Here is a 57671-nt window from a genome sequence, read left to right as displayed (position 1 = left end):
CGGGCGCAGGGCGATTTCGCCGGAGCGACCAGACTGAGCGAAGAGATCCATCGCAAGGCCAAGCGGATGTTCGGTGATGACGACCCGGAGACGCTCTACGCCGCATACCAGCATGCGATCAGCCTGCGGTTGGCCGGCGCCTACCGGGAGGCCTTGGACCTGGATCAGGACACGCTCCGGCGGAGGATCGAGGTCCTCGGCCGCGATCACGTCCGTACCTTCAGCGCAGAAAGCGCGAGGAACGTGGACCTGCGCGAGTCGGGCGAATACGCCCAAGCCCGGTTTCAGCAGGAGCGGCTCACGGAGAACTTCATTGCCCGCTTCGGAGAGGATCAGCTGGGCGCGACCGTCAACTCGTTCCTGCTTTCGGTGACCAGGCGGAAGGACGGAGACCATCTCGGAGCGCTCGGCTTGTCTGCGGAGGCCCTCAAGAGGTTCCGGCTCGCCTATGGCGACGACCATGGCACGACGATGGCCACGGCTCTCGCTCATTCGATCGATCTTCGCCTCTCGGGTGATCTGACCGCGGCGAAGAAGCTCGGTGAGAACACCTTCGAGCGGTACCGCGGCGGTCTCGGCGAGCATCATCCGCACACCCTCGCGGCCAACGTCGACCTTGCACTGACCTTGCGGCTGATGGGTGACCCCGCAGCCGCCCGCGTTCTCGACGAGCGGGCCCTCGAGCAGTTCCGTGCGACCATCGGCCCTGACCACCCCAATGCCGTCGTCGCCACGATCAACCTGGCGAGTGACCTGGCGGCGGTGGGGGAGCTCGACCGGGCGGTCGACTTGGGGCGAGACGCGATCGAGCGTGGCACGCAGGTGCTCGGGGAGGATCACCCCACGGTCCTGGCCGCGTCGTTCAACCTCGGGCTGGATCTGGCCGCGCTCGGCCGGGCGGAGGAGGCTGCACCGTTCCGTGACCTGGTTCTGGCGCGCTACCGCCGGATCTTGGGCGAGTCGCACCTCGGCACGCAGGCGGCCGGTCGAGGTACCCGTGCCAACTGCGACATCGATCCGATCCTGATGTGAGTCGACGCGGTACGCATTGTCCGATCCAGAAGGCGACCTCCTCGACGCCGGTGGCCGTGGCCTCGCGCGGCGGAAAGCGGGAGCCCAGCCGTGCCAAGGTTCAAGCGAAATCAGGGGATAGCCGAGATTTCGTGCCGGATCAGGCCTCGACGGCGGGTGGTGGCCGACCGGCCGCCAATTCCCGTAGTGCGCGAGGGCTGGTGATGGTGACGCGCTGACGTGCGGTGCGCACCACACCCAGGCGCCGGAGTTCGTCGAGGCCCCGGATCAGGGTGCTGCGCGAGACCCGCGCGAAGCCCGCCAATTCCCCTTGGTTGAAGCGGAGATCGACCTGTTTCCCGGCCGTCCAGTCGACGGCGTGCTGCAGCGCGAGTTCCAGGAGAACGGCGGCGAGGCGTTGCGGGAAATCCGGGCCGCCGGATTCGAGACGCAGCCGGTCGGATTGTTGCAGCCGGATCGCCGCGGTCCGGAAGATCTCCTCGGCGATACGCGGTTGCTCGCGTAATACGCCGAGGAATTTGTCCCTCGGTACGACGAGCGTGTGCACCTCGTCGATCGCCGACATCGTCGCGGAACGGGGGAGTCCGCTGATCGGGGCCAGTTCGCCGACGATTTCCGCGGGACCGCGGGCGGCGAGCGGGGCGTCCTCGCCGCGATAGTTGGTGGCGCTGATCTTCACCCAACCGTGCAGGACGACGAACATGCTCGTGGGCGGACTGCCCTGGAGGGCGAGGATCTGGCCGGGTCGCCACACTTTCACGTGGCCGGCGCGCCGGAGGGCGGACTGCTCCGCCGGTGTCAGCCGCCGCCAGGTGCCCAGACTCCCGTTTTCAGCCGCGGAGGAACCGGTCATCCTGGCCCTCCGGTTCCCCGGGAACCGGATCGGTGCTGTGTTCCATTTGACGCATCAGCCACTCCCCCGACTCGTCAGCATGGTCAGTGGGCAGAACGACCCGGAAGTTTCGAACCGCGACCGGTAATTGTGCCAGGCACGGGGTGACTTCACCAGGCCTCGGGCCGGCGACGGGGGAGGGTGTCATGCACAGTGCGGAAAGTGTCATGGGACGGCCGAAGGATCACCGCCATCTGCCGGTGGGGCAGAACCCGCGGACGCCCAAGGCGTTCGGCCGAAGACCGGCGTTCTTCGCGCCGCATCCGCCGCTGATGTCCGGCGGGTGGTATCAGGGTGACGACCACGAGGTCGTCGGGCCGGGGCGGTATCCGGTGCCCCGTCCGCCCGCCAAATCGGCGAAGGCCGCGTTGCTGTGGGCGCTCTTCTTGGGGCCGTTGGGCCTTTGTTACGTGTCACCCGTCGGTGGGCTGATCGCGACGGCGGTCTCGGTCACGGCGATCACCTTCGGCGGCGCCGCGTTGGTGGCCGTGATCTGGCCGGTCGTCATGGTGCTCTCCTTGGCGGCCTTGTCCGGGCGGCCTGACGACGACAGGAGATGACGTCCGGCCGGTTCCCGGCCGGATGAACCGCGGTGGGGGACGCTCAAGGGGGGCGGCCCCCACCGCGGTTCCCCTCGCGAGACCGCACTCGCGTGATTGAAGCCGGAACTCACGTGATTGAAGGCGGAACACCCGAGTGCGGCCTCCAATCACGCGAGTCACGTCCCTGATCACGCGAGTCACGCCTTCACGGACTTGGGACAAGGAGGTACAGAACACTCACGAGGTCGTGACCATCCGAAAGTCGCGTCATCTTGCTCCGATCATGCAGCCCCGGGGCCGAACCCTTGAACCGATCAGGCACCTATGTTTCTATCTGCTCGATAGCCGCGTCAAAGGTGCAGTTTCGAACATGATCGAACGGGTTCAACGCAATTCCTGGAGGGCTTCGTGCGCCGTCGTACCCTGCTGAAGGCCGCTGGTGCGGCTTCCGCCTTCACCTTGCTCCCGGCGAGCGTCCGGCAGGCACTCGCCGCCGAAGCGCCGACTGGCGGGCTCGACGTCATCGAGCACGTCGTGGTGTTCATGCAGGAGAACCGGTCGTTCGACCATTATCTCGGGACGTTGCGCGGCGTCCGGGGTTTCAACGATCCGGCCGCGATCAAACTACCGTCGGGAGCGTCGGTCTTCCAGCAACCCGACGGCACGGGCACCCTGCTCCCGTACGCGATCGACGATCAGTTCATGGCCGACGTCGACCACAGCTGGTCGGGCGGGCACCGGGCGTGGAACAAGGGCCGTCACGACGCGTGGCGCGCGGCCAAGGGGGTCCGGTCGCTGACCTATCACACCCGTTCCGCGCTGCGGTTCTACCACGAACTGGCCGACGCGTTCACCGTCTGCGATGCCTACCACTGCTCGGAAATGGGGCCCACGAACCCGAATCGGATGTACCTGTTCACCGGCAAACTCGGCTACGAGCCGGACGGGACGACCCGGGCGATCGGCAACGCCGCCTGGCAGAACCCCGGGCACACCGGCTACACCTGGAAGACCTACGCCGAGCGTCTGCAGGCCGCCGGCCGTAGCTGGCGCGTCTATCAGGAATGGGACAATTACGGCGACAACTCGCTGGACTATTTCAGCAGTTTCCTCGCCGTGGGCACCAAGGCGCTGTCGAAGGTGAAGGACTCCGCGGGCAAAGCCTTTCCGAAGCTGGAGTACTTCTACTACGCCCTCGATTCGGCTTCGGCCGCCGAGCGCACCCGGCTGCTCGACGGATTGGCGGCCGGTGTGGCGACCCTGACCGCGTCCGAACGCGCGATGTACGACCGCGGGCTGGCCCGGGTCGCGCCGAAGCAATTGTTGAGTGCCTTCAAAGGCGATGTCGACGCGGGCAGGTTGCCGTCGGTGTCGTGGATCGTCGCACCGGAATCCCAGACCGAGCATCCCGCGTGGGGCCCGAACACCGGGGCCGATCTGGTGAAGTCGATCCTCGACACGATCGCGTCCAAACCCGAGGTGTGGAACAAGACCTTGTTCCTGCTGACCTACGACGAGGACGGCGGCTTCTTCGATCACATGCCGCCGCCCGCGCCGCCGGCTTCCGACGACGAGGGCAAGAGTTCCGTCGCCACGACCGACGAATTCGTCTCCGGTGAGCCGATCGGGCTGGGCATACGGGTGCCCATGTTCGTGATCTCGCCGTGGAGCCGAGGCGGGAAGGTGTGTTCGGAGGTCTTCGACCACACTTCCGTCTTGCGCTTCCTCGAACAATGGAGCGGCGTCGCCGAGCCGAACATCTCGCCGTGGCGGCGCACCGTCTGCGGTGACCTGACTTCGGCGCTGGACACGACGTCGCCGAGCGCGACCTATCCGGCGCTGACCAAACCGGTGCCGACGAGTGGACCGTGGAACACCCAGCCGCAGCCGCCGTCCGTGCAGAAGCTTCCCGTCGCGGAGACCGGCGTGCGGACCGCGCGTCCCTTGCCGTATCAGCTGACGGCTTCGGGACGGGTGACCGCCGAACGATTCTGGATCGACTTCGCCAACACCGGAACGGCGGGCGCGCACTTTTACGTGTACGCCAACGCGTACCGGACCGACGGGCCGTGGCGCTACACCGTAGGCGGGAGCGCGACGCTTTCCGATTATTGGCAGGCCGGTTCGCCGGACGGCGCGTACGACCTCACCACGCACGGCCCCAACGGTTTCCTGCGCCGGTTCGCGGGCAACCGGATCACCGCGACCACCGGCGGCAAACCGAATCCGGAAGTCGTGCTGCGGCCCGGTTCCGGCGTCGTGTACCTGAAGATGACCAACGCCGGCGCCGCTTGCGAGCTGACCGTGCGGACCGGCAACCGGGGCGGTGGACCGTGGACGTACACGGTCGCCCAGGGCGCGACGGTCGAGGACTGGTTCAGCACCGAAGGCGGCATGGGTGGCTGGTACGACCTGACCGTTCAGGGACCGGACGGCTTCCTTCGCCGCTTCGCGGGGCACGTCGAGACGGGCGTCGAAACCATCAGCGACCCCGTGATGGGCTCCGGGCCGCTCACGGCCACGGTCCGTTCGGCCGACAGCCAGGAGACGGTGGGGGAGAACGGCGCCGCCGCGAACGCCGTCGACGGGAATCCCGCCACTCATTGGCACACCAAGTGGTCCGGCGGGGAAGACCCGCTGCCGCACGAACTGCAGCTCGATCTGGGTGCCGCCCGCACGGTCACGGGCTTGGCCTACTTGCCGCGTCAGGACGGCTCCGACCACGGGCGCGTCGGTGGCTACGAAGTCCACCTGAGCACGGACGGCTCGGCCTGGGGAAGTCCCGTCGCCGCGGGTACTTTCGCGGACGACGCCGCCCGTAAGACCCTGCGGTTCTGGCCCACCCGGGCGCGTTATGTACGGTTCCGTGCCCTCACCGAGGCGGGCGGACGCGGGCCGTGGACGTCGGCGGCCGAGGTCACCCCGCTCGGCTGGATTTGACCCGAACGGGCAGAACCCCTTGTCCCAAAGGGAAAGATGCGTGACGGACGCTGAGGTTGCTTTTGTGAGAGCAGTGTCATCGTGACGCATCTTTCCCGCCCTGTCGGGCATCTTGCCCGGTGAGTGATCCACCGCGGGGACGACCGGGGAGAAGATGATGAGCCACCGCAAGATCCGACCGAACATCGCACGGCTCGCGAAGGGAATCGCGGCCTGCGCCGGTGTGCTCGCCGTCGTCGCCTGCAGCAACCCAGGGGCCCCCGCCGCCGCCCCGCGAACCTCCGCGCCCGTCGGTGGTGGCGGTGTCGAGACCTCCGCCGCGCCGACCGCCACCACCGGGAAACAGGCCGGCTCGGGCGGCAATCCCCGTTGTGCCACCACGGATCTTTCGCTCGCGCTCGGTTCGCCCAAGCCGAGCTCGAATTCGCCGGGGCAGGTCGACGTGCCGTTGACCTACAAGAACACTTCGTCGCGGACGTGCGCGCTGTACGGCGTTCCCGGCGTCGACCTGAACGGTCCCGAGGACCCGAACGGCCCGGTCTACCACCTGCCCCGGATCGACAACGGCGTGAAGTACAACGATGTTCCGGCGGGATCCACCGCGACCGCGACCATCACGATCCTGAAGCCCACCGACGACTCGGCCACGTGGACGCCGACGCGGGTGACGACCATCCCGCCGGGGCAGACCCAGCCGCTCACCGCGAACTGGCCGCCGGATCTTCCCGTGCTGCGCCAGGATGCCGCGACGCGTCCGGGGACCTACGTGAACGGGATCCTGTCCGATCCACACTGAGCGGCCGCCGCGCCGGGGTCACTCCAGTGACGTGTCGCCGAAGTGTTCGAGCAGCAGCCGCAGGCCGCCGATCAGTTCGGCCCACTGCGCCGGTTTCAGGTCGGGCAGGAGGTCGGCTTCGTTCTCCAGGTGGAGGACGAAGACCTCGTCCACGACCTGACGTCCCTTGCCGGTCAGCCGGATCTTGACCGAGCGCCGGTCGTCGCGGTCGCGTACCCGCTCGACCAGGCCCTTGGTCTCCATACGGTCGATGCGGTTCGTGATCGCCCCGGACGTGACCATCGCGGCCTTGAGCAGCGCGCCGGGCGTCAGGCCGTCGGCTTCCCCGGAGCGGCGGAGCGTGGTGAGCACGTCGAACTCCCACGACTCCAGGTCGTGCTTGGCGTTGAACTCCTTGAGCTTCCGGTCGAGGATCCGCGAAAGCCGCTGAACGCGCCCGATCACCTCGGCGGGCCAGAGCTTGTCTTCGAGGTCCGGCCGCTCGTGTCGCCAAAGCGCGATCACCGCGTCCACCGCGTCGGCCATGACGTCCTCCAATCGTCTCAACATTAAGAGACTTGACATTGACAGAAGTCGCTGGTGTTATCTCAACGTTGAGATTATCAGTGAGGAGACATCATGGCGATCATCGCCGAGCGGCCCGTCGTCCCGGCGGAACCGGCGGCCGCGAAACCGACGCTGCGTGACGCCGGGCTCGCCGCGCTGGCCCCGGCCAGCTGGGGCACCGTCTACGTCGTCACCGCGACCCTGTTGCCCCCGGACCGGCCGCTATTGGCCGCCGCGTTGCGGGCGCTCCCGGCCGGGCTGCTCCTGCTGGCACTGACCCGGCGGCTCCCGCACGGGTCGTGGTGGTGGAAGACGACGGTGCTCGGGATGCTCAACTTCGGCGCCTTCCTGCCGTTGATCTTCTTCGCCGCGTACCGCCTCCCCGGCGGGGTCGCCGCGACCCTCGGCGCCCTGCAACCCCTGCTCGTGGCGCTGCTCGCGCTCCCGATGCTCCGCGTCCGGACCCCGGCGCCGATCCTGCTCGCCGCGATCGCCGGCGCCGGTGGGGTCGCGCTGCTGACCCTTTCGTCGGAAGCCCGGCTCGACCCGCTCGGGCTCGCCGCCATGCTCACCGCCGTCGGACTCATGGCCGTTTCCCTGATTCTGACCAAGAAATGGGGCCGCCCTGGGCATCCGCTGGCGATGACCGGCTGGCAGCTGACCCTCGGCGGCATCGTCCTCGCCCCGGCGACGCTCCTGTTCGAAGGGCTTCCGAGCTCGCTGACGACGGCGAACCTGATCGGTTACGGCTACATCGGCATCGTCACCACCGCGCTGGCCTATCCGCTGTGGTTCCGCGGCATCGACCGGCTCGCCCCGGCGTCGGTCTCCCTGCTGACGCTGACGAATCCCCTGGTCGCCACCGCCGCGGGATTCCTGGTGCTGGGCCAGACCCTCACCGGCTGGCAGCTCACCGGATTCGCCGTCGCGCTCACCGCGTTGACGCTCAGCCAGACCCTCGCCCGGCCCAAGAACTGACGGAGGAACCGACATGACCGAACTGAAGATCCTCGCGATTTCCGGCAGTCTGCGCGACGGCTCGCACAACACCGCCCTGCTGCACGCGGCCAGGAAGGTGAACCCCGGTGGGATGGACATCGAACTGTACCCGGGACTCGGCGAACTGCCGCTCTACCGCCAGGACCTCGACACCGCCTCCCCACCGGAACCGGTGGCGGATCTCCGGCGCCGCGTCGCCGAGGCGGACGGCCTCCTGATCGCGACGCCCGAGCACAACGCGTCCCTGCCCGCGGCGCTGAAGAACGCCATCGACTGGGCGAGCACGCCGATCGCCGAGTCGCCGCTCCCCGGTAAACCGATCGCGATCGCCGGTGCCTCGCCGGGCGCCTTCGGTTCGGTTCGCGCCCAGCAGTCGTTGCGGCAGATCCTCGCTTCGATCGGCTCCGATGTCGTCGTCAAACCCGAAGTGACCGTGTTCCGCAGTCACGAGCGCTTCGACAATGAAGGCACGCTGACCGACGACTTCACCGCGTCGCTGCTCGTCGAGTTGCTCTCCGCGCTCAACGCGACCATTCGCGCAGGTGCCCGGTGAGCTCCGTGACGGTCGGATGGTCGAACAGGCGGGGAGTTCGACGCCGGTCAACTCCCGGAGCCGCGTCCGCAGGTCGATGACGGCCAGGGAATCGAGCCCGAGTTCGGTGAACTGCTTGTCCACGGGGATCGTGCCCGGATCGTGGTGGCCGAGGACCTCGGCGAGTTCCACCCGCAGCAGCTCGCGCAGTTCTTGCTCCGTGGGCTGATCCGGCCAGCGCCGGCCGGGTGACGGCGGCGCGGGTCTCGCGGCGGGGCGGATTGTGAACGGTGACAATCGGGGGAAGGGAATGAATACGGGTACTTAGACAACCGCGGTTGATCGCGTGTTCCGTGAAGGGCTCCTTGCCTACCTTGAAGGTAGCGAAGGAAGCCTTCACGGACATCACGATCGCCACCCGCGGCTCTGCAACACCACCAGTCCCGGCAAGTCACCGCGACCGCGCGTGAAGGCCTCCTTCCCTCGGCTTAGCCGAGTGAAGGGGGCCTTCACGTACTTGGGCGAGCGAGCGCGACAGTGGCCTATGCAGTCCAGGTGACCGGAAGCTCGTGGACGCCATAGATGTTCATGTCGGTCTTGAGTTTGACCTCCTCGGCGGGCACGGCGAGCGCGAGCGTCGGGAAACGGCGCAGCAGTCCCTCGAAACCCGCGCGCATCTCGATCCGCGCCAGCTGCTGTCCGAGGCACTGGTGGATGCCGTGCCCGAACGACAACAGACCGCGGGCGTTGCGGTGCAGGTCCAAGGCGTCGGGGTTTTCGAACCGCCGCGGATCACGGTTGGCGGCCAGCAGCGAGATGATGACCGTCGACCCCGCGGGGATCGTTTCGCCGCCGAGCTCCAGATCCTCCGTGGCGTAGCGGAAGAAGATGTCGGCGACGGACAGGTAGCGAAGCAGTTCTTCGACGGCGCCGGGGAGCAACTCCGCGTCGGCCCGCAGTTCGGCCAGCTGCTCAGGGTGCTCCAGGAGCGCGAAGGTGCCTAGCGCCAGCATGTTCGCGGTGGTCTCGTGTCCGGCGAGCAGCAGCAGGAACGCGGCGCCCGCCAGCTCCTCGATGGTGAGGTCTTCGTGGCGGCCGAGGTCGGACAGGATGTCGTCGCCGGGCGTCTCGCGTTTGCGGGTGACCAGTTCGGTGAGGAAGGTGTTCATCCCGATGAACGCGGCCATCTTCTCCTCCAGCGTCTGGTCCCTGACCATGAGCTGCGCGGAGTTGGCCTGGAAGCTCTCGCGGTCCGCGTAGGGGACGCCGAGCAGCTCGCAGATCACCAGCGACGGCACCGGCAGCGCGAACTCCTTGACCAGGTCGATCGGCGGAGTCAGGTTCGCCATCGCGTCCAGCTGCCGTTCAGTGATCTCGACTATGTGCTCTTCGAGCTGCTTCATCCGCTTCACGGTGAAGGCGCCGGTCAGCCGCTTCCGCAGCCGGCCGTGGTCCGGCGGGTCCATCGCGACGAACATGCCCGGCATCGGCGGCGACGGTTCGGTCGGGGCGGGCATCCCCGTCTCGTACGGCACGTGCAGGATGCCGATGTCCTGGCGCGAGCTGAAGCGGGTGTCGGCCATCATCTGCCGGACCTCGTCGTAGCCGGTGACGAGCCAGCCCTCGTGACCGTCGGGGAAGACCATGGGACTCACCGGGCGGGCCTCACGCAGCCGGGTGATCTCGCGGGGCGGGTCGAAGGGCCCCGCGTCGCGCTCCATCGGGAGGCCCTGCGGGACGGGAACCGTCTGAGTCATCGCTTCGCCTTTCGTGGTGGTTGTGACGGCCACTCTCCCCGCGAGGCCTGACATCCGGCTGACACGGCGCTGACACCACCCGTGTCAGCGCCGTGGCGGGGCCGTGTCAGCGCGGCCTTCCAAAGTGGTGCCCATGAACGACACAGCGATCGCGGTCTCCGGACTGCGCAAGACCTTCGGCGACAAGGTCGTGCTCGACGGCATAGACCTCGAAGTCCAGGCGGGCACCATCTTCTCCCTGCTCGGCCCGAACGGGGCGGGGAAGACCACGACGGTGAACCTGCTGACCACCCTGATGAAGGCCGACGGCGGCACCGCGAAGGTCGCGGGCCACGACCTGGTGACCGAGGCCAAGGCGGTGCGTGCCGCGATCGGCGTCACCGGCCAGTTCGCGGCGGTCGACGAGCTGCTGACCGGCCAGGAAAACCTCCAGCTGATGGTGGACCTGAGCCGCGGGAAAGCGGGCAAGAACGTCGTGTCCGAGCTGCTGGAACGCTTCGACCTGGTGGAATCGGCGCGCAAGCCGGCGTCGACCTACTCCGGCGGTATGCGCCGGAAGCTGGATCTGGCGATGACGCTCGTCGGCGATCCGCGGATCATCTTCCTCGACGAGCCCACCACGGGCCTGGACCCGCGCAGCCGTCGCACGATGTGGTCGATCATCCGCGAGCTGGTGGCGGGCGGCGTGACCGTCTTCCTCACCACCCAGTACCTCGAGGAAGCCGACCAGCTCGCCGACCGGATCGCGGTCCTCGACCAGGGCCGCCTGGTCGCACAGGGCACGCCCGCCGAGCTCAAGCGCCGGATGCCCGGCACGCACGTCCGGCTCCACTTCACCACCGTCGCCGAACTCGACGCGGCGGCCCGGATCTTCCCCGGAGCCACCCGCGACGACGAGGAACTCGACCTGCGGATCCCCAGCGACGCCGGGACGAAATCCCTGCGCTCGCTGCTCGACCGGCTCGACGAGTACTCGATCGCCGCCGAGGAGTTCTCCGTCCACACCCCTGATCTCGATGACGTTTTCCTCGCCCTGACCGGCCACGACACGGAGGCAGCCCGATGAACTCCCCCTCGACGGTGATGTTGCGCCGTAACTTCAAGCACCTCGTCCGCAACCCGACCTCGGTGTTCAACGCGATCCTGATGCCGGTGGTGATGATGCTGATGTTCGTCTACGTCTTCGGGGACGCGTTCAGCGTCGGCGTCGACTACATCGACTACGCGACACCGGGTTTGATGCTGCTGGCCGTCTGCTACGGCCTCGGGGCCACCGCGACCGCGGTGAACTCCGACATGACCAAGGGCATCATCAACCGGTTCAAGGTCATGGACGTCTCCCGCGGCGCCGTGCTTACCGGGCACGTCATCGCCAGCGTGCTGACCAACCTGGTCGCCATCGCGGCGCTCACCGGGGTGGCCTTCCTGCTCGGCTTCTCGCCGGCGGCCGGTTTCCTCGACTGGCTCGGCGTGGTCGGCATCGTCGTCCTGCTCGGTTTCGCGGCGGCCTGGCTCACGGTCGCGCTGGGACTGGCGGCGAAATCCCCGGAAACCGCGGGGATGGCCTCGGTGCCGCTGGTCATGCTGCCGTTCTTCAGCAGCGCGATCGTGCCCGCCGAGAAGATGGGACCGGGGCTCCGAGAGTTCGCCCAGTACCAGCCCTTCACGCCGATCATCGAGACCCTGCGCGGGCTTCTCAACGGGGCACCCGCCGCGGGCGACGTGCTCCCGGCCCTCGGCTGGTGCGCCGGGATCGCGCTCGCCGGATACCTGTGGGCGTCCTCGACGTTCAAGAAGCGAGCGTGACCTCGGCCAGCTGTTTCCAGTCCGCCGCAGCGCCTTCTCGCGCCGCCTCCGCGAACTTCGCTTCGCCGAGGCGGCGCAGCACTGTCTCCTCGATGCGGGTCACGTCCGGCCGGGACCGGTCCGGCAGCCCGCGCAGTTCGTCGGCCGCCCCGAGCAGCCGCGCGGCCTGCTCGGCATCGTCTTGGCGCAGGGCCAGATCCGCGATCCCGACGAGCACGTGGGCGATCAAGGGCTGGTACTGCACTTCACGTGCCGCCTGATAGGCCGATTCCCGGTGTTCACGGGACCGGCCGAGATCGTCGGTGAAGTAGGCGCGAAGGTCGTGGGTGATGGCACGGACGTGTCCCAATCCCGCTTCGTCGCCCATCACGGTCGTCGCGAAGTCGAGCTGCTTCGCCGCTTCCTCGGTTTCGCCACGCCAGTGGAGGAGTTCAGCCTGCGAGAGGGCGAACATGCCCAGGGCGCCCGGCCAGGTGACCCGCTCGGCGCGCCGTTCCGCATCGGCCGCGGCGGCGGCGCTGGCCTCCTCGTCGCCCATCAGCCAGAACAGCTGTGCCTGTCGCGACCGCAGCCGGATCAGGTCCTCGACGGAACCGACCTCGGTCACCACCGTGACCGCCTGTTCGTAGTACTCGCACGCGGTGGCGAACTCGCCGCGCGTGGCGAGCCGGTCCGCCAGTTCGGTCAGGGCGAACGAGATCCCGAACCGTTCCCCGATGGCCCGGAACTCGCTGAGCGCCCCCTCGAGATATTCGTCCGCCTCCCGGCCGGGATGGCCGAGCGAGGCCCGCATCTTGCCGAGGTGCAGCCTGCCCAGCGCGCGGACCCAAGGGTTTTCGTCCGACAGCACCGGTTCCCACGCGGACAGCGCCTCGTCCCCGGCCAGCATGCGTTCCAGCGGGACGACGAGGCCCAGCAGCGGATGCTTCTTCTCGGTGCGCGTGCCCAGCCGGTACGACTCGTGGATCCACTTCGCCGCGGTGTGCTCGTCGGCGAAACCGGAACTCACGAAGAGCGAGACGAGCCCGTACACGACGGCCGCGATCTCTTCCGGCACCTCGCCCGGCGTTTTGACGGCCGCGCTGACCAGCTCCATGCCTTCCGTGCGATGCCCGCTGAGCCACCAGTACCAGCCACAGGCCGCCGCGAGCCGCATCGCTTCCGGCGCTTCGCCCGCCGTGAGGGCGCCGCGCATCGCGGCGGTGATGTTGTCGTGCTCGGCGTTGAGCTTGGCGAGCCATTCCAGCTGCTCGGCCTGGCGGAGCATCGGCTCCGCGGTCTCGGCGAGGCCGGTGAAATACGCGAGATGCGCGTGGCGCGCCAGCAGCGTTCCGTCCGCCTCGGCGAGCCGTCGCGCGGCGTACTCCTTGATCGTGCCGAGCATCCGGTAGCGCGGAGCCTCGTCGCCCGCGGAGACCAGCAGCGATTTCTCGGTCAGCGCGGTGAGCAGTTCGAGGACCTCGTACTCCTCGACGGCCTCGCTGACGCAGACCCGCTCGGCCGCTTCCAGGCTCGCCCCGCCCGAGAACACCGAGAGACGGCACAGGACCGTCCGTTCGGCGTCGGACAGCAGCTCCCAGCTCCAGTCGACCATGGCGCGCAACGTCCGGTGCCGGGGCAGCGCGGTCCGGCTGCCGCCGGTGAGCAGGCGGAACCGATCGTCGAGCCGGTTCGCGAGCTGCTCGACGGACATCGTGCGCAGCCTGGCCGCGGCCAGTTCGATCGCCAGCGGCATCCCGTCCAGGATCCGGCACACGCGCGCCATCGTGGCGAGAGTGGTCTTGTCGGCCACGAAATCCTTGCGCACCGCGCTCGCCCGGTCCCGCAGCAACCGGACGGCGGGCGAGGCTTCGATCTCGCCGGGGGCGGCGTGCCGGTCCGGGACGGCCAGCGGCACGACATGCCACAACGTCTCGCCGGTGATGCCGAGCGGCTCCCGGCTCGTCGCCAGTATCCGGAGACGGCGGCATTCCCCGAGCACCCGATGGGCGAAGGCCGCGGCCGCCTCGATCACGTGCTCGCAGTTGTCCAGGATCAGCAGGACTTCCCGGTCGCGGATCGCGGCGACGACCCGTTCGGCGGGTTCGGCGTTCGAAGAGTCGCCGAGCAGCGCATCGCGGAGGCCGAGCGCCGCGAGCGTCGCCTGAGCGACGTCATCGTTGGGGCCGATGGCCGCGAGCTCGACCAGCCACGCCCCGTCCGGCAGGTCGCCGAGCACGGTACGCGCGGTTTCCGTGGCCAGCCTGGTCTTTCCCGAACCGCCGGGCCCGATCAGGGTGGTGAGCCGGTGCTCGGCGACGAGTTCGCGGACCTTGGCGACGTCGTCTTCCTTGCCGACGAAGCTGGTCAGCTCGGCGCGCACGTTGGTCTTGCGGTTCTCCTCGCGTCGTCCCAGCTCGCCTCGCAGCAGTTGGACGTGCACCGCGGACAGCTCCGGCGAGGGGTCGACGCCGAGCGCGTCGGCCAGTGCTTCCCTCGTGCGCTGGTAGACGAGCAGCGCCTCGGTGTCGCGGCCGGTCGCCGCGAGGGCCCGCAGCAGCGCGGCGACGAGCCGCTCGCGCAGCGGGTGCGCGGCCACCAGATCGGTCAGCTCGGTGACCAGGTTCGCGCCGTGCCCGAGGTCGAGTTCCGCGTCGAACCGGTCCTCCAACGCCGTCAGGCGAAGCCCTTCGAGCCGGGTGACGGCGGCGTCGAACGCGCCGCTGTCCTGCAGGCCGACGTCCTGCATGGCCGCCCCGCGCCAGAGTCCGAGCGCCTCGCGCAGCCGCCGCGGCTCCTCGTCGCCGCGAGCCTGCTCGATGAGCCGCTCGAAGCGCACGGCGTCGACGTCTTCGGGCGCCACCTTCAGCCGGTAGCCGTCGGTCTGTCCCTCGACGACGCCGTCCGGTAGCACCTTCCGCAGCCGGGAAACCAAGCGCTGCAAGGCGTTCGTCGCGTCGGCCGGGGGCTGCTCGCCCCAGATCCAGTCCACGAGCGACGCTTTCGGGACCACCCGGCCCGGCTCGAGCGCGAGGGCGATCAACAGCCCGCGTAGCCGTGCGCCCGGCACGTCGGCGAGCCCGCCGTCGTCCGTGTGCACCTCGAAGGGCCCCAGCATCCCGATCCGCATTGGGCCGATTTTGCCACGGGTGACCAGGGGACTTACGACTCGCCGGTGATCCTCGCCGAACCGATCGAAGCCGCGGTGATCGCCCTGGCGGCGGCCTGTGTCGACGAACCGGAGTTCAGGCCGGTGAGCGACGCCCGGTCGAGGGCGTGCACGACGAACTCGTAGGTGTTCACGGTCGAGGGCGAGCACGGGCCCTGGTAGCCGTAGAGGCTGGCGCTGCCGCGGTAGTAGACCTGCCTGGAGCCGGCGGGAACCGGCGGCCGGTAGACGTGCTGGACGTTCTGGGGGAGCGAGGCCGTGGCCACCGGGATGTCGTAGATGACCCAGTGGATGAGGTTGGCGTTGTCGAGGTCGCGCATGACGATCGCGTAGCTCTTCGCCGCGGCGGGAGCGCCCGACCAGGCCAGCGGTGGCGACTCGTTCTTCTTGGCCGGATCGTTCCCGCCGCCGCTGGTGCACTCGTGCACCTTGGGCATGAGGCCGCCGTTGGCGAACGCGGTGCTGGACAGGGTGAACGCGTTTTGTGCCGCCGACGCCGCGGGGGAAAGGCAGGCGGCGCCGAGGGCGAACAGGGCGCAGAACACGATTCTCGTTGCTCTCACTGGAGTCTCCCGAGGCCGTTTGTGGTTCTCGTGCGCGGAATTCAGCGTAGGGAGCCCGGAAAGCGGCGGCTAGCGCACTTTTCCGGCCGAACGAGGTGTTTTCCCCGGGCTCAGGCGCGTCTCACGCGTGATCAGAGGCGGAACTCACGTGATTGAACGGCGAACTCGCGTGATTGGGAGGCGAACACGCCGGGAATTGGGGCACGCGAAAACGGCTCAGGCGCGCACGAGCACCGAGAAGTAGATCGGCCTGCTGGCCGGGAAGAGTTCCCGGTTCTCCTCGTCGACCATCTTCCAGAAGACCTTGCAGTCGGCGGGCGCGGTCGGCGGGGCGCTCACGGTGACCGTCACCTGCACGTTCCCCTGCGGGGCGGTGTCGTTGACCGGGATCCGGTCCGGGGTGCGGCAGGCGCCGGGCGCGACCGGAAGGTCGGTGCGGCGCAGATACCGCTTCCGCCATTCGACGGTGCCGGTGTTCTTGAGTTCCCACACCTTCACGAACTGGCTGCCCGGTTTGACCACGGTGTCGTCGGGGATGGTGACGTCGGCGACGAACTTGCTGGCGTCGCCGGGATGGGGCGGCACGGACGGCTCCTGCGCGTCCGGCAGCAGGACGACCACGACGGCGGCGATCGCGGCGACGGCGATGAGGGCGAGCGTCACGAGGAGGAGTTTGGACCGTGACCGCGGCGCGGGATCCGGTTCGCGATCCGCGGAGAGCACGAGCTGGACACCCTGCCATCGGGCGTGCCATTCCTCTTCGTCACCGTCGCAGGCGCGGACGAACTCCCGGACCGTCTCCCACGGCTGCAACCGCTTGCCGGTGACGGTGAGGTGCAGGGTCGCGTGGGACACCGCGCCGGACTTCGCGGCCATCTTCCGGAAGGACGGCTCCCCGGCTCGCGTCCGGAGCTTCCGCAGTTCCTCCATGAACGCTTCGAGCTCCGGCGCCCGTTCTCCTGTTCGCGGTTCCGGCACGCTCCCCCTCGCGATCGTGTCCACCGTGACAACGTTTTTCGTCACTCTTCGCGGCTTGGTGACTATATCGCGAAGAGTGTCCGGATCGCCGCGCCGACCAGCGGGATCGGCCCGCCGCGCACGCTGTCAAACGCTGTCAACCTGCGGTTTTTGACGTCAGACGTTGCGTACAGGCGGTTCCGGGTGACACCGCTTCCGGGCCAGTGTCGGTCACGAGCTGCTCACAGGGAGCAGCCATCGAGTGAAGGAGCAGTCATGCGCAAGGTGGCAACCGCCGCGATGTTCGCCGCTCTGTCCGGGGCCACGCTGGGGATGACGGCGGCACAGCCCGCGGTGGCCGCGCCCTCGGTCAACATGGAGGCCGTGGTCAAGGCGGCCATGTGGGATCCGTACAAGGCCGACCAGTCGATCACGCCGGGCTCCGGGGAGAGCGTCAAGGTGGTCGAGCAGGCGCTGGCCGCGAAGAACCTGCTCGACAAGAAGCAGGTCGACGGGCATTTCGGCACCTCGACGGTGACCGCGTACCAGAAGTACCAGAAGTCGCTCGGGCACAGCGGCCTCGCCGCGAGCGGTCTTCCGGGCAAGGGCTCGCTGACCGAGCTGGGCAAGGGCCGCTACACGGTGACCGCGCCGATCGGCGTCGGCTCGAAGACCAGCCTGGACGGCAAGACGGTCAACAAGCGCACGGCCGACATGATCGCGGCCGCGGAGAAGAAGGCCGGGGTGAAGTTCACCATCACGCAGGGCTCGTACAACGCCGGCGGAGTGGGCGCTTCGGGCGGTACGCACGACGGCGGCGGCGCGGTCGACATCTCGGTGAACAATCTCCCGAACAAGACCGCCGCGGTGAAGGCGCTGCGCGAGGTCGGGTTCGCCGCCTGGCACCGCACGCCGAGCCAGGGCGACTGGGTCGAGCACATCCACGGCATCGCGATCAGCGACACCGACATGTCGCCGCAGGCGCAGGCCCAGGCCGGTGACTACTTCAAGGGCCTCAACGGCCTGGCGAGCCACGCCAAGGACGACGGCCCCAAGGTGAAGAAGGTGACCTGGGAGGAATTCAAGCGTGGGTGACGCCACGGCGTTCCGGACGGGGCGGGCGGCTTTCGGTCGCCCGCCCCGTCAGCGCGGGCCGGTCCGGCGCCAGTGTTCGGCCGCCTCGCTCATGTCCTCGCGCAGATGCCGGAAGAAGCGGCTGGTGGCGTCCAGCCGGGCACCTGCCGGGCCGTCGAGCAGGGCGGCACCTCGTCGGGTGACTTCAGCCCATTGGGTCATCGCTTCGAGACTCGTCTGCCAGGCGCGGTAGCCGAAGTCGTCGTCGATGACGTATCGCTGCCGCCTGCCCTCACGCTCGCGAGTGATCAGGCCGCGTTGTTCGAGCCAGCCGACGGCCTTGGACACCGACGCGGGGCTGACCTCCAGCCTGGCGACCAGTTCGGCGGCGGTGCCGCCGCCGGTGTCCGCGGTGAACAGACAGGCCAGGACTCTGGCCATCATCGCCGGGACACCGGTCGCGGTCATCGTCTCGGCGAATTCGGTTTCGAAGTCGCGCAGCGTTTCCGGGGGTCGCGGGACGCTGGCCGGCGGGCCGGGTTTGCGGCGCCGCGCCCGCCATCGCGTCGCCTGCTGCGCCTGATCCGGCCGGTAGCCGTGGGCGCCGCCGTTGCGCGACACTTCCCGGATCACGGTCGATTTGGGGCGTTCCATCCGACGGGCGATTTCGGCGTAGGAGAGCCCCGCCGACAGCCCCGACGCGATCTGCCCGCGCTCGTCGCGGGTCAGGCGGTTTCCCGGCACGCGTCCTCCGGTGCATTCAGTGGCATGGTCATTGCATCGATTCTAGGTTTTATGTTGCAGGAGTGGGAAAAACGAGCCTACGGTTTCGAAGTAACCGAAAAGATCAGGAGGTGCACCCGCGATGACGGCCAAGGTCTGCCTGGTCACCGGTGCTTCGTCGGGGATCGGCCACGCCACCGCGCTGGAACTCCTGCGCGCCGGGCACATCGTCTACGGCGCCGCGCGGCGCGTGGAGAAGATGGACGACCTCCGCGAGGCGGGCGGCCGGGTGCTGAAGATGGACGCCCGGAGCGAGGACGATCTCCGCCAGGCGGTCGGCACCGTTCTCGAAGAGCGGCAACGGATCGACGTCCTGGTCAACAACGCGGGCACCGTGCTGCACGGCGCCGTCGAAGACGTACCGCTCGACAGCGCGCGCGACCAGCTCGAAGTCAATCTCCTGGCGCCCGCCAGGCTCGTTCAGCTCGTCTTGCCCGCCATGCGGGGCGCGCGATCCGGCACGATCGTCAACGTCTCGTCGATCGGCGGCGAGATCGCCTTGCCGTTCGGCGCTTGGTACTACGCGTCGAAGCACGCGCTCGAAGCCTTCTCCGACACGCTCCGGATGGAGGTCGAGCCCTTCGGCATCGACGTCGTCATCATCCAGCCGGGGATCGTCAAGACCGAGTTCGAGGACCAGACTTCCGCGCAGCTGCGGGAAAACTCCGGCCACGGGGCGTACCGGGAGATGGCGGAAGCCATGGCGCGGCACGGTGAAACCGGGCTCAGCGACGGCTCCGACCCTTCGGTGGTCGTGGACGCCATCCGCCGCGCCATCGAAGCCGAGAAACCGGACACGCGGTACGCCGTCGGCCATCTCGCCGAGCAGCTCCTGGAACTCAACAGGACCCTGCCGGATCGCGAATTCGACCAGCTGGCCACGCGCGCGTTGAAGTAGCTTAACCGCTCGGCTGCTTCTCGGTGGCCCTCCGGCGGTGGGTGCGCGCGACACCGATCCACAGCAGGACGGAGACGACGGCGCCCGGCACCGTGGTCAGGTACACCGGCCACGCGCGGAAGCCGGACACCCACAGCATCGTGACCAGCCCGAAGGTGATCAAAGTCCAGATCAGCGCGAGTGCGCCACCTCGTCGTCTCCATCGGGCGGTGAGGTCGCGCACGCTGTCCCCAAGTCGGCTCACACCGGTGGATACCCGCTCATCGCCTGGTCGACACCCGGAAATCAGGCGCGGAGGTAGCCGGTGATCATCGCCACGAGCTCGTTCTCGAGCCGCGTGACGTCGATGGAGCCCGGCGAGGCGATGAGCTGGTGCACGGTCAGCTCCACGGTCGACGCGACGAGCCGGGCCGCGGTGTCCTTGTCCCGCACGCGGACTTCGGGGTGGCCGTGGAGCAGTTCCCGCAGATCGCCGATCATCTCCCATTCCAGCCGGGTGATGCGTTCCAGCAGTTCGCCGGAGCGGGGCGCCTGCTCGATCATGATCTGCAGCAGCCGCGGATCGTCGAGATGGTTCTCGATCACCGTGTGCACGAAAGCCCGGATGACGGTTTCGAGCGGCTCCGGTGATTCCCTGTACCGGCGCAGCGTCTCGGTGGCCCGGTCGCCGTCGAGGTGGCGGGTCAGCAACTCGGCCAGGATCGCGTCCTTGTTCGGGTAGTACTGATACAGCGAACCGATCGAGATCCGGGCCCGTTCGGCGATCCGGTTCGTCGTCCCCGCGGCGTACCCGTACTCGGCGAAAACGTGAGCAGCCGCGCTGAGGATGCGCTGCCTGGTGAGCTCGGCCCGGACCTGGCGAGGCTGTTTACGTGGCTGAAGCCGTCGTTGCTCCGACGTCATGACACTCCCGGTGAAGCGGCGTGAAAGCGAGTAGCGAGCGGGCTGAACAATTGCTCATAATTGTGCCATGACCAGCACTGATACGCGTCCGCGCAGGCTGTCGCGCGAAGAGGTCCGTGCCCGGTTGGGGGAGCCGGAGGCCATGATCAAGGCCAAGGTCCACGACCGGATCGACCGGCACGGCCACCGGTTCATCGCCCATGCCCCCTTCGTGGCGATGGCGACGTCGGACGCGACGGGCCTGCCCGACTGCTCGCCGCGCGGCGACTACCCCGGCTTCGTGAAGGTGCTCGACGAACGCACCCTGGCGATCCCCGACCGGCCGGGCAACAAACTCGCCGACTCCTTCCGCAATCTCGCGGAGAACGACGGGATCGGCCTGATGTTCGTGGTCCCCGGCGTGCGGGAGGTTTTCCGCGTCAACGGTCGCGCCTATCCGACCGACGAGCCGGACGTGCTCGCCAGGATGCGCACCGAAGGCAAACCGGCGGTCTTGGCGATCATCGTCGACGTGGTGGAGACCTTCTTCCACTGCGGCCGCGCGCTGATCCGGTCCCGGCTCTGGGATCCCGCGAGTCAGGCGCTGGCGGACGAATTGCCGCCCGTCGGCGAGGTCGCCGCCGAGCAGATGGGTCCCGGCGTCGATCCCGCGGTGCTGCAGACCATGCTCGAAACCGGCTACCGGCAGTTGTACTGAGGTGATCCCGTTGATACAGAAGACCGTTCTGGACCGCGTGGAACCGGTCGCCGAGGATGTCGTCTCGCTCGTGCTGCGCGGCGCCGAGGGGCCGTTGGCGCCCTGGGAGCCGGGCGCGCATGTCGATCTGTCCCTGCCGAATTGGCTGACCCGGCAGTATTCCCTGTGCGGGGACCCGGCGGATCGCGGCCGTTACCGGGTCGCCGTCCGCCACGACCGGCTGAGCCGGGGCGGCTCGGAGTACGTCCACCTGTTCCTGCGCGCGGGCCGGACCCTCGATGTCTCGTTGCCCCGCAACAACTTCCCGTTGCTGCCCGCCCCGGAGTACCTGTTCATCGCGGGCGGGATCGGCATCACGCCCCTCTTGCCGATGCTCGCGGCGGCGGGTGACTCGGCCAGATTGGTGTACGTCGGCAGGTCCGAAGCGACCATGCCGTTCGCCGCCGAACTCAAGGCGGCGTACGGCGACAGGGTGCGTCTGCACGCGGACGGCAGGCCGGACTTCGCCGCGCTGGCGGCCGGACTCGGCCCGGACGCGCTGGTCTACTGCTGCGGCCCCGCGTCGATGCTCGACGCGGCCGAGGCGGCGTTCCCCGCGCACCGCCTGCACCTCGAACGCTTTCGGCCGGTTGCCAAGGAATTCGCGCCCAATGTGCCGTTCGACGTGCACTGCGTTCGTTCGGGCCGGACGGTGCCGGTCGCTGCGGAGGAATCCCTGCTGGACGCCTTGAACCATGCTGGGTTCCGGATCCCGTCCGGGTGCCGCGAAGGCGTTTGCGGGAGTTGCGAGATCCGCGTCGTCGGTGGGGAGCCGGAGCACCGCGACGACATCGGGGTGCCGGACGGGCGGATGCACTGCTGTGTTTCGCGTGCGTCTTCGCGGTTGGACGTCGACCTCTAGGCTCACGCGGATGGTGGAACCCGCATACGATCCCGAACTCGCCGCCGTGCTGCCCGCGCTGAAGGGGAACGTGCCGGTCGGTATGACGGCGGATCAGCTGGAGCGGTACCGGGCGTTGCCGTTCCCGACGATCGAAGAACAGATCGGCGATCGCCCGGTCACCTGGACCGATCACACGATCCCCGGATACGGCGGCGCGGAAATCACCGTTTCGGTCATCGCGCGCCGGGATCATCGCGCCGGCGGGCCGGGGATCTACCACGTGCACGGCGGCGGAATGGTGATGGGCGACCGGTTCGCGTCGGTGGGTCCGCTCGTCGAATGGGCGATGAAGCACGACGCCGTCGCGGTCACCGTCGAATTCCGCCGCGCGCCCGAACATCCGGATCCGGTGCCGGTGGAGGACTGCTACGCCGGCCTGGAGTGGATGGCCGCGCACGCGGACGAGCTGGGCTTCGACCCTGGCAAGCTGGTCATCTTCGGCGGCAGCGGCGGAGGTGGCCTCGCCGCCGGGGTCACGCTGCTGGCACGCGACCGCGGCGGGCCGGCGCTGTGCGGCCAACTGCTCCAGTGCCCGATGATCGACGACCGGAACGACACGGGGTCCGCGCGCCGGTACGACGGCGTCGGCGTCTGGGACCGGACGAGCAACCTGACGGCGTGGACGATGGTCCTCGGCGACCGGCGAGGCGGCCCCGACGTCTCGCCGTATGCCGCCCCGGCCCGCGCGACGGATCTCGGCGGACTGCCGCCGACGTTCATCGACGTCGCCGCCGCCGAGGTGTTCCGCGACGAGGCCGTGGCGTACGCGAGCGCGATCTGGGCGGCCGGGGGAGAGGCGGAATTGCACGTCTGGGGCGGCGCGTTCCACGGCTTTTACGATCTCGCACCGGAAACGGCCGTCGCCCGATCGTGTCTCGCCGCCCGGGATTCCTGGCTGGACCGGCTGCTCGCCGGACGTGAATGAATTTCCCCGAATTGCCGCCGCACCGGGCCGGTGTAACCCTGGTCATACCGAACGACACCACCACCACGAAGTACAGGAGTCGTTATGACCACCACCGAAATGCCCGCCGTCCACGAATGCACGGTCAGCGGATGCTCATACAACCACGACGGCTGTCACGCTTTCGCCATCACGGTGGGCGGCGGCAATGGTTCAGCCGATTGCGGAACGTTCGTCCCGCTCAATACCAAGGGCGGACTCGATCGAGTGACCGCGCAGGTGGGCGCCTGCTCCCGGTCCGACTGCCGCCACAATTCCGCGCTGGAATGCACCGCTTCGAGTGTCCGGGTGGGACCGGGCGAGGGTGACCATGCCGCCAACTGTCTGACCTACGCTCCTTAGTCGCTTAGGGGCCGGAACTCGCGTGATTGAAGACGTAACTCGCGTGATGGAAAGCGGAACTCGTGAGTTCCGGCTTCGATCACGTGAGTTCGGCTCCCGATCACGCGAGTTCCGTGTCGGAGCACGGGCCGTCAGGCCCCGGGCTGGTCGCAGCTCGCGGCGTCGGTGCCCAGCACCGGGTCGGTCACCGGACGGCTCGTGATCGGGATGGTCTTCCGGGTGGTCAGCGCGCCGTCGCGAAGGGTGTAGACGGTGCGCGTGCCCGAGTAGGTGAGCGGGTCGGCGCCGACGTCGTCGGCTTCGGCCGCGACGGTTTCGAAGGTGCGGCCGCCGCCGTCGAGCGGGGTGCACTGGTAACCCAGGTGGGCGGCGATGCCACCGCCTTCGGCGACCGACAGCGGCTTGTCGTCGTTGCCGACGACCTGGGCGAGGTTGCGGCCGTCGTAGTGCAGCGCGGTGAAGAACGTGGTGTTCGCGCCGACGGACTGGGTGACGATCAGTTCCGCGCGGCCGTCGCCGTTGAGGTCGGTGACGCGCGGGGCCTCCAGCGGGACGGAGCTGTCGGCGCCGAGGTGGATCGACGTGAAGGTGCCGTGCACGGTGGCCGAGATGACCTGGTCGTCGGGGCCGGTGAGCTGCGCGGTGACGGTCTCGATCTCCCCGTCGCCGTCGAGGTCGGCCACGGTGGTGACCGGGTCGGCGGAAGGCACGCTCGCCAGCGCCGGGACGATGGCGGCCAGGCTCAGCGCCGCGACGACGCCCGTGATGGTGGTGGTGCGGATGATGCCGGTGTGCTTCATGGTGTTCTCCCTCCCACGCTTCCGGTGAACTTTTCACCGAAAGTGCTCTCATGAAGGGAGACGGTTGCGGATCATGGAAGTGCAGTGAGAGTGTGATGTGCCACACAAACGCAACCCGGGCGGCCCGCCCCCGGAGGAGCGGGCCACGCGGGGTCAGCCGATGGCCCACGCTTGCAGCGTGGAGCCCGTGTCGGCCCGTTGCGTCACGGCCGCACCGTCCGAAGTGGACGCCGTGGTCAGCAGCAGACCCGAGCGGACACTGGCGATCTTGTAGGTTCCGTTGGGCTGTTTCGTCGCGTTCCAGCGCTGGTTGGCCCCGCCGGTGCACGTCCACTGGATGACGCGCGCGCCCGCGGTGGTGGCCCCGCCTTCGACGTCGGCGCACAGTTTCGAATGCGCGTTGGTCAGCGTGTAGGAGCCGTCGGACTGTCTGGTGAACAGCCACTTCTGGTTGGCGCCCTGGTTCGGAGTCCAGGTGACCAGCGGGGTTCCGGCGGCCGTCGACGAGTCCGGGTCGTCGAGGTTCTTGCCTGACGCGGCCAGGGTGTGGACGCCGTCGAGGGTGCCCGCGCCGGCGTCGGTGAACTTCAGTGTCTGTTCGGCCGCGGTCCGGCCGCCGCCGACGGCGTCCCCGGTGGTGTCGGTCCAAGACCGCAGCGGGGTGGTCTCCGCCAGGCGTGACGTCTTGCCGGACAGGCCGAGCACGAGGCCGCTGTAGCGGTTCACCAGGCGGAAGGTCCCCTTGTCCACAGTGGACGGGATGACGAACCACTGCTGTCCGACCGTCGAAGCCGACGTTGCGGTCGGTTTCGCGCCCCACGCCCGGCCCGCCTGCACGGCGTCGACGCCCAGGAACTGTCCCGTGGCGGCGTTGGCGACGCGGTACGAGCCGTCGCCGTCGGAGGAGAACTGCCATGCTTCGCGGTCGGATCCGGTCGTGGCCGCGACCGACGTCGTCGCGGTTCCGGTGCCCTGCGCGAGAACCCGGCCGTCACCGAGGCCGATCCGGTATTTGCGGGAAGTGTCCACAGGGGACGGTGCGGGCGCCGACGACGTGATGGTCTGCGTGGTGTACTCGCCGCCCGCGTTGTTCGAGCAGGCCACCGCGCAGTACGACCGGAACTGCTTGCCGATGATGGTCGAGTTCGTCTTGTTCGCCGCGTCGACGAACCAGCGGTACCACGACTGGTTGGTGTAGCTCCCGGTGTCGCCGATGAGACGCCATTTCTGCGTCGTCAGGTCGTCGGTCACGTAATAACGCTGGGGGACGACGCTGTCCACGGCCTCCGGCGCGCCGATGTAGAGCCCGAGATGCGCGTTGTAGGCGATGTTCATGATGAACAGATCCGACTTCTTCGGCAGCTGCCCCGCGGCGATCTGCTGGGTGACGTTGCCGGTGTTGGCCGGGTCGTAGTCGTCCGCGACGGGCGTGTAGCCGGTGTCGCCCGCGGCGGACACGGGGACCATGTTGCTCTCGCGACCGCCGACGCCGGGCTGGCTCCAGCCACCGTCGAACCACTTCTGCCACGAGCCGGACGCCATCTTGGCCGAGATCGGCGAACGGGCGACGTGCGCCAGCCCGGTCATCGGGCCGCCGGCTCCGGCTTTCGGCACGATGCGCGAGCCGTAGTAGACGTAGAAATAGCCGGAGGCGGTGTCGGCGAACAGGCGCGGGTCGCCGTCGCCGTAGTCGAACGTCTGATGCGGGAACGCCGCCGTGTCACCGCGTTTCGTGCTGTACGGCGAAGTGATCGCGTGATCCTTGATGGTCCAGGTCTTGCCCTGGTCCTTCGAGACGGCCATGTCGATCGCGTCGTAATGGGAGAACGAGTACGCGCCGAACGGCTCGGGGGTGAACTCGTTGTGGATCAGGCCGTACCAGTCGCCGGTGTCCGGATCGACCCACGTGCCGACGAGGTCGCAGAAATTGCGCTGCGAATAACCCGACCCGGCGGGCGGATCGGTGGATTCCTTGCCGGTGGGGCTGTTGTTGCAGCGCCAGGTGGTGTCGTCGTTGCGGTCGGCGGGATTCGCCGGGTTCACCGCCGAACTGATCGGGTTCTTGGTGAAGCCGTCGAAATCGCGTCCGCTGTAGAAGTCCCATTCCCGCGGCTGATCCGCACCGTAGAGCGCGGCCGCCTGCTGGAAGTAGAACGTGCCGTCCTTGTCGACATAGGTACTCGCCGGGGTGTCGGTGGTCGGGCTGAACGACTTCTTGGCATCGACCGTGATGGTGTACGTCGCGTCCGGCGGCGCGGCGTCGGACGACACCGGTACCACCGTGGTCGCCGCCACGGCCAAGGCCGCGGCGCCGAGAAGAGGCAGGGTCCGCATGACTCTCTCCCAAGGGTGACCCGCACCACAGTTGGCGGGGCGGTCGCCGATGTTATGAACGTTATTGCGCGTAAGTCAACGCTTTCAGTCAACTTCAAGCGTCGGTCATGCACATATTGCGCGGAAAGTCCAAGCGTTGGTGTGGGGAAGTCCAAGGCGGTCAGTCGGGTACCAACGGCGGGTCGTCGGCCGGGGGAACGCGCGAACTCCAGCCGCCGGGGACGGCCTGGACGCGCGATTCGCGGAAGCGCGCGGGGGAGACGCCGGCCCGGCGGGTGAAGAGCCTGCTGAAGTAGGCGGCGTCCTCGTAACCGATCGCCTGCGCCACCTCCTGCACCGGCATCCGTGTGGTGGCGAGGAGTTCCTTGGCGCGGTTGAGGCGGAGGGTCAGCAGGTGATCCTTCAGCCCCGTCTCGGTGCTCCGGCGCACGGCGGTGCGGAGTTCGGGCAGGGTCATGCCGCGGCGGGCCGCGATCTCGGCGACGCTGAGCGGCAGCAGGGCGTCCTGCGCCAGCGCCTCCAGCAGAGCGCCGTCGTCGGGGGTGCTGTCGGCGGCCCGACGCAACGCCACCAGCAGATGATGCACGGCCGCCGAAGCGTCGACCTGGGCGAGCGGGCTGCCGCCGCGCGCGCAGCGCACGATCCGGCTCACGATGTCGCGCACGGCCTCGACGTCGCCCAGTGGCACCACCGGCGTCCCGGGCGTGACGTAACCGAGTTCGACATAGGCGTCCACGGCACTTCCGTCGAAGTCGACGAAGCATTCTTCCCAGCCGTGCGCGGGGTCGGGCGCGTAGTGGTGCCCGACCCCGGGGACGAGCCACAGCAGCGCGGGCGCGACGACCTCCTGCCGTTCCCCGCCCGTCACGGCGAACCACCCGCGCCCCTTGGACACCACCACGGCGACGTAGTGGTCGAGCACACGCGGCCCGACGGCGGGCAGGACGCCGTGCTGCAGCCCGACCCCGAGGCACACCAGGCCCAGCCGTCGGTGCACGGCGGACGGTGTGAAGTACCGCATCCAGGTCCGGTAACCCATCCCCGCATCTTCGCGCAATCAGCCCAAAGCGGCGTCGAGGGTGACCGCCGCGTCGATCAGCGCGAGGTGGGTGAAGGCCTGCGGGAAGTTGCCGAGCTGCTCGCCGCTGGGCGCGATCTCCTCGGCGTAGAGGCCGACGTGGTTGGCGTAGGTCAGCATCTTCTCGAACGCCGCCCGCGCCTCGTCCAGCCTGCTCGCCCGGGTCAGCGCGTCGACGTAAGCGAAGCTGCACAAGGAGAAAGTGCCTTCCGTGCCCGCCAGGCCGTCCGGGGACACGGCCGGGTCGTACCGGTGCACCAGGCTGTCGACGACCAGATCCTTCCCGATCGCGTCGAGCGTCGAGAGCCAGAGCGGATCCCGCGAAGGGAGGAAACCGGTGCGGGGCATCCGCAGCAGCGACGCGTCCAGTTCGTCCCCGGTGTAGTGCTGGACGAACGCCTGTCTCGTCCGGTGCCAGCCCTGGTTCAGGATCTGGTCGTAGATGCTGTCGCGCTGCCACGTCCAGTCCTCGACCGGGGCGGGACGGCCGTGCGTGCTCGCCATCCGGAGGCCGCGGTCGAAGGCGACCCAGCTCATCAACCGGCCGTAGGTGAAGGATCGGCGGCCGCCCCTGGTCTCCCAGATGCCCTCTTCCGGCTGGTCCCAGTGCTCGCCGAGCCAGTCGAGCGCCGCGCGGACCGCGGTCCACCCGCGATGGGGCAGTTCGAAACCCGCCCGGTCGGCGGCGTAGACGCTGTCCATCGCCTCGCCGTAGATGTCCAGCTGCAGCTGCCCGGCCGCGTCGTTGCCGATCCGGACCGGGCTCGACCCGCGATAGCCGGACCAGTGCGGGAGATCCTCCTCGCGGAGATCCGTCGCGCCGTCGACGCGGTAGAGCACGGCCAACGGCCCGCCGTCCCCGTTGCCGCCTTCGCGGATCCGGTCGCCCAGCCAGCCGCCGAAGCGGGCGGCCTCTTCGGCGAAACCGAGCGCCAGCAGCGCGGAGACCGAGAACGACGCGTCCCGCACCCAGGTGTAGCGGTAGTCCCAGTTCCGTTCCCCGCCGAGTTCCTCCGGCAGCCCGAGGGTCGGCGCGGCGACGAGACCGCCGGTCGGCCGGTAGGTGAGCAGCTTCAGGGTGATCGCCGAGCGGGTCACGATCTCGCGCCAGCGGCCGCGGTAGGTGGAGCGGGCCAGCCACGAACGCCACCAGCCCACCGTGCCGTCGAACAGGGCGGTGAACTCGCGGAGCCGGATCTCCCGCGGCGGTTCCGCGGTGTCGGTCTCGAGGACGACGCCCCGGACCTGACCCGCCGTGAGACTCAGCCGCAGGTGCGCGTCGCCGCCTTCGAGCCGCGTCTCGGCCAGGTGCTCGTCGCCGGGTTCGCGGACCGGGTGCAACGTCAGCGACAGTTCGCTCGACACGAAGACGACGCCGTGCCCGAACGGGATCGCCTCGTGCTGACGACGGCCGTAGTCGAATCGCGGCGCGACCACCATGTCGAAGGTGATGCTGCCCCGGACGCAGCGCACGAGACGGGCGATCCGGTGCCGCGCGGTCGCGGCGCCGTCACACGGGGGCATGAAGTCGACCACCTCGCCGATCCCGTCCGAGCCGGAGAACCGGGTGATCAGGACCGCGGTGTCCGGGTAGTACATCTGCCTGCTCGTATGCGGCCCGCTCGGCCGGACCCGGAACCGGCCGCCGCGTTCGTCGTCGAGCAGCGCGCCGAAGACCGACGGCGCGTCGAAACGCGGGCTGCAGAACCAGTCGATCGACCCGTCGGTGGTGACCAGCGCGGCGGTCTGCAGATCGCCGATCAGGCCGTGGTCGGCGATCGCGGTTTCGGGCATGGCGCCTCCTCGGGCATCGGGTGCGGTCGGTGATCACCGTCGTCCGGACGGGTGGGCGCCGCCTCATCCGCCCGGGGTGAGGTGGCCAGGTGGTGGCCACGACACCGTGGGCGGCAACCCCGACCGGAAGGCCACGCCGATGCTCGTGCCGCCCTTGGCCCTCGCCCAGTTCGTCGCCAGTTACGCGGCGACGACGATGACCGTGGCCGTGAGCGTGCTCGCCGCCGACCTCGGCACCACGGTGCTCGGCGTCCAGACGGCGATCACGTTGTTCACCCTCACCATGGCGACGCTGATGGTGCCCGGCGGCAAACTGACCGACGTCCTGGGGCGCAAGCGGTGTTTCGTCGCCGGCCTCGCCGTCTACGGCGCGGGCGCGCTGCTCGCCTCGGCCGCGCACGGGCCGGTGGCGCTGGTGCTGGGGTATTCCCTGCTGCAGGGCATCGGGTCGGCGCTGATGATCCCGCCGATCTACATCCTGGTGACCGTCGCCAGTCCCGACGTCGAGACCAGGGCGCGCCGGTTCGGCGTGGTCTCCGGCGCGGGCGCGCTCGGCGCCGCCGCCGGTCCGCTCCTCGGCGGGCTGATCACGACGTGGCTGGGCTGGCGGTCCTCGTTCCTCCTCCAGGTGCTGATCGTCGGTGTGATCGTCCTGCTGGCGCTGCGGATCGCGGAGCCGCCGGAAACCCCCGCCCGCACCCCGTTCGACGTCGGCGGTGCGGTGCTTTCGGCGGCGGGCCTGTTCTTCGTCGTGGCCGGTGTGCTGCGTCCGGCTTGGCTCCTCATCGGACTCGGCGCCGCGATCCTTGTCGCGTTCCACTTCCACATCCGCGCACGGGAACGGGGCGGCCGCGAACCGCTGGTGTCCCCCGCGCTCTTCCGCGACCGCGTCACCCGGCTCGGCCTGATCACCCAGCACGTGCAATGGCTGATCCTGCAGGGCTCGTTCTTCGTGATCGCCGTTTTCCTGCAGCAGGCCCGCGGGTACGACGCCGTCGAAACCGGGCTGACGCTGACACCCGCCACGATCGGCATCCTCGCCGCTTCGGCGGCCGCGGGACGGATGGCCCGGCGGCACGCGCAACGCCGTCTGATCCGCGGTGGTTTCGTGCTCGCCATCGCCGGGCTGTTGCTCGTGCTCCTGCTGGTGCGGGCGGATTCAGGGGTGGCGAGTGCCGTTCCGGGGCTGTTCCTGCTCGGTGCCGGGGTCGGGATCATGCTGACGGCGTCGGTGAACCTGGTCCAGTCGCGAAGCCCGGACGCGGCCCAGGGCGACATCTCGGGGGTCTCGCGCGGTGTGTCCAACCTGGGTTCTTCGGTGGGGACGGCGCTCGCGGGTTCCGTGCTGGCCGGGGCGGCAGGCCACGGCTTCGCCTGGGCACTCGCGACGATGACCGCGGCCGGGGTGATCGGCCTGATCGCCGCGGTGCTGCTGCCCGCGCGATAGGTCCACTGTGGACGAACGCCGGTGCCGCACGGCGGTCACGATCACCCGCAGGGCGATGCTCAGCACCAGCAGGTTCGCCACCATCTGGATCATCACGAGGATCCGCGCCGTCGCCGAAACCGGCGCGATGTCCCCGAAACCGACCGTCGTGAACATGGTGACCGTGAAGTACAGGGCGTCGGTTCGCGTCAGCTCCGTGCCGAACGAGCCGGGCCGGTCCTGCCCGAGCACGTAGTAGACGTCGGCGAACAGGAGCAGGAACAGCGGCACGACCAAGGCCAGCGCCTGGATCCCCTGCAGCGCGGGGAACGGCGAGCGCAGGATCATCCGCACCTCGCCGACGATGACCAGCACCACGATCGCGAGGCCGCCGGCGAAGGCGGCCACGGTCCAGGGACGCAGCCCTTGGTCGACGGGGAGCAGGTAGTACAGGCACAGCAACGCGGTGACGGTGAGCAGCGGCCGCAGCACCGCGAGATGGACGAACCGCCAAACCGCCCGCGTGGTGTCGGTCGTACGCGCCAAGGCCGTGGTCTCCTCACGTCGGGTTCGAATTCCGTTCAGGGGTAAGGCGGAACGGCGTTGCGAAAGCCACTTTCGCAACCTTCTACGTTGCGAAAGTGGCTTTCGCGACACGGGATCGCGAGTGGCCGTCAGCGCGGGAGATCGATGCCCTCGGTGTCCAGCAGGCCGCGCCGGAGCGCGATCGCCACGGCGTCACGTCTGCTGCGGACGTCGAGTTTCGCGTAGATGCCGCGGACGTGGGTTTTGACCGTGTTCGGCGAAACCGTCAGATCCTGGGCGATCTCGTCGATCGAGCGCTGGGTCGGCAGCAGGCGCAGGACATTGCGTTCCCGTTCGGTCAGCGGCGCCGGCATCGGCGGAGTGCGCGATTCGCGGCGCCGGGCGAGCACCTGGCAGGCGAACCGCTCACCGGCGCCGAGTTTGCCCAGCCGCGCGGTCAGGAACGCGATGACGTCGGAAGGGGCGAACACGAACGGAAACCGGACGTCGCCGGGTTCGGCGGCGCGCAGGGCGTCGTCCAGCGACCGCACGGCCCGTTCCGGCGCACCGGCCGCGAGCGCCGCCCGCACGCCGATCAGCGACGCCTCGATCCCCGACCACGGCAACAACATCGGCGCGCCGTCCTCCGACAGCGAGCGCAGCACGGCACTCGCCGCGCCCTGCCTGCCGAGCCGCAGCTGGGTACGGGCCCGCATCAGCAGCAGTTCGCCCGAACCGGCGATGATCGGCTGGGCCCAGCGGAAGGCCTCCCGTGCCTGATCGGCCGCGCCGAGCCGCAGGGCCGCCCGGTGTTCCAGCACCGCGCACCACGCCGCGTGTTCGGCGGAGAAACTCCGCCCGGTGCCTAGCCGGGTGCGGGCGCGGCGCATCCTCCGCAGTCCCGAGTGCCACCCGCCGAGCTCGAATTCCGCCGCGCCGCGCAGGGTTTCGGCGATCAGGCCCAGATTCGCGGCCGCGCGGGCAGGCGCGTCACCGAGCATCCGGCCGATCTGTTTCGCGTGTTCGACGCATTCGGCGGCCTCGCCGCGCAGCAAGGAGCCGTAAGCGAGTTGCGCGGACACCTGGGCGCCTTCGAGCGAGCGATGCGGGTCGTGTGCCGCGTGCCGGGCCTGCACCCGCCGGGCGAGCGCCTCCATTTCGCGGTAATCGCCGTCCGATCCGGCCAGTCCGCTCAGCGTGACAAGGCATTGCGTGGCCAGGAAATGGTGACGCGCGTCCCCGGCGGACTCGGCGACGCGGGCCAGTGCCGCCCGTGCGGGGGCACGATCGCGGCGTGCGGTCAGCACACCCACCCGGTGCAGGGTCGCCAGCCCGCTGAGCCCGGTGTCCGCCGCGAGATGCTCGTCGACCTGTTCCGCCGCGCGGACGGCCTGCGCCGGGCCGCGATCGACCTGGGCCAGCCGGGATCGCACCAGTTGCCGCAACACGGTCAGCTCCGCCTCCGGTTCGGCGGGCCAGGCCGCGTCCGCGCAGCTCAGCTGCGACTCGGCCGACGTCGGTTCACCCCGTTCCAGATACAGCGCGGCCGAGACCAGCGCGAGCAGGGGAGAGGCCACGGCCCGCCGTTCACCGAGGACGGCGAGCGCGAGCCGCAGGACGTTGTGCTCACCATTGAGGAACAGCGGCACGGCGTGGCGGCGCGAAAGTTCGCCGACGCGGGTGGTGTTCCCCGAGCGGACGCTGTGCAGCAATGCGGCGGCGGCCTGGTCGTGTTCGGCGAACCAGCGCGCCGCGGCCGCGTGCAGGGATCTCGTCCGGTCCGGATCCCGGCGCAGCAACTCGGCCCGAAGGTAGGTGCGCAGCAGGGGCGGGACCCGGTGGCGCGGCGGGGTTCCGCCGGTGTGGACCACGCGCGCGGGTTCACCGAGTTCCCGCAGCAGCGCCTCCGCGTCCGGCCGGTCCGTCAACGCGGCCGCCAGCCCCACCGGGATCTCGTCGCAGATGCTGATCGCGCGCAACAGATCCCGGTGGACGGCGGACAGGGGAGCGAGTACCTCGTCGGTCAGGTAGTCGAGCACCGCCCGGTCCCGTCCGGCGAAGAAGTCGGCGAGATTTCCTTGACGTGCCGCCGAAGCGGCGGCGAGGCGCAGTCCGGCTGGCCAGCCGCCCGTCCTGCTCACGAGCAGCCCCACCTGATGGGGCGGGATGCCCGGCCCGATCGCCGAGATGAGGGCGTCGGCCTCCTCCGGCGAGAAGCGCAACCGGTCCACGCCCACTTCGACGAGTCCTCCCGCCACCCGGGCGCGCACCAGCGGCAGCGGTGGCTCCAGACGGCTCGAGACCACCAGCCGCAGCCCCGACGGCTGATGGCGCAGGAGCGCACGCACCCCGCGCCAGGTGCCGGGATGGGTGATCTCCTGCGCGTCGTCGAGGACGAGCAGGACGGGTTCGTCCACCGTGTCCAGCGCGTCGGCGATCGTGGCCAGGAAGGCGAGATCCGTGCCGGGGGATTCGGGGACCGCCAGCGAGCGCAGAGGATTCCCCGCCGGGATCCGGGCACAGCCGCACAGTGCTTCGAGGACCGCAGACCAGAAGAGCCGCTCGTCGTCGTCTTCCGCGTCGGCGGACACCCACGCCACCGCGCCGCGACGGCGGGCCGCCCATTCGGCGAGCAGCACCGTCTTGCCGAGACCCGCGGGCGCCCCGACGAACACCAACGCGTGTTCTCCCGCTTCGTCGAGAGCGGTGAGCAAACGCGGCCGGGAAACGAGATCCGGGGGCGGATCGGGGATGGTCACCTTTGTCCTCGGGACCCGTCTTCGCGGCGGAATATGCTGATCCTGCATCATGCGCCAGCCTCCTTCGCGGCCAGTTTCACATCGTCGGAGCGGATCCTGCCAGGCAATTCGCCGGTCTCACCCGTGCTGGGCGAGGAAAAGGGCGAGCGCACCCAGAATCGTGTGCCGCGTGATGGCCCGTGGAGATTGCCGGAGAAAAGGGAATGGCCGGAAACGGCCGACGTCGGTATTCGTCGCGACACAGTTCTTCTGGATCGGTCCCGCCGAGTTCGCGGTACTCGACCTTCTGGGGACCGGCCGGGTCGGACCCGAGACGGGGTTCTTCTCGCTCGCCGTCCTGCTCGCCGCCCTGACCTCGGTGACCTCGATCCGGCTCGCCGCGCGGGCCGGTCTCGACCTGTTCGCGAGGCTGCTCTTCCTGCCGTGGCACACCTGGTCTTCGATCATGGCGGCGGTCGACCTGGCGGTACTCGTCGCGGCCTGGTACCTGGCCGGGCGCGGAAAGGGGAACCGATGAGCCCGTTGGCCGGAATGAATTACGTCTTCCGGGGCAGTGGCCGAATCCCCGAACAGGCGAACCGGGCGGTAGACGATTTCCGGGGAATGTGCGTGGTCCCGATCGGCGGCGAGCTGATCGTCTTCGGCACGGTGACCGAGCAAAGAAGCGTTTCGCGCATTCTGTGCGCACTCGAAGCACTCGGGATGCGCGTGGACTCCGTGCACCGGGTCCGTGAACTGCCGTCGCGGGTTTTCCCGATCGCGCGGTGAATCGGGAAAACCCGCGGCCGGGATCAGAGCCGTTCGGGGAGGGCGAACTCGCCGAACGCGGCACGCAACCGCGCCTCTTCCTCGTCGGTGAGATTCGTGGTGACCAAGGCGGCGCCGGTCTCCTTGAACGGCTCGGCCACCCGGTCGAGCACGGCACCGTCCGCCATCACGAACAACGCGGACGTGCCGGGCGTGACCTTGGCCCGCACCGCGGCGATGAAGTCGTCGTCGATGCCGACGCGGGAAAGCGAGCCGGTCAGTGCCCCGATCGCCGCGCCGACGGCCATTCCCAGCAGCGGCACCAGGAAGATCAGGCCGAACAGCAGTCCCCAGAACCCGCCGCCGAGCGCGCCGGCGCCGGTCAGCGAACCGAGATCCTTGGTCTTCGGCTTCTTCCTGCCCTCGGGCCAGGTGACATAGGCCGCGTCGGCGATCTTGATGAGCTGTTGTTTCTGCAACCGTTCGAGCAGCGCGAGCGCGTTCTCCGCGCCGTCCGCGGTGGGAAAGGCCCATACGGTCAGCGAACTCATGGTGCGTCCTCCTCGGTCGGGATCGGTGCTCGGAGGCCGCACTGTGCTCCGGGCGGCGGCACTCCCGCATCGCCCGGGCCGGATGAGGCGGACCGGCGGGGACACGGCCCTGATCTCACCTGGCGCGGGGGAGGCCGCCGTCACGGTGGACGCACCATGATCGCCCGGGTCCGCAGCCCCCGCTTCCGAAAAGAGGGACCATGAGCGAAAGAGCGCATCACTGGACCACCACGGCGGACACCGGCCCGCCGTCCTCGCCGGAGCACGCCGCGAGGGCGTCGCGGCGATCGGGCTGGGTCTGGTTCGCCGCGTCGATCACCATCATGGCCGGCCTGTTCACCGCGGTGGAGGGGCTGGTCGCGCTGTTCGAACAGAACTACTACCTGCTCGGCCCGTCGGGGCTGCTCGTCTTCGATCTCGGCGCCTGGGGCTGGATCCACCTGATCGTCGGGGTCCTCGCCGTGTTCGCGGGGAGCGCGTTGTTCACCGGGGCGCCGTGGGCCCGCGTCGTCACCGTCCTGCTCGCCGGGTTCAACGCGTTGGCGCAGCTGGTGTTCCTGTCCGCGTACCCGATCTGGGGCGTGGTCGTCATCGCCCTCGACGTCCTGGTGATCTGGGCCGTGCTCGTGCACGGGGACGAGACCTCGGACGAGCTCTGGTGACCCGCTGACCAGTACAGTCGTGGCCTCGCCGGGGTCGCGATCCTTCGGACGATCGAGAGGTTGACTTGCCCGCTCGAACGACATCGCGGTCCTGGCGGATCCCTTCGGCCAAGGTGACGGTGCCGCGGGTGCCGGGGATCTTCGTCCCGCGCGCCCGGCTCACGGCCCTGTTCGGCCGTGCCGGAACCCGGCCGGTGACCGTGCTCCGGGCGCCCGCCGGTTCCGGCAAGACCACCGCATTGGCCTGCTGGGCCCGCGATCGGCGGGACGTGGCCTGGGTGTCGCTGGACGACGACGACAACGACGAGCGCCGTCTGTGGTCGGCCGTCCTCCTCTCGCTGCGCCGGAACCTCGGCCTCCCGGAGTTCCGGCTCGGGCCACCGTCACCCGGACGGCGCACCGAGTTCCTCGCCGATCTCGGTGACGTGTTCACCGGGCTGCGTGAACCGGTGTGGCTCGTCCTGGACGACGTCCAGGAGATCTCCCGTCCGGAGCCGGTGGAAGCGCTCGCCGCGCTGGCCCGGCACCAGCCGCCGATGCTGCGGCTGGTGCTGGCCACCCGCGTCGAGCCGAAACTGCGGCTGGCCCGCCTGGCGGTCGAAGGCGCGCTTTCCCGGCTCGGCGCCGCCGAACTCCGCTTCAGCGTGGAGGAAACGGCGCACCTGCTTCGCTCCACCGGGGCCACGGTGGGCGAGGACCGGGTCCGCGAACTGACCGAGCGCACCGCGGGATGGGCCGCCGCGCTCGGCTGGGCCGCGGTCTCGGTGCGCGAGGCCGAGGACGCGGACGGGCTCGTCGCGGCCGTCGGGGGCGACGAGCTCGCCGTGGCCCGGTTCTTCGCCGACGAGGTGCTCTCGCGGTTGCCGTCCGCGACGTCGGATCTGCTGCTGTGCGTCAGTGTCTGCGACAACGTGAGCGCGGCGCTCGCGGCGCGGCTGACCGGTTCGCCGGATGCCGGGGTGACCCTGGACGAACTCGAGCGCGAGACCGGATTGGTCGTGCGCACGCCGGCCGACACCTACCGGCTTCCCGCCCCGCTGCGGGGTTTCCTGCAGGCGGAGCTGGCGCGCCGGTCCCCGGCGCGGGCACGGCGGCTGCAGGGGATCGCCGCCCGCTGGTACGCAGGGGAAGGGCGGTTCGGGGAAGCGCTGACGCACGCCGTCGCGGGCCGGGATCGTCAGGGCGCCTTGCGCCTGGCGCGTGACCACGCGGTGCGCCAGGTACTGGCAGGCGACGGGAAACTCGTCCGGGGCGCGCTCGCCTATCTGGGTGAAGGGGCGTTGAGCGCGAGCCCCCGGCTCCGGCTGGCGTCCGCGCTGGAACACGTCCAGCGCGGGGAGTTCACCGCCGCCGCCACCGATCTCGGTGACGACGGACTGCGACGGCTGGCCGCGCCCCATCTCGCGCTGGTGACCGGGAACGGGCCGCCCGAAAGCACGGTGACGCGGTCGCCGGAGTCGATCGCGTGGGACAAGGTCGACCTGGTCTGGCGGGCACTGCACCGGGGCGCCCGGCGGCACGCCGTCGCCCGTGCCGAGGCCGCGCTGCGCCTCGCTCACGGGGAACGGCTCGAACATCTCGTCCTGCACAGCAGACTCGCGCTCGCCGTCGCGACGGGATTGCTCGGTGACCACACGGCGATGCGGCGCGCGTGCATCGGCGCGCTCGCCGTCGCCCGGCGGCACGGCTGGTGCCGCTCGCCGGGGGTCGCCGAATGCCATCTGATGCTCGCCTACGACGATCTGATGCGCTTCGAACCGGTGGCGGCCGCGGGCGAGCTGACCAGGGCCCCGCGGGCGGAGGTGCCCGTATCCGCACCGGTTCTGGGGCCGCTGCGGGGTTTCTTCGAGGGCATGGTCCGCTTCGACGGCGGCGACCGGACGGCGGGCTCGCAGGCCATGCGGGCGGCCCGGCGGCGGCTTGCGGATCTCGAACTGCCCCGCGAGATCATCGGGATGTGCACGGTCGTCGAGCACCACGCGGCGCTCGTGGTGGGCGAGGGCCTGCACGCGGCCGAGGTGTTCGCCTGGGCGCAGCAGAGCTTGTCCGGCACCGCCGAACTGGCCCTGCTCCAGATCCGGGCCCACCTCGCCGTCGAGGAGACCGACCTCGCCGAAAAGGTCCTGCGCGCCACCGAATCCGCTCCCGCGTTGCTGCCGGCCACCCCGGTGGACACCCGCCTGGCCGAGACCGCGCTCGCGTTGCGTTCCCACCGGCGGACCCTGGCGCTGCAGGCGCTCGACCGCGCGCTCACCCTCGCGCGGCCGCAACGGCTGATCCGCCCGTTCGCGCTCGCCGAACCGCGCGTCAGGAACCTGCTGATCGACCATTCCGGTGGTTTCGGCTCACTGGACCGCTTCGCGCAGACGGTCCGCGGGCGTCTCGTGCCGAACACCCCGCCCAGTGAGCTGACCGATCGCGAGCAGGTGGTGCTGCGGCGGCTGCCGTCCCAGCGTTCGCTCGACGAGATCGCGTCGGATCTGACGGTGTCGGTCAACACGGTGAAGACCCACGTCCGGTCGATCTACGGCAAGCTCGGGGTGAACAACCGCCGGTCGGCCGTGGTGGTCGCGCGCCACCACGGCCTGACCTGAGCGGATGGTCAGCCCTTCCGGCGATCCGGCGAGCACAGCAGCGCCTCGGCCCAGCGCGCCCGCGGATCGACGTCGATGAGCAGCGCCTTGGCCAGCAGCGTCGCCGGCACGGCGAGGACGGCGCCGAGCGGCCCGAGCAGCCAGGTCCAGAACACCAGCGCGAGTACGGTGACCAAAGTGGACAGACCGACCGACTCGGCGACGAACCGGGGCTGGATCAGCGACTGCACCACGAAGTTCAGCAGGACGTACACGGCGATGGTCACGAGCATGGCGCGCCAGCCGCCGTCGAGGAGCGCGATGAGCGCGGGCGGGGCCACCCCGATCACGAAACCCACGTTGGGCACGTAGTTGGTGACGAAGGACAGCAGCCCCCACAGCACGGCCGCCGGGATGCCGAGCAGGGCGAGCGCGATCGTGTCGAGTATCGCCACCGCCCCGCCGAACACCGTCGTCACCACCAGGTACCGCCTCGTGCCGAAGGCGAACCGCCGCAACGCCGCGCCCACCCACGGCCGATCGCGCGAGATCCGGCCGAGCCGTTGCCCGGCCCATGCCGATTCGGTGCTCAGGAAGAGCATCAAGGCGAGCAGGAAGGCCAGGTTCGTGACCAGGCCGCCGACGCCGGCGAGGAGGGATCCGGCGAACCCGATCAGCTTGCCCGTGTCCATAGTGGACAGAATTTCGCGCAGTTGTGGTTCGCCGACCCCGAACCGGCCGAGGAACGCCGTTCCGTCACGGAGGAGTTCGTCGGCCTGTCCGGCGTAGCGGGGGAGCAGGGCGGAAAGCTGCGCGAGGGAGACCACGACCACCAGGAAGAGCGCGAGCAACGCGGCGTAGACGGTGACGACCAGGACGGCGACCGTGAGCCAGCGTGGGAAACCCTTGCCGCGCAACCAGGTCCGCACCGGGTCGAGGGTGATCACGATGACGAGGGCGAGGAACACGGGCCCGGCCAGCCAGGCGACGGCGCTCAGCCCGGCCAGCACGACGACCGCGGCGGCGGATCCCAGAAGCACCACCAGTGCGCGGGGAAACGGGGTGCCGGTGGCGGGAGGTGGCGCCGGAATCGGGGGCGGCCGTTTCGTGAGGCTCCGGGTTTTCCGTCGCCCGCCGGTTTTCCGGCGGCGGAACCGGTACGCGGAGAATTCGTCGAACGATATTCGCACCATGCGGCACCTTCCGGGAGGCGGATCGGTGTTCCACGGTGGCAGATCGCCGGTATCCGAAGATCACCCGGCGCGGGCGAAAAGCGCGTCCCGGGCCGCCCTTTCGGGCGCGCTCCGGTGCCTGCACGATCATCGGAAGTTCCGGTATACGTGGAAGGGAGGGCGCCGCCGGGGAGGACGGCATGGCGCTTCAAGCAAGGGGGAATACCGATGTTCGACGCGCGTCTCGTCGCTGATCAAGTCAGCCCGCTCGCCAAGCCGAAGATCAGAATTCTGTTCTACACCGATTTCGTCGGCTTCTCGGGGAACGGCGGCTTCTCCTTGGGAATCATCCGTGATCTCCTTTTGGGGAATCAGCCTTTCTTCGCCGAGTTCGAGATCGATTTGATCAACCGGCACGAAGGCGGGCACGCCGCCAACAAACTCACTTCCGAAGTGCTCGGCCGCTACGAGCAGGTGTGGTTCTTCGGCATCCTGCAGTCCAACATGCCGGGGGAGCCGGAAAACGAACTCGTGGACGCGGAGGTCGCCGCGCTGCGGACGTGGATGGACGCCGGCGGTGGCGTGCTCATCTGCGGCGACCACTCGAATCCGCGTCCGCCGGGAGCGGATCCGTCGCTGCCCGACTACCTGAACCTGGGGCGGGCACTGGGGCACCGGGTCCCGCGCGCGGGTGAGCTGCGGGTGTGGAACGACCGGCCCGACGCCAGTATCGAGTTCAGTCACAACACCCACCAGCCGGATCCGTGGGGCAGTGACATCAACAATCCGATTCCGAACGATCTCGACCCGTACCCGCAGGAGCTGATCCTGCGGAAGCGGTTCGGCAGGCCGCACGTGCTGTTCCAGGGACGGCGGGGTCCGATCACGATCTTCCCGGACCACATGCACGAGGGGCAGCTGGTCGTCCCGGCGCAATTCCCGGCGGATGTCTGGCCGTCCGGCCGTTCGGGGCAGCCGAAGCCCGAAATCGTCGCGCAGGGCACCGACAAGCGCAACGGCCAGGTCTACGGCGTGTCCTGTGTGTACGACGGCGCGGCCGCCGGCGTCGGGCGAATCGTCGCCGACGCCACTTGGCACCATTATTTCGACATCAACCTGTGGGGTTTCGAAAAGGGCGGCGAAGTGCTCGACCGCCTCACCGAGTACTACGTGAACCTCACGCTGTGGTTGGCGCCGAAGCCGGTCAAGCTGGAAGTGAACGCGCAGCTGCTGTACTGGCTTTCGCACAACATGAGCGTCCGCGCGGTGCTGCCGGAGGGTTTCCGGGTGCCGGGGGGCACCGCGGCGGGCCTGGTCCGCGAAGTCGGCGGGCAATGCGTGCTCGACGACCTCGTCTGGCCGCTGGAAGGGGCGCCGGGGGTCCCCGAAGAACTGCTGCTCGGCGCCGTCGTCAAGGAATCCGTCGCGGCGCTGAGCGGAGGGGACGTCGAGACGTTCGACGCCGTGGACGTCGTCGAGCGGGGCCTGCGGGCCGGGGCCGAGGAGTACGCCGCCGAGCTGCGAGCAGCGCTCGACGACGTCGAAGGCCTGGGGGAACGGCTGGCGCAGGGCATTCGCTGACGCGCTTTTGCTCGCTGAAGTACGTGAAGGCCCCCTTCCTGTACCTAGGCGCAAGGATGGGGGCCTTCATGTACCTGGGGAAGGTGTGAAGGTCGAGTTTTCTCGGCTGAGCCGAGGAAAGGAGGCCTTCACGGACTTATGCGTGTGTCCCCAATGTGGCATCGGAGACGCTCAGTGTCCCCAATGCCACATTGGGGACACACGCCCGCCGGAACGAAGTCCCTCAAGTGGGCCTTCACGGACCCGGCCGGTCATACGATCGAGGCATGAGGCCCGTCTCCCGGCGTTCCGCGGGTATCCCCCGGGAAACGGAGGAGGCAACGATGCCCGACAACGAACTCCCGGGTTTCCTGATCATCGGCCTGATCTTCGTCGTCGCGGACGGCCAGGTCCTGTACCGCGGCGCCCGCCGCTTCCTGACCGCGCCGGACGCCCGCGAGGGAAGCGGATCGGTGGCCTGGATGGTGGTGACGGTCTTCCATCTGGCGGCGATCGGGATGCTGGCGCTGCTGGTGGTCGTGGCTCCGGACTGGTCCGGTTCGACGGCCGCGTTCGTCGGCAGGCTGGGTGTGTTCCTGCTGCTCGTGGCCGTGGCCCACGTGCTCACCCTGTCCGTGCTCGCCCGGCGGCGCGAGGACGACGTGGCGGTCGGCACGCGGCGGCGGAAGAGCGCGGACGATGACGCCGAACCCGTGCCGGAGCCGACGGTCACCCCGGTGCCGGGGCAGGAGGGCCGGACGCCTCGGGTGAGCCCGGATCTCGGGGACCAGGGGCCGTATCGGGCCTGAGCCCGAGCGCCGAATGAAGCTGACGCGCCCACCAGCGTACTTGCGCGGACGAATCGTCGGCAGCGGTCCCGGTGAGCCCGGCGCTGCGCCGGAAATCGCTTCCGTACAGGGGCTCCGTGGCCATCGCCTGGTGCAGGGCGGCGACGGCGAGCCGCGTGTCGTCGAGTGAGCCGCCGGGGGGCCGGAGCCGGTGGAGGGCGTCGACGACCGGGTCGAGCATCCCGCTGCCCGGGTCGCGCCAGCCCGCCGCGTGCAGCGCCACCGCGAGCTCGCCGTAGCCGTCGCGGTACAGCGTGTGCAGGGCTTCGACGAATTCGAGCAGGTCGGCGTCGTGATCCAGCCAGCTGGTGAGCAGGTCCTGAAGCGCGTCCCGGAGGCGGCGGCCGCCGTGCCGGAGGAGTTCGGCGAGCAGCTTTTCGCGGTTGCCGAAGTGATGGGCGACGCCGGCGTCGGTCATGCCGACCCGCGCGGCCACGGCGCGCATCTGGACGGCGACGACGCCGGACTCGCCGAGCAGGGAAGCGGCCGCGTCGAGGATCAGCCGCCGGGCCTCTTCGGGCGCCCGTCGTGCGCGGGAAGTCGTCACGGGCGGATCGTACCTTGATGGGCCAAGGTATCTGCGTTACCTTGACGATCCAAGGTAAGGGGGATGTCATGCGTACCGAAATCAGCCTCGACCTGGGCGAGGTCACCCTGCGGGGCACGGTGACCGGAGCCGGCCCGACGGTCCTGCTGCTCCACGCGGGCGGGGAGCGCCGCGAGGTCTGGACGCCGGTCGCCGCGGTGCTGGCCCGGAACGGCTTCCGGTCGGTGGCCTTCGACCTGCGCGGGCACGGCGACAGCTCCGGCCGGGCGACCACGCTCCGGGCGCTGGCCGACGACGTGGCCGGGATGATCGCGAGCCAGCCCGCGCCGGTCGTCCTGGTGGGCGCCTCGGTCGGTGGCCTGGCCGCCATCGCGGCGCTCGCGGATCCCGCCGTCGCGGCGCGCGCGTCCGGGCTCGTGCTCGTCGACGTCGTGCCCGACCTGGAGCCGGGCAGGGCGCGTTCGTGGCTCGATTTCCATGGGCTCACCGGCCGCTACACCCGCCTGGTGGACGACGTCCTCGGCTCGGGTCCCGCCCTGCTCGCCACGGCCGGGGTCGTGGATCTGCCCATCCTGGTGGTGCACGGCGGTCAGGGATCGCCGCTGCGCGACGCCGATGTCGGCCGCCTGCGCGAAGCAGGCCGGCGGGTCACCGTCGTCCGCGTGCCGTCGGCGGGTCACCTTGTGGCCAGGGACGCACCGGAACACCTCGCGGACCTCGTGTCCGGATGGCTTTGTGGCATCGGTCACGGGGCGGTTTCGGCGTCCGGGGGAGGCGGGCAAGATCTGCGGTAGAGCTGTGCGGCGCAGGTGAGCGACAACGACGTGCACTCGGCGCTACCAGTTGGTAACTTATTGTCGGGGCATCGAAAACCCCATAAGAAGCGGCAACAACGCGCTGCCTACAATGTCGGGCATGACCCACAGCGAACCAGCGCGATCAGCTGCCCCCCGCACCGGATCGCCGGCGTCCGCCTCCTCCTCGGCCGTCTTGGCGAGGGGAATCACGATTTATGGTTGCGGATCGGACGAGGCCGCCTTGTTCCGGGAGATGGCTCCTCGTTTCGGCGTGATTCCGACCATTGTGGACGAGCCGGTATCCGAGGCCAATATCGGGCTGGTCTCCGGAAATCGGTGCATCAGTATCGGTCACAAGACCAAGGTCACGAACTCCATTCTTCTCGAACTCGGCAAAGCGGGTGTCGAATACATCTCCACCCGGAGCATCGGCTTCAACCACATCGATGTGGACTACGCGGCGAGCGTCGGTATCACCGTGGGCAATGTCGCCTACTCGCCCGACAGCGTGGCCGATTTCACGCTGATGCTGATGCTGATGGCGGTGCGCGACGCCAAGTCCATCGTCCGCCGCACCGAGGTGCACGACTACCGGCTGAACGAGGTGCGCGGGAAAGAGCTGCGCGATCTGACCGTCGGCGTGGTCGGAACAGGGCGGATCGGGGTCGCGGTGCTGGACCGGCTGCGTGGTTTCGGCTGCCGGGTGCTGGCCTACGACACGCTGCTGACCGCGTCGGCCGATTACGTTCCGCTCGACGAATTGCTCCAGCAGAGCGACATCGTGACGCTCCATGTGCCGCTCAATACGGACACATATCATCTCCTCGACCGCGAGAACATCGAGCGGATGAAGGACGGCGCGTACATCATCAACACCGGACGTGGCCCGCTCATCGAAACCGAAGCCCTCATTTCGGCACTGGAAGACGGAAAACTGGGCGGAGCGGCATTGGACGTCGTCGAAGGAGAGGAAGGGATCTTCTACGCCGACTGCCGGAACAAGCCGCTCGAGAGCGAGACGTTGCTGCGGCTGGAAAAGCTGCCGAACGTGCTCATCAGTCCGCATACCGCCTATTACACGGACCACGCACTGAGTGACACTGTTGAAAACTCCATCATCAATTGTCTCCAATTCGAAAGCGGGAAGTAGTATGGGTAGGCTGAAAATCGGAATTCTGTTCGGCGGGCTTTCCGAAGAACATCCTATCTCCATCAAATCTGCGCGTGAGGTCCAGAAGAACCTCGATCTCGAGAAGTACGAGCCGTACTACATCGGGATCACCCGGAGCGGCTCCTGGATGCTGTGCGACGGGCCCGCCGAGGACTGGGAGAACGGGAACGTCCGCCCGGCCGTCCTGTCGCCGGACCGCGGGGTGCACGGTCTGCTCGTCCTGGACGAGGGCAAGTACGAGACGATCGCCCTCGACGTGGTGCTGCCGGTGCTGCACGGCAAGTTCGGTGAAGACGGCGCGATGCAGGGCCTGCTGGAGATCTCCGGCGTCCCCTACGTCGGCTGCGACCTCCCGAGCTCGGTCATGTGCATCGACAAGTCCCTCACGTACTCCGTCGTCAACGGTGCCGGTATCGCGACGCCGACCTTCCACATCGTCACGCCGGACAAGGACGTCGACGCGGACGAGCTGAACTACCCGGTCTTCGTGAAGCCCGCCCGCTCCGGCTCGTCGTTCGGCGTCAGCAAGGTCTCCTCGAAGGAAGAGCTGCCCGCCGCGCTGGCGGAGGCGCGCCAGTACGACGCGAAGATCCTGATCGAAGAGGCCGTCATCGGCAGCGAGATCGGCTGCTCGATCCTGGGCGACGGCGAGGACCTGTTCGCGGGCGAGGTCGACCGGGTCGCGCTGACCCACGGCTTCTTCAAGATCCACCAGGAGGAGAGCCCCGAGACCGGTTCCGAGAACTCCAGCTTCATCGTCCCCGCGGACATCCCGGACTCTTCGCGCGACCTCGTGCAGCAGACGGCCAAGGTCATCTACCGCGCGCTGGGTTGCAGCGGGCTCGCGCGGGTGGACCTGTTCCTCAAGGAGGACGGCAGTGTCGTGCTCAACGAGGTCAACACCCTGCCCGGCCTGACCTCGTACAGCCGTTACCCGCGGATGATGAACGCCGCCGGCCTCTCGCTCGGCGACGTGATCGACCGCCTGGTGACGCTGACGCTGGCGGACGTGACGAATGAGGGATGATTTCGTCTTCGTCGACGAGGTCGTCTCCGGAATCCGCTGGGACGCCAAGTACGCCACGTGGGACAACTTCACCGGCAAGCCGGTGGACGGCTACCTGGTGAACCGCGTCGTCGGCACGCGTGCGTTCTGCGCGGCGCTGGAAAAGGCGCGGGACAAGGCCGCGGAGCTCGGCTTCGGCCTGCTCCTTTGGGACGTGTACCGCCCGCAGCGCGCCGTGGACCGGTTCATGCGCTGGGCGGAAGAGCCCGAGGACGGCCGGAAGAAGGCCAGGCACTACCCGAACATCGAGCGACCCCAGATGTTCGAACAGGGCTATGTGGCCACCAAGTCCGGGCACAGCCGGGGCAGCACGGTGGACCTGACGCTCTATCGCCTGGTCACCGGTGAGCTCGCCGACATGGGCGGCGACCACGACCTGATGGACGTCGTCTCGCACCACGGTGCCGACGGTGTGCCGGAAGAGGCCGCGAAGAACCGCGCGCACCTCTGCGCGGTCATGGAGGGCTCGGGCTTCAGTTCGTACGAGTGCGAGTGGTGGCACTACACCCTGAAGGACGAGCCTCACCCGGACACCTATTTCGATTTCCCCATCGAGTAGACGGGCGCGCGTGAAGGCCCCGTTCCCTCGGCTCAGCCGAGGCAACGGGGCCTTCACGTTTTCCGGGTGTATCCGTCCAACCGGTCGCGAACACCATTTCATCCCATGAATTGCCGGGGGTGCCACGACGTCGTGGATGGCCTGGGGCTGACCGCTTTACATCATGCCTGCCTTCACTTTGCTCCCGGCGTTCCACGCCGACCAGACCGTGGGAAGCGGACTCGGCCGTTCGTGTGAACAAGTGTCGAAGAACGGAACGTGAACCGACGGGGGCGGTGATCCTCCGAGTAGAAGGCAAGCCGCGCGAACGGCCTAAGGGAGCCTGCGAACAGCCCAATCCGGAGTGCCCGGACAAGCGTGTACGCGGGTGCTTTACTTATGTTCGCCAATCGAGTCAATACCGCATGCGGAGTTTCGGATATTGATCTTGTGGACTCCCTTCACTACGAAAATCACACTGTTCGTCAATTGCCGACATGGATTGTTCATGCCATGCTGCACATGTGCGCATCAGCTGGGGCTGACATGGTGTGCGCGCTTTACTGGGGACAGGGGGGACGCGTCGGGTGACTCGCGACCACGAGGCAGACCAAAGACTTCACTCGCCGAACCTCTGAACCGGAACCATAAGATCGGACATGTCCGAGACCTCGCACTGAAGCGGGCAGCCGTTCCGTCAGTGTTCGTCTCGCAGATCGCCGTCGGGGCGATGGGAGGATGCCGTTCAGCTTCGGTAGTTCGTCGGAATACGCGCCGAACGGTCAACTGGGAGACCGTTGTGGCGGGCCGCTCGCACGCGGCTCCGCCCGTCGGCGCTTGAGGGATCCTCACCGTCGAGGGCATCCCGTCCAACGGCCGAGGCCGGCATCGGACGGGTTCATGGTGTCCAACCGCCGAAGCCGAGCAGTTGGACGGTGGGGTTTCGTGGCGTGTCCAAATAGTTGATGAATCAACAGATTCAATGGGGGCTAGGTGGATCCGACGAGAGTTGACTTGTCCGCTCTCCCTGTCGTCGAAATCGAGCTGTCGAGACTGTCTTCTGCCTGTTCGCCGCGGACTTCGGGCGAGGATCCAGAGCACGTCGAGACACTGTTGTCGGCGGAGTGGGAGCTTCCGCCCATTCTCGTTCACCGCCCGACGATGCAGGTGGTCGATGGCCTGCACCGGCTGAAGGCGGCACGAGTCAGGGGCGATACGAAAATTTCCGCGAGGTTCATCGACGGCGCCGAGTCCGACGCCTTCGTCCTCGCGGTGGAAGCGAACATCCGGCACGGGTTGCCGCTTTCGCTCGCGGATCGGAAACGGGCGGCCGTCCAGATCATCGGGACGCATCCGCAGTGGTCCGACCGGCGGGTGGCCTCGGCGACCGGCATTTCCGCCGGCACGGTGGCGGACCTGCGCAAACGTGGCGGCGAAGGCGGAAGCGGCGCCAGGATCGGGCGGGACGGGCGGATCCGTCCAGTGGACAGTTCGGAGCGGCGGAAGCTCGCCGCCGACCTGATCCGCAATGATCCCGGCTTGTCGCTCCGTCAGGTCGCCAAGCAGGTCGGCATCTCCCCGGAGACGGTGCGGGACGTGCGCGGCAGGCTGGAGCGTGGTGAGAGCCCGACCCCGGACGGGACCAGGAGACTGCGGACCAAGCCGGATCCGTTGAGCCTCACCGAAACCGACCTCGGTCATTCGCTGGACCGGGAACGGCTCACCGTCCTGGAGCGGCTCAAGGCCGACCCGGCGCTGCGGCTGAGCGAGGTCGGCCGGATCCTGTTGCGCATGCTCGCCATGCACTCCATGGACGGGCAGGAATGGGAACGGATCCTGCACGGTGTCCCGCCGCATCTGTACGGCGTGGTCGCCGGTTTCGCCAGGGATCACGCCCGGGTCTGGGCGGGGTTCGCGGATCATCTGGAGAACCGGGCGACCGATCTGGCCGCACGATGAGCGCGGACGGCATCGGGTAGGCACGGACGGGGCGAAGGGGACTTTTCCGCTTCACGCGGTGAAAGTCCCCTTTTCTCTTGCGCGGTGCCCAGGCCCCGTCGCTCGACATCACCGGGTGGGCGGCCTAAGAAGTAGCTGTGACCATCGAGAAGGCGCTTGTCGTCGGCACCGGCCTGATCGGCACTTCGGCCGCGTTGTCCCTTCGGGAAAAGGGTGTGGCGGTTCATCTCTCCGACATCGACGCGCAAGCCGTCCGGGTGGCGCGGGAGCTCGGCGCCGGGCGCGAATGGACCGGCGAGGAAGTGGACCTGGCGGTGATCGCGGTCCCGCCGCAGCTCGTGGGGGAGCGGCTGGCCGAACTCCAGAAGCGGGGCGCGGCGCGGGCGTACACCGACGTGGCCAGCGTCAAGGTCGATCCGATCGCCGACGCGGAGCGCCTCGGCTGCGACATGACCTCTTACGTACCAGGGCATCCGCTCGCCGGCCGGGAGCGGTCCGGTCCGGCGGCGGCGCGGGCGGGGTTGTTCGCCGGCCGCCCTTGGGCGCTGTGCCCCGGCCCCGGAACCGGGGCGGAGGCACTGCGGCTGACCCGCGAACTGGTGGCGCTGTGCGGTGCGGAGGTCGTCACCGTCGGCGCCGCCGAGCACGACTCGGCGGTGGCGCTGGTGTCGCACGCCCCGCACGTCGCCGCCTCGGCGGTGGCGGCGAGCCTGGCGAGCGGCGACGACGTCGCCCTGAGCCTCGCCGGGCAGGGGTTACGGGACGTCACGCGGATCGCGGCCGGAAATCCTTTGCTGTGGCGGAGGATTCTCTCCGGCAACGCGGTTCCGGTGGCGGCGGTGCTCGACCGCATCGCGGCCGACCTCGCCGCGGCGGCCACCGCGCTGCGGGCCGGTGACCTGGACGATCTGACGGAACTGCTGCGCCGGGGCGTGGACGGCCACGGCCGGATCCCGGCCATCGGGTAGCAAGTCATCGTGATTCAGTACCGCCCATGCGTGTTCGGAGCCGGAACTCGCGTGCTCGGGGGCGGACCACGCGAGTCCTTTGTGGACGAAGAGACGGCGGTGTTCCCGGGGCCACTCGTGGACATCGACACGATTCAGCACGATTGAGCTCGCCGACTTCGTGCGTGAGAGGGATGCCCAAATGGAAGTAATGTTGCGCTTCGGGGCGTCGCCCAAGAGCGATGACGACCCCGATCCCTGGTCGAACCGGGTCCGCCCCGGGACGGTGCGCAGAGTCCTCGCGTACTTCCGTCCCCATGTCGGCAAGGTGGCGCTGTTCGTCCTCATCGCCGCGATGGAGGCGTTCGTCGTCATCGCGACCCCGTTGCTGATGAAGGAACTCATCGACGGCGGCATCCTCAAGAACGACTTCGGTGTCGTGATCCTGATGGCGGTCCTGACCGCCGGGCTGGCCGTCGCGGGCGCGTTGTTGTCGCTGATGTCGGCGTACGTCTCCGCGAAGATCGGGGAGGGCGTCACCTACGACCTCCGCGTGCAGGCGCTGGATCACGTCCGGAGGCTGCCGATCGCGTTCTTCACCCGCACCCAGACCGGGGTGCTGGTCGGCAGGCTGCACACCGAGCTCATCATGGCGCAGCAGGCGTTCGGTCATCTGCTGATGGCGGCCACCAGCGTGGTCACCGTCCTGCTGGTGCTGGCCGAACTGTTCTACCTGTCCTGGCTCGTCGCGCTCGTCACGCTGGTGCTGGTGCCGCTGTTCGTCGTGCCCTGGATCTGGGTGGGACGGATCATCCAGCGGCGCACGGGAACGTTGATGGAGACGAACGCCGGTCTCGGCGGCCTGCTCCACGAGCGGTTCAACGTCCAGGGCGCGATGCTCTCCAAGCTCTTCGGCCGCCCGGACGAGGAGATGGCCGACTACCGCACGCGCGCCGGGAAGATCCGCAAGATCGGCGTGAGCATCTCCATCTGGGCCCGGATGTCCTTCGCCATGATGGCGCTGATGGCCTCGATCGCCACGGCGGTCGTCTACGGCGTCGGCGGCGGGCTCGTGATCGACGGTGCGTTCCAGCTCGGGACGCTCATCGCCATCGCCACCCTGCTCGGGCGCCTGTTCGGGCCGATCACGCAGCTGTCGGGGATGCAGGAGACCGCGCAGACCGTCGTGGTGAGCTTCTCCCGGATCTTCGAGCTGCTCGACCTGAAGCCGCTGATCCAGGAACGCCCGGACGCGAAGGAGCTCGAAAAGGACGTCGCGCCGGGTATCGAGTTCGACGACGTGGCGTTCCGCTATCCCACCGCGGACGAGGTTTCGCTGGCGTCGCTCGAGCACCTGCGGACCAAACGGGAACACGGCGACGTCACGGCGGACGTCCTGCGCGGCATCAGCTTCGAGGTCCCCGCCGGAACCCTGACCGCGCTCGTCGGCCCGTCCGGCGCCGGCAAGAGCACCATCACGCATCTGGTGTCGCGGCTGTACGACCCGAATTCGGGAGCGGTCCGCTTCGACGGCCACGATCTGCGCGACCTGACCTTCGACTCGATCCGCGGGACGGTCGGGGTGGTCAGCCAGGACGCCTACCTCTTCCACGACACGATCCGGGAGAACCTGCTCTACGCCAGCCCGACGGCCACCGAGGACGAGCTGATCGAAGCCTGCAAGGGGGCGCAGATCTGGGAGCTGATCCAGTCCCTGCCCCGCGGGTTCGACACCGTCACCGGCGATCGCGGCTACCGCATGTCCGGTGGGGAGAAGCAGCGGCTCGCCATCGCGCGGCTGTTGCTGAAGGCGCCCACGGTCGTCGTGCTCGACGAGGCGACCGCGCATCTGGACTCCGAGTCGGAGGCCGCCGTCCAGCGGGCGCTCAAGACCGCGCTGCGCAGCCGGACGTCGCTGGTGATCGCGCACCGGTTGTCCACGATCCGCGAGGCCGACCAGATCCTCGTGATCGACGGCGGAACGGTCCGTGAACGCGGCACGCACGACGAATTGCTGGCACGGGGCGGGCTGTACTCGGAGCTCTATCACACGCAGTTCGCCAGGCCGGAGAACAACGCGGCCAAACCGGAGCCCGAGGAAGACGAGTTCGACGAAGAGCCTGAACCGCTGGACACCGTGGTCTACGGAGGATGACGATGAGTTCCGCAGCGCAGGCCGCGTCGACGGTGCCGGCCCTCTTCGCCCGGCAGGTGGACCGGGCACCGGACGCGGTGGCCGTGGCCGACGGGGACCGGGTCCTCACCTACCGGGAGCTCGACGAACTCGCGGGCAGGCTGGCCGGGCGGCTGATCGCCCGCGGCGCCCGCCGGGTCGCGGTCATGCTGGACCGTTCGGCGGATCTGCTGGTGGCGCTGCTCGCCGTCTGGAAGGCGGGCGCGGCCTACGTGCCGGTGGACGCCTCGTACCCCGCGCCGCGGGTGGCGTTCATGGTCGAGGATTCGGGCGCGTCCCTGATGCTGTGCTCCGCCGCGACCCGCGACGGCGTCCCGGCGGGGATCGAGTCCCTTCTCGTCACGGACGACGCGGGCGAGGCCGCGGTCGTCCCGGCGAGCCCGGAAGACCTGGCGTACGTGATGTACACGTCCGGGTCGACGGGCAAACCGAAGGGCGTGGCCGTCCCGCACGCCAGCGTCGCGGAACTGGTGGGGGATCCCGGCTGGGCGATGGAACCCGACGACGCGGTCCTCATGCACGCGCCGCATTCCTTCGACGCGTCCCTGTGCGAGATCTGGGTTCCGCTGGTGTCGGGCGCCAGGGTCGTGATCGCCGAGCCGGGGCCGGTGGACGCGCGGCGCCTGCGGGAGGCGGTCGCGGGCGGGGTGACGCGCGCGCATCTCACCGCGGGCAGTTTCCGTGCGGTGGCGGAGGAAGCGCCGGAATCGTTCGCGGGGCTGCGCGAGATCCTGACCGGTGGGGACCTGGTGCCCGCGCACGCGGTGGACCGCGTCCGGCAGGCCGCGCCGGGCGCGCGGATCCGGCATCTGTACGGGCCGACCGAGACGACGCTGTGCGCCACCTGGTTCGTGCTCGAACCGGAGGACGAGCCGGTCTCGGTCCTGCCGATCGGCCGTCCGCTTTCCGGCCGCCGGGCCTGGGTGCTGGACGACTCGCTGCGGCCGGTGGCGCCGGACGTGGTCGGCGAGCTGTACCTGTCCGGCGCCGGTCTCGCCGACGGCTATCTCGCCCGGCCAGGGCTGACGGCCGAGCGGTTCGTGGCGGATCCGTTCGCGCCGGGCGAAAGGATGTACCGGACCGGCGACCTCGCGAAGTGGACACCGGACGGCGAGCTGCTCTTCGCGGGCCGCGTCGACGACCAGGTGAAGATCCGCGGTTTCCGCGTCGAACCCGGCGAGGTCGAAGCCGCGATGACCGCCCAGCCGGACGTCCACGAGGCCGTCGTGGTGCCGATCGACGGACGGCTGATCGGTTACGTCGTGGCGGACGTCGATCCCGCTCTCGTCCGCGAGCGGCTCGGCGCGGTGCTGCCGGACCACCTGGTCCCCGCCGTGGTGATGACGGTGGACGCGTTGCCGCTCACCGGTAACGGCAAGGTCGACCGGGCGGCGTTGCCCGCCCCCGACTTCACGGCGAAGACCGGCGGACGCGAACCCGTCACGGAGACCGAGCGTGTCCTTTGTGGACTGTTCGCCGAAGTGCTCGGTTCGGCCGGTGCGGGCGTCGACGACGGCTTCTTCGCGCTGGGCGGGGATTCGATCCTCGCGGTGCGCGTGGCGGCCCGTGCGGCGAAGGCCGGTCTGCTGGTGACGCCGTCGCAGATCTTCCGGGAGCAGACACCCGCACGGCTGGCCGCGGTGGCGGGTGCCGTGGCGGCCGATCAGCAGGTCACAGGTCCTCTGATCGAGCTGACCGCGGAAGACGAGGCGGAACTCGCGGCCGCGGTCCCGGACGCCGTGGCGGTCTGGCCGCTGGCGCCGCTCCAGGCGGGCTTGCTCTTCCAGACGACCCTCGACGACCAGGGTCCCGACATCTACCAGACCCAGTGGATCGTGGAGCTGACCGGCGAGCTGGACGTCGCCAGGCTGCGTTCGGTGTGGGAGGCGGTCTTCGCCCGGCACCCCGAGCTCCGGCTGACCTTCCACCGGCTCTCTTCGGGCAAGGCGGTGCAGGCCGTCGCCGGTCATGTCGACCTGCCGTGGCGCGAGGTCGATCTGTCCGGCGCGGACGTCGAGGAGGCCGTCAAGGCGCTGTCCGCGGCGGAGCAGCGGGACCGGTTCGATCTCGCCAAGGCGCCGCTTTTCCGGCTCGTCCTGATCAAGGTCGGCGAGGACCGGCACCGGCTGCTCGTGGTCAATCACCACATCCTGACCGACGGCTGGTCGGTGGCGGTGATCCTCAACGAGGTGTCGGCGGCTTACACCGCCGGGGGTTTCCCGGAGCGGACGGCCGCCTCGTACCGCGACTATCTGGCGTGGTTGGACAGGCAGGACAAGGAAGCGGCGCGCACGGCGTGGCAGGCGGAGCTGTCCGACATCGACGTGCCCGGGCTGGTCGCCAAATCGGACGCGGCGACGGACTACGACTACCGCGTCACCCATCTCGCGCCGGAGCTCTACACCCGGCTCACCGGTTTCGCCCGCGACCACGGGCTGACACTGGCCACGGTGGTGCAGGGCGCGTGGGCGCTGGTGCTGGCGCGGCTCGCGCGGCGGACCGACGTGGTGTTCGGCACCACGGTCGCCTGCCGCCCCGCCGAACTTCCCGGTGTGGAGGCGATGCCGGGGCTGATGATGAACACGATCCCGGTGCGGGTCTCACTGGACGGCACACAGTCCATAGTGGACATGCTCACCGGCCTGCAGCGGCGCCAGGTCGCCTTGATGCCGCATCAGCACCTGGGTCTTACGGAGATCCAGAAGACGGCCGGACCCGGCGCGTTGTTCGACACGCTGTTGGTGTTCGAGAACTACCCGCGGGATTTCGCCGACCAGTTCTCGTATCTGGGCACGGTCGAAGGTACGCACTACCCGGTGACCGTCGGGGTGATCCCCGGCGACGAGTTCCGGATCCAGCTCGCTTATTGGCGCGGGCAGATCGACCGGGCCGTCGCCGATTCCCTGCTGGACTGGTTCGTCGGCGCGCTCGGCGCCGTCGTCGAGGACCCGTCCGCCCTCGTCGGGCGGACCGGAATGGGTGAGATCCCGTTGCCCCGCTGGGAACCCGCGCTGCTGGACGGCGAGCCGCTGCCGGAGCTGATCGGGCGGATGGCGGCCGAGCGGCCGGACGCGGTGGCGGTCACGGACGGGGAAGGCGACCTGACCTACGCGGAACTGTGGGACCGCGCGACGAGGTTCGCCGCCGTCCTGCGGGCGGGCGGGGTCGACCGCGAACGCCGGGTCGGGCTCGTGGCGGGACGGTCCGCGTGGTGGCTCATCGGGATGCTCGGGGTTTCGCTGGCGGGCGGTGTCTTCGTCCCGGTGGATCCGGCGTATCCGGCCGAGCGGGTGAAGCTGATCTTCGGCAGCGCGGATCCGATGCTGGTGGTGTGTCAGCGAAAGACCCGCGACGCGGTACCGGAGGAATTCGCCGACCGGATCGTCGTGCTCGACGAACTCGACCTGACGGCGGCCCCGGAAGCGGCCTTGCCGAAGGTGGGGATGCGCGACGCGGCGTACGTGATCTACACGTCGGGCTCGACGGGGACGCCGAAGGGTGTCATCGTCACGTACTCGGGCCTGGGCAACCTGGCGATGGCGCATATCGAACGGCTCGCCGTGACGCCGTCGTCCCGTGTGCTGCAGTTCGCGGCACTCGGCTTCGACACCATCGTGTCCGAGGTGATGATGGCGTTGCTTTCCGGGGCGACGCTGGTGATGCCGCCGGACGAGGATCTGCCGCCGCAGGCGTCGTTGAGCGACACGCTGGAGCGCTGGGACGTCACGCATGTGAAGGCACCGCCGTCGGTGCTGGCCACTGTGGACGTCTTCCCGGCAGGCGTGCGGACGGTGACCGCGGCGGGCGAGCTCTGCCCGCCGGGACTGGTGGACCGGCTTTCCGCCGACCGCCGGATGCTGAACGCCTACGGGCCGACCGAGACCACGATCTGCGCGACGGTGAGCATGCCGCTGTCGCCGCACGGCGAGATCATCCCGTTCGGCGGGCCGATCGCCGGTGTCCGCGGCTATCTGCTGGACGCGTTCCTGCGCCCGTTGCCGCGGGGCGTCGTCGGTGAGCTGTACCTGGCCGGAATCGGGGTGGCGCGGGGATATCTGGGCCGCGCGGCGCTGACGTCCGAGCGGTTCGTCGCCGATCCGTTCGTCCCCGGCGAGCGCATGTACCGGACGGGCGACCTCGCCTATTGGACGGACGAGGACGAGCTGGTGTCCGCCGGCCGGGCCGACGACCAGGTGAAGATCCGCGGGTTCCGGGTCGAGCCGCGCGAGATCGAGTTCGCGCTGTCCAACAATCCTCGCGTCACCCAAGCGACGGTGACCGTTCGCGAGGGCCGTCTGGTGGCCTACGTGTCGCCGGGCGACGTCGACCCGGAGGCGCTGCGGACCGAACTCGCCGAGCGGATGCCGGCGTACATGGTGCCCGCGGCCGTGATGGCGCTGGACGTCCTGCCGCTGACACCGCACGGCAAGATCGACCGGAAGGCGTTGCCCGAACCGGATTTCTCGTCGAAGACGGTCGGCAGGGAACCGGCGAACGAGGCCGAGCGGATCCTGTGCGAGGTCTTCGCCGAGGTGCTCGGGCTGGCGCGGGCCGGGGTCGAGGACAGTTTCTTCGAGCTGGGCGGGGATTCGATCTCGTCCATGCAGGTCGCGTCCCGCGCGCGTCGTGACGGTATCTCGCTCACGCCGAAGCAGGTGTTCGAGCACCGGACTCCCGAACGGCTCGCGCAGCTGGTGACCCTGGTTCCCCGGCAGGAGTCGGCCGTGGCGGCCGATGGTGTCGGTGAAGTCGCGATGACGCCGGTGATGCGGCTGTTCGGGGACGGCGTCGCGGCCCCGGGGTTCGCGCAGTGGATCGTCCTGGGCGCTCCCGCGGATCTGACGGAAGAGACGCTGACCGCCGGGCTGACAGCGGTGCTGGACACGCACGACATGCTGCGGGCACGGATCGTCGACGGACGGCTGGTGGTCGGCGAACGCGGCTCGGCCGGGATCTTCACGCGGGTGAAGGTCGAAGGCGAGCCGGACGAGACTGCCGCGGCCCGGGAGGCCGTCGGACGGCTGGATCCCGCCGCCGGCGTGGTCGTCCAAACCGTGTGGTTGGACGCCGGACCGGAACGGGTCGGCCGGATCATCGTGGTGGCGCATCACCTCGTGGTCGACGGGGTTTCGTGGCGGGTACTGGCGGCGGATCTGCAGGCCGCGTGCGAGGCCGCCGCCGCCGGGCGGAAACCGGAACTGGAGCCGGTGGCGGTGTCGTTCCGGCGGTGGGCGGGGCTGCTGGAGGAATGGGCCGTTTCGGCTGAACGGGTCGCGGAACTCCCCGCGTGGCAGGCGATTGTCGGAACCGGAACCCAGCAGGCCGCGGTCGGCGAGGTGCGCTCGCGGTCGTGGGTGGTGCCTTCGGCGGAGACGTCGGTGCTGGTCGGGCGGGCCCCGGTGGTGTTCCACTGCGGTGTGCACGAGGTCCTGCTGGCCGGGCTCGCGGGAGCCGTGGCGCGGTGGAGCGAGACGGATTCGGTGCTGGTGGACGTCGAGGGCCACGGTCGTCATCCCGCCGAGGGCATGGATCTGTCCAGGACGGTGGGCTGGTTCACCAGCACACATCCGGTCCGCCTCGACGTCTCCGGGATCGACCTGGCCGGAGTGCTCGCCGGGGACGCGGCGGCGGGGACGTTGCTGAAGGTCGTCAAGGAACAGTCGCGCGCGGTGCCCGGCGACGGGCTCGGGTACGGCTTGCTGCGCTACCTCAACGCCGAAACCGCGCTCTCGCTGGCGGAGCTGCCGTCCGCGCGGATCGGGTTCAACTACCTCGGGCGGTTCGCCGCCGGTGACGGTGGCGACGTGCGGGCTTGGCAGCAGACCGGCGAGATCGGCGGCTCCATCGACGCGGACATGCGGCTGCCGCACGGGTTGGACGTCAACGCGATCGTCCAGGACCTGCCGGACGGGCCCGAACTGATCCTCATGCTCGAATGGTCGGACGGCGTGTTCGACGAGGCCGGGATCGAACGACTCGTCCAGGAACTGCTGGCCGTGTTGTCCGGGCTGGCCGCCCAAGCGGAAGACCCCGCCGCGGGCGGGCACACCGCATCCGATTTCGGTCTCCTCGAATTGGACCAGGACGAGATCGAGAGCTTCGAAGCATTGGCAGCGGAACTCAGCGAAGGCCGGGCATCGTGAACACTTCGACGAACACTGGATCGGCACTGGCCGAAGTCTGGCCGCTTTCCCCGATGCAGGCGGGCATGCTCTACCACGCCTCGTTGGACGACGAGGCGCCCGACATCCATCTCATCCAGCAGTCGCAGATCATCGACGGACCCCTGGACACGGAACGGTTCCGGAAGTCCTGGGAGATCGTCCTCGGCAGGCATGCCGCGCTGCGGGCGAGTTTCCAGCGGAGGAAGAACGGCGAGACGATCCAGCTCATCCCGCGGGAGGTCAAACTCCCGTGGGCCGAACGGGATCTGTCCGACCTGTCCGAAGAGGACGCACTGGCCGAGGCGAGCGTGATCGCGGAGAAGGAACGCTCCGCGCGGTTCGACC

45 protein-coding genes and 2 pseudogenes (2 of these 47 cut by a window edge) are annotated in these 57671 nt (G+C 69.2%); 29 read left to right on the top strand and 18 right to left on the bottom strand.

From position 1 onward, the window contains the following. A protein-coding gene (gene fxsT / locus ACSMFO_RS16030; protein WP_436459240.1) for an FxSxx-COOH system tetratricopeptide repeat protein crosses the window boundary here: on the top strand, positions 1–1032 show its final stretch. It extends 1572 nt beyond the left edge of the window; 1032 of the gene's 2604 nt are visible here — the last part of the coding sequence; its start codon lies off the left edge, out of view; the stop codon is at positions 1030–1032. Between the two features lie 139 nt (positions 1033–1171). On the opposite strand, the gene ACSMFO_RS16025 is transcribed toward fxsT, so the two are convergent. Beyond that, complete coding sequence (locus ACSMFO_RS16025; RefSeq protein WP_038518385.1) at positions 1172–1885, bottom strand: Crp/Fnr family transcriptional regulator; 714 nt, start codon at positions 1883–1885, stop codon at positions 1172–1174. 185 nt (positions 1886–2070) lie between these two features. Between ACSMFO_RS16025 and ACSMFO_RS16020 the strand changes: the two genes are divergently transcribed. The 3 genes from ACSMFO_RS16020 (at position 2071) to ACSMFO_RS16010 (ending at position 6202) form a co-directional block, all read left to right on the top strand. Next, positions 2071–2484 carry a hypothetical protein gene (locus tag ACSMFO_RS16020; RefSeq protein WP_073847875.1) on the top strand — a complete coding sequence of 138 codons (414 nt, stop codon included), beginning with the start codon at positions 2071–2073 and terminating at the stop codon, positions 2482–2484. Between the two features lie 390 nt (positions 2485–2874). Further along, complete coding sequence (locus ACSMFO_RS16015) at positions 2875–5406, top strand: phosphocholine-specific phospholipase C (protein ID WP_436459238.1); 2532 nt, start codon at positions 2875–2877, stop codon at positions 5404–5406. Between the two features lie 157 nt (positions 5407–5563). Next, the gene (locus tag ACSMFO_RS16010) at positions 5564–6202 is read left to right on the top strand and encodes a DUF4232 domain-containing protein (protein WP_436459236.1); all 639 of its coding nucleotides are present in this window, start codon (positions 5564–5566) and stop codon (positions 6200–6202) included. A gap of 18 nt (positions 6203–6220) precedes the next feature. On the opposite strand, the gene ACSMFO_RS16005 is transcribed toward ACSMFO_RS16010, so the two are convergent. Then, positions 6221–6727: a MarR family winged helix-turn-helix transcriptional regulator gene (locus tag ACSMFO_RS16005; protein ID WP_436459235.1), complete on the bottom strand. Its 507-nt coding sequence runs from the start codon at positions 6725–6727 to the stop codon at positions 6221–6223. Positions 6728–6820: 93 nt separating this feature from the next. Between ACSMFO_RS16005 and ACSMFO_RS16000 the strand changes: the two genes are divergently transcribed. Both ACSMFO_RS16000 and ACSMFO_RS15995 read left to right on the top strand, forming a co-directional pair. Further along, positions 6821–7726 (top strand): EamA family transporter, encoded by a 906-nt coding sequence (locus ACSMFO_RS16000; protein ID WP_360127359.1) that lies wholly within the window; start codon positions 6821–6823, stop codon positions 7724–7726. Between the two features lie 13 nt (positions 7727–7739). Continuing rightward, complete coding sequence (locus ACSMFO_RS15995; RefSeq protein WP_436459233.1) at positions 7740–8300, top strand: NADPH-dependent FMN reductase; 561 nt, start codon at positions 7740–7742, stop codon at positions 8298–8300. A gap of 521 nt (positions 8301–8821) precedes the next feature. Here the strand turns inward: ACSMFO_RS15995 and ACSMFO_RS15990 are convergent. Then, on the bottom strand, positions 8822–10036 hold the full coding sequence (locus ACSMFO_RS15990) for a cytochrome P450 (protein WP_436459231.1): 1215 nt from the start codon (positions 10034–10036) through the stop codon (positions 8822–8824). Positions 10037–10169: 133 nt separating this feature from the next. Between ACSMFO_RS15990 and ACSMFO_RS15985 the strand changes: the two genes are divergently transcribed. Both ACSMFO_RS15985 and ACSMFO_RS15980 read left to right on the top strand, forming a co-directional pair. Next, positions 10170–11102 (top strand): ATP-binding cassette domain-containing protein, encoded by a 933-nt coding sequence (locus ACSMFO_RS15985; protein WP_125735644.1) that lies wholly within the window; start codon positions 10170–10172, stop codon positions 11100–11102. Further along, the gene (locus ACSMFO_RS15980) at positions 11099–11842 is read left to right on the top strand and encodes an ABC transporter permease (protein ID WP_038518361.1); all 744 of its coding nucleotides are present in this window, start codon (positions 11099–11101) and stop codon (positions 11840–11842) included. The genes ACSMFO_RS15985 and ACSMFO_RS15980 overlap by 4 nt, the downstream gene beginning before the upstream one ends. Here the strand turns inward: ACSMFO_RS15980 and ACSMFO_RS15975 are convergent. From ACSMFO_RS15975 to ACSMFO_RS15965, 3 genes are all read right to left on the bottom strand, one after another. Next, positions 11826–14951 (bottom strand): BTAD domain-containing putative transcriptional regulator, encoded by a 3126-nt coding sequence (locus ACSMFO_RS15975; protein WP_436459228.1) that lies wholly within the window; start codon positions 14949–14951, stop codon positions 11826–11828. The two genes, ACSMFO_RS15980 and ACSMFO_RS15975, sit on opposite strands and share 17 nt — an antisense overlap. 32 nt (positions 14952–14983) lie before the next feature. Continuing rightward, the gene (locus ACSMFO_RS15970) at positions 14984–15535 is read right to left on the bottom strand and encodes a YbhB/YbcL family Raf kinase inhibitor-like protein (protein ID WP_436459280.1); all 552 of its coding nucleotides are present in this window, start codon (positions 15533–15535) and stop codon (positions 14984–14986) included. 234 nt (positions 15536–15769) lie between these two features. Beyond that, positions 15770–16576 (bottom strand): NBR1-Ig-like domain-containing protein, encoded by an 807-nt coding sequence (locus ACSMFO_RS15965; RefSeq protein WP_436459226.1) that lies wholly within the window; start codon positions 16574–16576, stop codon positions 15770–15772. Between the two features lie 210 nt (positions 16577–16786). Here ACSMFO_RS15965 and ACSMFO_RS15960 point away from each other — a divergent pair, with 210 nt between their 5' ends. Beyond that, entirely contained in the window at positions 16787–17605 is an 819-nt protein-coding gene (locus ACSMFO_RS15960) for a peptidoglycan-binding domain-containing protein (protein WP_037346325.1), read from the top strand. 48 nt (positions 17606–17653) lie between these two features. On the opposite strand, the gene ACSMFO_RS15955 is transcribed toward ACSMFO_RS15960, so the two are convergent. Next, on the bottom strand, positions 17654–18328 hold the full coding sequence (locus ACSMFO_RS15955) for a helix-turn-helix domain-containing protein (RefSeq protein WP_436459224.1): 675 nt from the start codon (positions 18326–18328) through the stop codon (positions 17654–17656). Positions 18329–18449: 121 nt separating this feature from the next. Between ACSMFO_RS15955 and ACSMFO_RS15950 the strand changes: the two genes are divergently transcribed. Further along, a complete protein-coding gene (locus ACSMFO_RS15950; RefSeq protein WP_436459223.1) occupies positions 18450–19265 on the top strand; it encodes an oxidoreductase in 816 nt (271 codons plus the stop codon). 1 nt (position 19266) lies between these two features. Here ACSMFO_RS15950 and ACSMFO_RS15945 read toward each other — a convergent pair whose 3' ends face one another. Both ACSMFO_RS15945 and ACSMFO_RS15940 read right to left on the bottom strand, forming a co-directional pair. Next, on the bottom strand, positions 19267–19488 hold the full coding sequence (locus ACSMFO_RS15945; protein WP_436459222.1) for a hypothetical protein: 222 nt from the start codon (positions 19486–19488) through the stop codon (positions 19267–19269). A gap of 62 nt (positions 19489–19550) precedes the next feature. After that, the gene (locus tag ACSMFO_RS15940; RefSeq protein ID WP_436459221.1) at positions 19551–20168 is read right to left on the bottom strand and encodes a TetR/AcrR family transcriptional regulator; all 618 of its coding nucleotides are present in this window, start codon (positions 20166–20168) and stop codon (positions 19551–19553) included. 67 nt (positions 20169–20235) lie between these two features. On the opposite strand from ACSMFO_RS15940, the gene ACSMFO_RS15935 reads away from it, so the two are divergent. The 4 genes from ACSMFO_RS15935 (at position 20236) to ACSMFO_RS15920 (ending at position 23114) form a co-directional block, all read left to right on the top strand. Next, positions 20236–20865: an MSMEG_1061 family FMN-dependent PPOX-type flavoprotein gene (locus tag ACSMFO_RS15935; RefSeq protein ID WP_436459220.1), complete on the top strand. Its 630-nt coding sequence runs from the start codon at positions 20236–20238 to the stop codon at positions 20863–20865. 13 nt (positions 20866–20878) lie between these two features. Further along, the gene (locus ACSMFO_RS15930) at positions 20879–21766 is read left to right on the top strand and encodes a PDR/VanB family oxidoreductase (RefSeq protein WP_436459279.1); all 888 of its coding nucleotides are present in this window, start codon (positions 20879–20881) and stop codon (positions 21764–21766) included. A gap of 10 nt (positions 21767–21776) precedes the next feature. Further along, positions 21777–22733: an alpha/beta hydrolase gene (locus ACSMFO_RS15925; protein ID WP_436459218.1), complete on the top strand. Its 957-nt coding sequence runs from the start codon at positions 21777–21779 to the stop codon at positions 22731–22733. 84 nt (positions 22734–22817) lie between these two features. Continuing rightward, positions 22818–23114: a DUF1540 domain-containing protein gene (locus tag ACSMFO_RS15920; RefSeq protein ID WP_016331847.1), complete on the top strand. Its 297-nt coding sequence runs from the start codon at positions 22818–22820 to the stop codon at positions 23112–23114. Positions 23115–23245: 131 nt separating this feature from the next. Here ACSMFO_RS15920 and ACSMFO_RS15915 read toward each other — a convergent pair whose 3' ends face one another. From ACSMFO_RS15915 to ACSMFO_RS15900, 4 genes are all read right to left on the bottom strand, one after another. Then, positions 23246–23914, bottom strand: coding sequence for a VCBS repeat-containing protein (locus ACSMFO_RS15915; RefSeq protein WP_436459216.1), 669 nt, complete (start codon positions 23912–23914; stop codon positions 23246–23248). A 153-nt stretch (positions 23915–24067) separates the two neighbouring features. Continuing rightward, positions 24068–26248 carry an RICIN domain-containing protein gene (locus ACSMFO_RS15910; protein WP_436459215.1) on the bottom strand — a complete coding sequence of 727 codons (2181 nt, stop codon included), beginning with the start codon at positions 26246–26248 and terminating at the stop codon, positions 24068–24070. Positions 26249–26408: 160 nt separating this feature from the next. Continuing rightward, positions 26409–27287, bottom strand: a complete 879-nt coding sequence (locus ACSMFO_RS15905; RefSeq protein ID WP_436459214.1) for a helix-turn-helix domain-containing protein — start codon at positions 27285–27287, stop codon at positions 26409–26411. 18 nt (positions 27288–27305) lie between these two features. Beyond that, on the bottom strand, positions 27306–29120 hold the full coding sequence (locus tag ACSMFO_RS15900; protein WP_436459213.1) for a glycoside hydrolase family 15 protein: 1815 nt from the start codon (positions 29118–29120) through the stop codon (positions 27306–27308). A 139-nt stretch (positions 29121–29259) separates the two neighbouring features. Here ACSMFO_RS15900 and ACSMFO_RS15895 point away from each other — a divergent pair, with 139 nt between their 5' ends. Continuing rightward, on the top strand, positions 29260–30567 hold the full coding sequence (locus tag ACSMFO_RS15895) for an MFS transporter (RefSeq protein ID WP_436459277.1): 1308 nt from the start codon (positions 29260–29262) through the stop codon (positions 30565–30567). Positions 30568–30654: 87 nt separating this feature from the next. On the opposite strand, the pseudogene ACSMFO_RS15890 reads toward ACSMFO_RS15895, so the two are convergent. Next, positions 30655–30894: pseudogene (locus ACSMFO_RS15890) on the bottom strand (ion channel); the annotation flags it as partial. 326 nt (positions 30895–31220) lie between these two features. After that, complete coding sequence (locus ACSMFO_RS15885; RefSeq protein WP_436459211.1) at positions 31221–33830, bottom strand: LuxR C-terminal-related transcriptional regulator; 2610 nt, start codon at positions 33828–33830, stop codon at positions 31221–31223. Between the two features lie 172 nt (positions 33831–34002). Here ACSMFO_RS15885 and ACSMFO_RS15880 point away from each other — a divergent pair, with 172 nt between their 5' ends. Both ACSMFO_RS15880 and ACSMFO_RS15875 read left to right on the top strand, forming a co-directional pair. Continuing rightward, a complete protein-coding gene (locus ACSMFO_RS15880) occupies positions 34003–34347 on the top strand; it encodes a hypothetical protein (RefSeq protein ID WP_378417826.1) in 345 nt (114 codons plus the stop codon). Further along, a complete protein-coding gene (locus ACSMFO_RS15875) occupies positions 34344–34598 on the top strand; it encodes a hypothetical protein (RefSeq protein ID WP_228694664.1) in 255 nt (84 codons plus the stop codon). The genes ACSMFO_RS15880 and ACSMFO_RS15875 overlap by 4 nt, the downstream gene beginning before the upstream one ends. A gap of 23 nt (positions 34599–34621) precedes the next feature. On the opposite strand, the gene ACSMFO_RS15870 is transcribed toward ACSMFO_RS15875, so the two are convergent. Next, positions 34622–35128, bottom strand: a complete 507-nt coding sequence (locus tag ACSMFO_RS15870; protein WP_038518308.1) for a DUF1269 domain-containing protein — start codon at positions 35126–35128, stop codon at positions 34622–34624. Positions 35129–35328: 200 nt separating this feature from the next. Here ACSMFO_RS15870 and ACSMFO_RS15865 point away from each other — a divergent pair, with 200 nt between their 5' ends. Further along, positions 35329–35790, top strand: coding sequence for a DUF7144 family membrane protein (locus ACSMFO_RS15865; protein WP_038518305.1), 462 nt, complete (start codon positions 35329–35331; stop codon positions 35788–35790). A 113-nt stretch (positions 35791–35903) separates the two neighbouring features. Next, positions 35904–38384, top strand: a complete 2481-nt coding sequence (locus tag ACSMFO_RS15860) for a LuxR C-terminal-related transcriptional regulator (protein WP_436459208.1) — start codon at positions 35904–35906, stop codon at positions 38382–38384. Positions 38385–38392: 8 nt separating this feature from the next. Here the strand turns inward: ACSMFO_RS15860 and ACSMFO_RS15855 are convergent, their stop codons facing one another. Then, on the bottom strand, positions 38393–39556 hold the full coding sequence (locus tag ACSMFO_RS15855) for an AI-2E family transporter (protein ID WP_436459207.1): 1164 nt from the start codon (positions 39554–39556) through the stop codon (positions 38393–38395). A gap of 207 nt (positions 39557–39763) precedes the next feature. Here ACSMFO_RS15855 and ACSMFO_RS15850 point away from each other — a divergent pair, with 207 nt between their 5' ends. Together ACSMFO_RS15850 and ACSMFO_RS15845 are read left to right on the top strand one after the other, a co-directional pair. Continuing rightward, a complete protein-coding gene (locus ACSMFO_RS15850) occupies positions 39764–41116 on the top strand; it encodes a hypothetical protein (protein WP_436459206.1) in 1353 nt (450 codons plus the stop codon). Positions 41117–41439: 323 nt separating this feature from the next. Continuing rightward, on the top strand, positions 41440–41904 hold the full coding sequence (locus ACSMFO_RS15845; RefSeq protein ID WP_436459204.1) for a hypothetical protein: 465 nt from the start codon (positions 41440–41442) through the stop codon (positions 41902–41904). On the opposite strand, the gene ACSMFO_RS15840 is transcribed toward ACSMFO_RS15845, so the two are convergent. Beyond that, entirely contained in the window at positions 41825–42490 is a 666-nt protein-coding gene (locus ACSMFO_RS15840; RefSeq protein ID WP_436459202.1) for a TetR/AcrR family transcriptional regulator, read from the bottom strand. The two genes, ACSMFO_RS15845 and ACSMFO_RS15840, sit on opposite strands and share 80 nt — an antisense overlap. 68 nt (positions 42491–42558) lie before the next feature. On the opposite strand from ACSMFO_RS15840, the gene ACSMFO_RS15835 reads away from it, so the two are divergent. The 8 genes and pseudogenes from ACSMFO_RS15835 to ACSMFO_RS15800 all read left to right on the top strand — a co-directional run. After that, complete coding sequence (locus ACSMFO_RS15835) at positions 42559–43284, top strand: alpha/beta fold hydrolase (protein WP_436459201.1); 726 nt, start codon at positions 42559–42561, stop codon at positions 43282–43284. A 121-nt stretch (positions 43285–43405) separates the two neighbouring features. Beyond that, positions 43406–44437 carry a VanH-AOV family D-lactate dehydrogenase gene (gene vanH / locus ACSMFO_RS15830; protein ID WP_073848014.1) on the top strand — a complete coding sequence of 344 codons (1032 nt, stop codon included), beginning with the start codon at positions 43406–43408 and terminating at the stop codon, positions 44435–44437. Between the two features lies 1 nt (position 44438). Continuing rightward, positions 44439–45485 carry a D-alanine--(R)-lactate ligase VanA-Ao2 gene (gene vanA-Ao2 / locus ACSMFO_RS15825; RefSeq protein WP_436459199.1) on the top strand — a complete coding sequence of 349 codons (1047 nt, stop codon included), beginning with the start codon at positions 44439–44441 and terminating at the stop codon, positions 45483–45485. Further along, entirely contained in the window at positions 45475–46083 is a 609-nt protein-coding gene (gene vanX, locus ACSMFO_RS15820; protein ID WP_436459197.1) for a D-Ala-D-Ala dipeptidase VanX, read from the top strand. The genes vanA-Ao2 and vanX overlap by 11 nt, the downstream gene beginning before the upstream one ends. Positions 46084–47223: 1140 nt before the next feature. Beyond that, positions 47224–48021 (top strand): winged helix-turn-helix transcriptional regulator, encoded by a 798-nt coding sequence (locus ACSMFO_RS15815; RefSeq protein WP_436459195.1) that lies wholly within the window; start codon positions 47224–47226, stop codon positions 48019–48021. Between the two features lie 137 nt (positions 48022–48158). Continuing rightward, positions 48159–48989, top strand: a complete 831-nt coding sequence (locus tag ACSMFO_RS15810) for a prephenate dehydrogenase (RefSeq protein WP_436459194.1) — start codon at positions 48159–48161, stop codon at positions 48987–48989. Positions 48990–49170: 181 nt separating this feature from the next. Then, positions 49171–51123: an ABC transporter ATP-binding protein gene (locus tag ACSMFO_RS15805; RefSeq protein ID WP_436459192.1), complete on the top strand. Its 1953-nt coding sequence runs from the start codon at positions 49171–49173 to the stop codon at positions 51121–51123. 32 nt (positions 51124–51155) lie between these two features. Beyond that, positions 51156–57671, top strand: a pseudogene (locus ACSMFO_RS15800) (amino acid adenylation domain-containing protein) (it continues 2783 nt past the right edge of the window).

It is taken from the genome of Amycolatopsis sp. w19 (assembly GCF_051373225.1).
Taxonomy (GTDB): Bacteria; Actinomycetota; Actinomycetes; order Mycobacteriales; family Pseudonocardiaceae; genus Amycolatopsis; species Amycolatopsis japonica.
The sequence above is the reverse complement of the archived record's forward strand: the minus strand, read 5'-3'. Positions and strand labels throughout refer to the sequence as shown.

Coding starts and splice junctions, on each gene's coding strand:
- ACSMFO_RS16025 (WP_038518385.1), bottom strand. CDS start 1,885: ATGACCGGTTCCTCCGCGGCTGAAAACGGGAGTCTGGGCACCTGGCGG.
- ACSMFO_RS16020 (WP_073847875.1), top strand. CDS start 2,071: ATGCACAGTGCGGAAAGTGTCATGGGACGGCCGAAGGATCACCGCCAT.
- ACSMFO_RS16010 (WP_436459236.1), top strand. CDS start 5,564: ATGAGCCACCGCAAGATCCGACCGAACATCGCACGGCTCGCGAAGGGA.
- ACSMFO_RS16005 (WP_436459235.1), bottom strand. CDS start 6,727: ATGGCCGACGCGGTGGACGCGGTGATCGCGCTTTGGCGACACGAGCGG.
- ACSMFO_RS16000 (WP_360127359.1), top strand. CDS start 6,821: ATGGCGATCATCGCCGAGCGGCCCGTCGTCCCGGCGGAACCGGCGGCC.
- ACSMFO_RS15995 (WP_436459233.1), top strand. CDS start 7,740: ATGACCGAACTGAAGATCCTCGCGATTTCCGGCAGTCTGCGCGACGGC.
- ACSMFO_RS15990 (WP_436459231.1), bottom strand. CDS start 10,036: ATGACTCAGACGGTTCCCGTCCCGCAGGGCCTCCCGATGGAGCGCGAC.
- ACSMFO_RS15985 (WP_125735644.1), top strand. CDS start 10,170: ATGAACGACACAGCGATCGCGGTCTCCGGACTGCGCAAGACCTTCGGC.
- ACSMFO_RS15980 (WP_038518361.1), top strand. CDS start 11,099: ATGAACTCCCCCTCGACGGTGATGTTGCGCCGTAACTTCAAGCACCTC.
- ACSMFO_RS15975 (WP_436459228.1), bottom strand. CDS start 14,951: ATGCGGATCGGGATGCTGGGGCCCTTCGAGGTGCACACGGACGACGGC.
- ACSMFO_RS15960 (WP_037346325.1), top strand. CDS start 16,787: ATGCGCAAGGTGGCAACCGCCGCGATGTTCGCCGCTCTGTCCGGGGCC.
- ACSMFO_RS15950 (WP_436459223.1), top strand. CDS start 18,450: ATGACGGCCAAGGTCTGCCTGGTCACCGGTGCTTCGTCGGGGATCGGC.
- ACSMFO_RS15940 (WP_436459221.1), bottom strand. CDS start 20,168: ATGACGTCGGAGCAACGACGGCTTCAGCCACGTAAACAGCCTCGCCAG.
- ACSMFO_RS15935 (WP_436459220.1), top strand. CDS start 20,236: ATGACCAGCACTGATACGCGTCCGCGCAGGCTGTCGCGCGAAGAGGTC.
- ACSMFO_RS15925 (WP_436459218.1), top strand. CDS start 21,777: ATGGTGGAACCCGCATACGATCCCGAACTCGCCGCCGTGCTGCCCGCG.
- ACSMFO_RS15920 (WP_016331847.1), top strand. CDS start 22,818: ATGACCACCACCGAAATGCCCGCCGTCCACGAATGCACGGTCAGCGGA.
- ACSMFO_RS15915 (WP_436459216.1), bottom strand. CDS start 23,914: ATGAAGCACACCGGCATCATCCGCACCACCACCATCACGGGCGTCGTC.
- ACSMFO_RS15910 (WP_436459215.1), bottom strand. CDS start 26,248: ATGCGGACCCTGCCTCTTCTCGGCGCCGCGGCCTTGGCCGTGGCGGCG.
- ACSMFO_RS15905 (WP_436459214.1), bottom strand. CDS start 27,287: ATGGGTTACCGGACCTGGATGCGGTACTTCACACCGTCCGCCGTGCAC.
- ACSMFO_RS15900 (WP_436459213.1), bottom strand. CDS start 29,120: ATGCCCGAAACCGCGATCGCCGACCACGGCCTGATCGGCGATCTGCAG.
- ACSMFO_RS15895 (WP_436459277.1), top strand. CDS start 29,260: ATGCTCGTGCCGCCCTTGGCCCTCGCCCAGTTCGTCGCCAGTTACGCG.
- ACSMFO_RS15880 (WP_378417826.1), top strand. CDS start 34,003: ATGGCCCGTGGAGATTGCCGGAGAAAAGGGAATGGCCGGAAACGGCCG.
- ACSMFO_RS15875 (WP_228694664.1), top strand. CDS start 34,344: ATGAGCCCGTTGGCCGGAATGAATTACGTCTTCCGGGGCAGTGGCCGA.
- ACSMFO_RS15870 (WP_038518308.1), bottom strand. CDS start 35,128: ATGAGTTCGCTGACCGTATGGGCCTTTCCCACCGCGGACGGCGCGGAG.
- ACSMFO_RS15865 (WP_038518305.1), top strand. CDS start 35,329: ATGAGCGAAAGAGCGCATCACTGGACCACCACGGCGGACACCGGCCCG.
- ACSMFO_RS15855 (WP_436459207.1), bottom strand. CDS start 39,556: ATGGTGCGAATATCGTTCGACGAATTCTCCGCGTACCGGTTCCGCCGC.
- ACSMFO_RS15850 (WP_436459206.1), top strand. CDS start 39,764: ATGTTCGACGCGCGTCTCGTCGCTGATCAAGTCAGCCCGCTCGCCAAG.
- ACSMFO_RS15845 (WP_436459204.1), top strand. CDS start 41,440: ATGCCCGACAACGAACTCCCGGGTTTCCTGATCATCGGCCTGATCTTC.
- ACSMFO_RS15835 (WP_436459201.1), top strand. CDS start 42,559: ATGCGTACCGAAATCAGCCTCGACCTGGGCGAGGTCACCCTGCGGGGC.
- vanH (WP_073848014.1), top strand. CDS start 43,406: ATGACCCACAGCGAACCAGCGCGATCAGCTGCCCCCCGCACCGGATCG.
- vanA-Ao2 (WP_436459199.1), top strand. CDS start 44,439: ATGGGTAGGCTGAAAATCGGAATTCTGTTCGGCGGGCTTTCCGAAGAA.
- vanX (WP_436459197.1), top strand. CDS start 45,475: ATGAGGGATGATTTCGTCTTCGTCGACGAGGTCGTCTCCGGAATCCGC.
- ACSMFO_RS15815 (WP_436459195.1), top strand. CDS start 47,224: ATGCAGGTGGTCGATGGCCTGCACCGGCTGAAGGCGGCACGAGTCAGG.
- ACSMFO_RS15805 (WP_436459192.1), top strand. CDS start 49,171: ATGGAAGTAATGTTGCGCTTCGGGGCGTCGCCCAAGAGCGATGACGAC.